This window comes from Acinetobacter sp. ANC_7634, from assembly GCF_056779875.1.
Genome location: NZ_JBWYIT010000001.1, coordinates 173,014 through 230,684, shown reverse-complemented (window position 1 = coordinate 230,684; position 57,671 = coordinate 173,014). Strand labels below are relative to the sequence as shown.

The following is a 57,671-nucleotide window of genomic DNA, read 5'->3' as shown; positions in this document are numbered from 1 at the left end:
CATTAAATACATGGATCAACTGTGCGATTAATTTGGCACGTGATTCTTGTTGAAGAAGTATTTTTTCTGCATGGCGAGATGGATAGCCAAGAGATAACCGCATGAGGAATCTGTCTAACTGAGACTCTGGTAGTGCATAAGTCCCGCTTTGAAAGAGTGGATTCTGAGTTGCTATCACCCAAAAAGGCTGAGGTAAAGCATAACGCTGTCCATCAATCGTGGCGTAGCCCTCTTCCATCGCTTCTAGCAATGCACTCTGTGTCTTAGGACTACAGCGATTAATTTCATCTGCCAAAAGAACTTGGGTAAAGACAGGTCCGTACTTAAATTCAAACTGATGCTCTTTTTGATTAAAAACATTCACGCCAATTACATCACTGGCGAGCATATCATTGGTAAATTGGATTCTTTGAAATGATAAACCTGATAATGATGCCAAACTACTGGCCAATGTGGTCTTACCCAATCCAGGTAAGTCTTCAAATAAAATATGACCACCTGCAATTAAACTACATAAAGCCAATTCAGTTTGCGTATTTTTATCCAAAACAATTTGATTGATTTGTTCTAGAAATAATGAAATTTTGGGAGTAAATGATTGAATCTGAGATTCTAACTCAGGCTGTATAATATCTTTTGATTGAACACTCTGCTTCATTCCCCAAATCATCATTTACATTTCCAAAACGGTATATTTCTACCATACAGGTTTTTTTTATTTTCTCAAATATTTCTAATAATCAGTGTATTAAAGAATCAGTATCAAACTTAATGCTGAATAAGCTTCAACTGTGTGAGCATCTCTTCAGGTCCAATTTGAAGGCTTGAATTATTGTTTTCCGCCAGCTTGATCTGTTCAATAAAATAGCTGTTGATCGGTGCATTCCCCCCGAGTGTATTAGCAAGTCTGACCACTTCACCATTAATCCAATCAACCTCCGTCGTGCGCCCTAAATTCAGATCATCCTGCATAGATGAACGAGCTAGTGGATCAATGGCTAACATTTTGCGACTGATCAACTTAAACAACCAATTAGGAAGTCGAAGAATATGAGGAATGATGTTCGCTGGTACAGGCGTTAATTGTGCGGGTTTAATATTTGCCTGCTTTAAAATTTGAAGCGTCTCTAACTGTGCCTGAGCAAGGCACTTTCTATACATTCGATTAGTAAGTTGATTTCTTAAAGTTAGACCAGATAAAGCGTTAATCGAATTGTTCAAGTTGAATAAGACTTTAGCCCACTGTACCTCTAACATATCATCACGGAATTCAACTTGCAGTTTCGCCGCATCTAACACTATTTTTAGCTGATTACTTTCTACAAATTTTTTTATCATTAATGTTCCATCAGAACCTTGATGGAAATGAGACGGTTTGAGTTCTGCGACATTAAATGGAACCATTCCTTCCATAATCTCCCATTCTGGCAGCATTTTTTTTAACCGTGGAACATTACTCACCCCATTTTGAAAACTGATGAGACTCGGTTTATTGAGAGTGTCACAGCTTCGTATTTCAGATGCCACTTGCTCTGTCGCTGCTGATTTTACACAAATCATGACTAAGTCCATGTCTAAGACTTCTGCTAGATTTGTTGTAAGTCTTAATTGATCTGGAGTGAGCTTATGATGGTAGCCGTTTAAATCACTGAGCTCCAATCCATTTTGGCTTAATTTTTGATAGCTTCTTTCCCTACAGTAAAATGTCACCTGATGGCCTGCTGCGACCATTCTTCCACCGATATAACAGCCAATCGATCCTGCACCATAAATTCCAATTTTCATGTTTTTATCCTTTGTTATTGATCAAGAGTATACGAGTTTCAGAACAATAAATTTGTCAGGTTTTATACAATTAAAACAAATAAAAAACGACACCTCAGTGCCGTTTTTTATTTAATATTAGAAAATTAACATGGACATTTTTTCATACCGCCTGCTGCACTTGGATAGCGTGCATCGACACAATAACGATGAAAAGTTTTTTCATCCATTGGCTCTAGGTCAGGGTGATGCTTTTTCATATGCTCTACATAGTTTTGGTAATCTGGGACACCCACCATTAAACGAAAACTTTGTTGTAGCCGCTGCCAAATCAGTTGAACTGTTTTGATTCCATGCAACATTAAAAACTTCTTCGGCTGAGCCAAAATCGTGAATTTAATGATTTTACCCAATGCCAGCTTTTGACGAATTTGTTCTTTCAAACTCATTTGGTCTCTCCTGCAGGGACTTGATCAGTATAAATTGCTTCAGCTTCCTGAGCCGTTGGCTGCGGATTTGCTAAAGCACGACGAATCACTTTAATGGCAGCAAACAACATCACCACAGCAACAATCATAAAGAATGCACATAACGCAGCATTAATCTGATTAGATAAAGCAACAGTTTGCATTTCCGCAATGGATTTCGCAGGCGCTAAAATTTCGTTTCGCTCAATAGCCGCATTGAAACGATCTGCTTGTGCCAAGAATCCAATTTTTGGATTTTCATGGAAGATTTTTTGCCAACCAGCAGTCATCGCTGTAATGAAGAGGAAAATCGTTGGAACAATGGTGACCCACACATATTTTTCTTTCTTCATTTTGAATAAAATGACAGTACCCAGCATCAGCGCCATCGCAGCTAAAATTTGGTTACCAATACCAAATAATGGCCACAAACTATTGATACCGCCCAGTGGATCAACTACACCTTGATATACAAAGAAACCCCAGCCTGCCACTGCAACGGCAGTACCAATCAAGTTGCCCACAAACGACTTAGAGTTTTTAACCGCAGGGACAACAATACCCACAGTATCTTGAACCATAAAACGGCAAGCACGTGTTCCTGCATCAACAGCAGTTAGAATAAATAGCGCTTCAAACAAGATCGCAAAGTGATACCAAAATGCCATCATTTCACGACTATTAAAAATTTCAGTGATGATGTGCGCCATACCAATCGCAAACGTCGGTGCACCACCAGTACGAGAAAGAATTGTGCTTTCACCAACCTCTTGGGCAAGTAGTGTTAAAGCTTCAGGTGTAACCACAAATCCTAAATTACGTACCGCCTCTGCGGCACTTTCAACCGTCGTTCCTATCACCGCAGCTGGTGAGTTAATGGCAAAATAAACGCCTGGATCCAAGATCGTTGCACAGATCATCGCCATGATTGCGACAAATGATTCCATCAACATACCGCCGTATCCGATCATCCGGATATCGCGTTCATTATTTACGAGCTTAGGTGTAGTTCCTGATGAAACCAATGCATGGAAACCTGAAATTGCACCACAGGCAATGGTAATAAATAAGAATGGGAAAAGTGATCCAGAGAATACAGGTCCCGTACCATCTACGAAGTGGGTAATTGCAGGCATTTTTAATTCAGGCATCGCAAATACGATACCCAATGCTAAACCTGCAATCACGCCAATTTTCAAGAAAGTCGATAAATAATCACGTGGCGCCAATAACAACCATACTGGTAATACAGAAGCGATGAAACCGTAGATAATCAATGCCCATGTTAACTCTGTACCAGATAAAGTGAATAATTGCCCCCAATAAGGATGTTGCGCAATGTTTTCACCATAAATGATACCGAGCATCATCAGTACAAAGCCAATGATTGAAACTTCGGCAATCTTTCCTGGACGGATATATCGCATATATACGCCCATAAATAATGCGATTGGAATGGTAGCAGCAATACTAAACACACCCCATGGACTATTGGTTAATGCTTTAACCACGACGAGTGCAAGCACAGCTAGGATAATGATCATTACCCCTAATGCGCCAAGCATCACAATAATTCCTGCAAATGAACCCAGTTCTTGTTTTGCCATTTCACCCAGTGAACGTCCGTCACGGCGTGTAGAAATAAATAAAACTAGAAAATCTTGGACTGCACCTGCCAGTACAACACCGACTAACAGCCAAATCGTTCCTGGTAAATAACCCATTTGCGCAGCAAGAATAGGCCCAACTAACGGACCAGCACCTGCAATCGCAGCAAAGTGATGACCAAACAGAACACTTTTATTTGTAGGCACATAATCTAGACCATCTGCTAGACGGTGCGCAGGTGTTAAACGCCGAGCATTTAACTCGAATACTTTATTAGCAATAAATAAACTATAAAAACGATATGCAATACTGTAAACACAGACTGCAGCGAGTACGAGCCAAACTGCGTTGACATGTTCTCCACGACTAATCGCTAATATTCCAAAGGATACTGCACCGATTATGGCCACAATAATCCAAATCAATTTCGAAGTCATGGATGACTTCGGTTGTATTTGATCCATATCAAACCCTCATTATTTCGTATTTGCAATCAGCTCAATTTTATTATTCGTGTTACTGCTGTTTTCCCTTGCGACTATACTCCTCAATAATTCTTCTTTACCTTAGACCTTGGCATTAAAAAAGGGATGATTGTCATCATCCCTTTCGATAATAGTATAAATTTACACCATTATGCACGTTCTAAGTATTCACCAGTACGTGTATCAACACGAACGCTTTCTTCTTGTTGAACGAATAATGGAACACGTACTACAGCACCTGTTTCAAGTTTCGCTGGTTTACCACCACCGCCAGAAGTATCACCACGTACGCCTGGATCAGTTTCAACAATTTTTAATACCACGAAGTTAGGTGCATTCACTGTTAAAGGAACACCATTCCATAACATGATTGTGCATTTTTCGTTTGAATCGTCTTTCAACCATTTCGCAGCATCACCCATTGCAACTTTGTCAGCCGCAATTTGCTCGAAAGTCACAGGATCCATGAAGTTCCATAGTTCGCCGTCGTTGTATAAGTAGTCCATTTCTACTTCTACGATATCTGCTGCTTCTAAAGAATCACCAGATTTAAATGTTTTTTCTAATACTTTACCTGATTTAAGGTTACGTAATTTAACACGGTTGAACGCTTGGCCTTTACCTGGTTTAACGTATTCGTTTTCCATGATTGAGCATGGGTTACCATCAAGCATTACCTTAAGGCCAGACTTGAAATCGTTCGTAGAATAATAGGCCATGAGAGGCTCACTCCAAACTTACTAACTTTAATCTATTAATGCGATGGGCTGCTACACTGTCATTTAGCAAGGCTGACAGGTGCATGATATGCCACATGCACATGCATTTATGTTGCGTATTCTAAATGACCAACCTACTCTGCCGCAATGATAAATTCCGAAATACAACGTTTAAGCTGTCTAAGTTCCATGCAGAACTACTGTTGTAGACTTAATTTGATCATCTTTAGGCTTGAGTATTTTCATCCCAACATTCAATAAAGAAGGCTTAATCAGGACACAACTGAGTTTTTCAATGGGTTTTGATTTAAAATGAAGCCTTTCATCTCCCTCTAAATTTAAACTGTATGACCCACTATTTGTATCAAGAGCAACATTGGCAAAATCAACTCAGCGATTTAATCACTGACCCACATGAGCTCATTGAACTCTTGGAATTGCAACCTGAAGATTTAATACATGGTGCAATTTTGGCATCAGCCCAATTTAAATTAAGAGTCCCTCGCGCCTTCGTCTCGAAGATGCAAAAATCTAATCCTGATGATCCACTGTTACTTCAAGTACTCCCTCATCATCTGGAGTTAAATGAACATCCTGATTTTGTGACAGACCCCCTTGATGAGGAGGCTGCCAATTTAATTCCAGGTGTATTACATAAATATCAGTCACGTTTTTTACTGACTTTAACAGGTGCATGTGCTGTTCATTGTCGTTATTGTTTTAGACGTCATTTTCCATATCAAGAAAATTTACCTAAAAATGACGACTGGAAAAAAATACAAGACTACTTACTCGCTCATCCAGAAATCAATGAAGTGATCTTAAGCGGAGGGGATCCCCTAACACTTTCAAATCGTAAACTTGCCGTTTGGATCGATAGATTAAGTTCAATTCCACATCTTAAAATTTTGCGTATTCATTCTCGAGTTCCAATCGTTATCCCAAATCGGCTTGATGATGAACTTATTTCTCTGTTAAAAAACAGTAGGCTACGTATTATTCTAGTGGTACACTCAAACCATGCTACTGAAATTGATGACTTTACCGCTTCGAAATTAATGCAAATTTCACAACAAAATATTTTGGTGTTGAATCAAGCTGTGTTATTAAAAGGTATTAATGATCATCCTGATATTTTGGTTGATCTAAGTCATCGATTATTTGATGCGCGTGTGATGCCTTATTATTTACATGTGTTGGATAAAGTGAAAGGTGCTCAGCATTTTGATTTACCAAGTGAATCTATTGATTCAATCTATAAAGAGGTTTTGGCAAGGTTGCCTGGATACTTGGTTCCAAAGCTGGTTAGAGAAATTGCGGGAGAACAGAATAAAACACCGCTTTATGGAGTTGCCACTTTTTAGAGACTCATTCACATGCTTCAGGCTCAGATTTCAGAAATTTTTCACTATCCTACTGCCTTGACTCGAGATCAACTGAGTTTTGCAAATGCAAATGTTCAGGACTTGGGTTTTTGGGCATCTCAACTTTCAATTATGCAATTAGGTGACACCTCTGAAGCGGTGTTGAAAGCCCTATATGAAATCGCTGAACTCAAATGTTCGGAAACATTGCGCTTTGATCTTATTCAAGCGCTACACCCTTTGATCGAAAATATTTTAGAGAGACTTGAAAAAAACTTTTTAAATCAAGGTCTTTTTCTATCTGACCGTAACAAAGATATTATAGAATTAACCACTCGCTTGAGAACATTATTTGCTGATATCTACATAGATATTGCACAGCGCAGTGAAATGCAGCTAAAACAACAAAAGTTTTCTATTTTGAAGTTTGCTCAAAAGCGTAATGTGAAAACTGCACGACTCCTTTCCAGTTATTACGCTCTTCAACAATTAGGTTTATTGTTAGTACAACAACAGATGCTTTATCGTTCTGCCTTGTCTAAGCAATGGTTAATGACCCATTATCTGTATGATTTGGCATTAAAAAACCAAGAACACACGGTCAATATTAATTTATTGCAAGGCACTCATCACGCTTTAAAAAATATTCAACAGTGCTATGCCCAAGTCTTATTATTAGAAATATTTAATACTCACCAAATTCGTCCTTCTGAGATCTACGCGCTCTATCAATGCACAGCGGATTGGGCACAACTAGTGCAAGTTTTACCACGCGAAACCGCTTTATCTCGTTACGTTATTGATACCACTAAAGATCATCCGCCAGTTTACAACCGAAAACACCATGAGAGTTTTAAACCAAACATTTTCGTGGCGACACAATCGTTGCTTGAGCATGTCAACTTAACCATTCAAAAGGACAATGAATATTTATCTAAGAAAGAGAAAGCATATTTAACTGCGCCTCTTAAATTTCATGTACAAAATGTTTTAGGCTCGACCATTGAACGCAGACATGAACGTTATGAACATTCCGCTCAGTTACAACTCTGTTTCAGTTTACTTACCGCTCATTATTATCTCTCTAAAACCAAAACTTTTAGCGAAACCTTACGACTAACACCGCCTAAATCAAAATCAGAAGACGAGTTTGCATTTACATATTTAAATGACTACCCGGATGCCTATACAGACAAATCAAACAAGGTTCTAGATAAACAGGCACGTCAAATCCATGCGGCTCAAGTTTTAGATATCAGTTTAAATGGTTATCGCGTACGTTGGTTAGAAGAAGAAGCACCTCCAAATTTAAGAACTGGTGAATTTATCCTGATCAATGAGGGAGTGAACAGCAAATGGAAAGGTGGTGTAATTCGTTGGATCAAACAATCTGTTAAAAAAAGCTATGAACTTGGGCTTGAAGTGATTGGACCCGACATCCACCCTTGCGCCGCAAAAGTTTATACAGATCGAAGTTCTTTTAATTATCATCCATGTTTATTTGTACATACCTTGAAGATTGATGCTCCACAGCATTCTCTTATTTTGCCAAATTTACAGTTTTTCAAAGAACAACAATCTATTTATTTACGCTTAACTGATCAAGATATCAAAGTAGAATTGATAAAGACCATGCTCATCACACAAAGTTTTGTTCAATTTGAATTTGAATTATTTAATGATGAGCAGCAATATCTGATTGATGAATTTTTACAACATCAAAACCTTGAATCAAATCGTTTTCAAGACGTATGGGAAGCATTGAAGTGAAAAACCTACTTCTATCAACACAATTAAAGCAATCTGGAATGCGCTTACTCATTGTCGATGATAATCAGATTCGTTATAACCATATTATCTCTTTACTCGAAAAACGCGAGTACAAGGTAGAAGCAGTGCTACTCGATGATCAAGTGAGTCTTGAAAAGCAACTTCATTTAGATTGGGATTTAATTCTGTTTGGTCGTGCCTATGAACTGACCTTAACTCATTTTCTTCGACTGCTTGCAGGTTCTGATAAAGCTTTAACACCCACACTTTATCTAGCTTCAGAAGCGCTAGAAATGTCTGAAGTAAAACTCATTTCGATGGGCATCTACGATGTTTTAAATATTGATCAACCTGAACAATGTTTACTTAAAATTATTCGAGCATTGGCTTTTAGTCGCTTACAAAAAAATCAGATGCAATTAACGGATGAACTGAAACACAATGTTCAAATTAAACAAAATTGGATCGAAGAGCATAAAAAAGCAGTTGCAATCATAGAAGAAGGGATTGTCGTTGAATGCAACCATGAGTTTACGCATTTATTTGGCTTCGAAACGTGTGATGACGTTATTGGATCCCCGCTCATTGATTTAATACAACCTGAGGATATTCAATCTTTTAAAGCACGATTTAAAAAATTAGTTTTCGGTAAATTTGAGTATGGACCTTTTGAACTGATTTCTCTTAATCCACAGTTAACACATCAAAATCCAGTCCAAATTGAATGTAATCCTACAGATCAAAATCAAATCATTGAAATTACGATTTCAACGCATTTTCAACAGAGTGACCATTCATTTAGTCCTCAACTTGAGACTACACCTCATCAAGTCAATAGAATTGCACCATACACAACATTGGCAAAAATTTTACAACATCTTGAAGAACACCCTGCTCAAGAAAATGCTTTGGTCATCTTCAGCCTAGCCAGTTGTCCAGACTATATCTTGAGTTCTGATTGGGATACTTTTAAAGGCTATTTCGGCAAACTTTCAGACTTTATTCTCGAACAAACCAATGGCGCTGTATTTAAAATTGAAACAGCCCTGTATGCCACTATCATTCAAGCTGAAACGATTGAAGTTCTAAAATCAAGACTCTCTGCGTTACATGCGCTTGAAAAACCTAGGCTCGTCAATCTGGGAGATCAAACCTATCAACAGCATGTCAAAATTGGTTATAGTCTCTTCAAACTGTCAGATTTAAATGTAGATAATTTTGAACAGCTCATTGCAAATGCTTATAACACTGCCCTACCCAATTTATTGAGCAATGATGCTGCTTTAGAGACAACGCTTGAAGAAATTGAAGAGATTCATTTTGAAGTTACTCAAGCAGATGAGCCGACCTCTATTCAGTTGAATACACCTTCTTCTGAAGTAGAGCCTGATCATTCAACAGAATTTGTATTTCAAGCAATTGAAGAACCTGTACAGTCAGACGAAGTTCACGGCGATATCCTAGTACATCTTCGTAAAGTTCTTGAACGCGATCAAATAACGCTAAAGTTCCAACAAATCTATGATAAAGAAGACACTAGTCTTAATACCTATGAAGTAAGCAGTGGGTTTATTTTTGAAAACCAATGGATTCAATTGGACGATATTGAAGAATTGGTGGATGACCCTGAGTTGTCTATTAAAATTGACCGATGGATTTTGGTTGAAGCAGCAAAGCAACTGCACAATTTTTTAACACAATATCCTGAAGCTAAACTGATTATTAATTTACGACACCATGTTCTTTTAAAGCATCATCAATTGGCAGAATTAATTTCAAAACTGCTCATGATTGTAGGAGCAAAAGCACCTCAACCACTGATTTTACAGTTTAAAGAAAAATACATTGCTCAACATTTAAATGAAATTCTGCCTGCGATTGAGGTATTGAGAGCGCAAGGTGCAGATATTGCCGTTTGTGAGTTTGGATTAAGTAAATGTAGCGATCTCATTCTCAAAGTTGCCAACATTCAGAATTTCACGCTGCATGAAGAATTTACAGATAATTTAAATACTGAAGAAGGTATTGAACGTTTTAAACAGGCGATTGAATACTTCAATAGTCATCGATCAGTCAATTTATTACTCAAAAATCTCAATGATATGAATAGCTTTGCCAACGCGTGGAATGTCGACGTGAGATTTTTACAAGGTGATTATTACCAGCGTAAATTGGATCAGCTCATGAATGTTCAAGATCAAAGTTAATTCCAAATTTTGGACATAAAAAAACAGGCTGAACGCCTGTTTTTTTATTTTGGGTATTAACGTTTGATAGAACGTGACATACCAGCAAAACGTTGTTTGAACTTGTCGATACGACCGCCAGTGTCAACGTTCTTTTGCTTACCAGTATAGAATGGGTGGCAAGCTGAGCATACGTCTAGGTAAAGTGTTTCTTTACCAACAGCTGAACGAGTTTCGATTACGTTACCGCAAGAGCAAGTAGCAACTAATTTTTCGTATTTTGGGTGAATATCGGCGCGCATGGTCGATTCTCCATAGAGTTAAGAAGGCTTTAGCTGTCATCGCAATTGATCACTCTCTTCATCCATTACAACAGACGCAGAGGAAAGGCTGAAATACAGCAGATCAACACCACAACAGACCATTCTTTTGGCCCACCGAGACGGCTTCCGTCAGAGCTAAGCACAACAAGTGGACGACATTATACGCCACTTTATTTCAGATAGCGAATTTTTCCTTTAAGACTTTTCAATTTGCTTGGACCAATGATTTGCAATAATTCCGCACACCATTAATTGGATTTGATGGAAAATCATAATTGGCAATATGATCATCCCCATAGGTTGTCCAATGAAAAGAATTTGCGCCATAGGCACTCCACTTGCGAGTGTTTTCTTAGAACCACAAAAAAATACAGCGATTTGATCGGCACGATTAAATCCAAACCACTTTGGGGCGTGATAGGCTAAAAGCATAATCAAAGTCAGAAGCACAGAGCATGCAATAATTAACCACATTAAGGTCACCCCACTGACTTCATTCCATAGACCTGCTACGACTGCACTACTGAATGCGCCATACACCACCAAAAGAATTGAGCCTTGATCAAAAGTTTTGACAATACTCGGGTTTTTTTGAATCAGTGGAAAGACGATAGGACGCAGTAATTGTCCCAAAATAAATGGAACTAATAACAGCAGAATAATTTTGACGATCGCATTGGTTGGATCAAACCCATGATCAGACTGGCCTAAAATAAATAAGGTCACTAATATAGGTGTGATAAACATACCAATAATATTGGAGAATGAAGCACTACACACAGCACTTGCGACATTACCACCTGCTACTGAAGTAAATGCAATAGAAGACTGAACTGTTGAGGGTAAGAAGCACATAAACAAGAAGCCCCAATACAATTCTTGTCCAAGCAAAGGTAACAATACAGGTTTAGCCATTAACCCTAGAATTGGGAAAACTGCGAACGTCAGTGCAAAGACCAAACTGTGTAATTGCCAATGTTTAATGCCTTGAATCACCGCCTCACGTGATAACTTTGCACCATGTAAAAAAAATAGGATTGCAATTGCAATCGTGGTGAAATAAGAAAAATAGTGAGCAGCAACACCTGAAATTGGCATCACTGACGCTAAAATCACCATAACAAACAGCAATATCGTGAAACGATCTAACGCTAAGAGCTTTAGCACCCCATATCCCTCTTTTTATTCTCTAAATTGAAAATAAGCCCAATACTCATAGATTGGGCTTATCTTTAAAATTTTACTCACCAATCAGCGAGTGAAACTTAATTATTTCTCGCATTACTGTCTTGTTGAATAAGTTCAATCTTGTAACCATCTGGATCTTCCACAAAAGCGATTACGGTTACACCGCCTTTCATTGGTCCAGCTTCACGGACAACATTACCACCACGTGCTTTGATTTCTTCACACGCTTTATACGCATCATCCACTGCGATCGCAATATGACCATACGCATTACCCAGCTCATAGCTGTCTGTATCCCAGTTATGCGTTAGCTCAAGAACAGTATTGTTTTCTTCATCACCATAACCTACAAAGGCTAAAGTGAATCGACCTTCTTCATAATCGCGTTTACGAAGCAAAGTCATACCGAGTACTTCAGTATAGAACGTCAATGAACGCTCTAAATTGCCTACACGTAACATGGTATGTAACATTCGCATAAAATTTACCTATTGATTGAAAGATGTACTTTTCAACTGATTTAACAATTTCGCCACCCAAATAACAAGTAACAAAATAGGTAAACCCATTAAAAAAGTCATAAAGAAGAATGATGAATAACCGAAGTTTGTCACTATTGTACCTGAATAGCCACCAATCATCTTTGGAAGCAATAACATCAATGAACTAAAAATTGCATATTGCATTGCTGTAAATGAAACGCTAGTCAAACTCGATAGGAATGCAATAAATACTGCACCAGCAAGTCCTGATGCGAGATTGTCAAATACAATGCCCATCACCAGCCACACCTTGCTATAAGGGACAACCACTTTACCTTTAAGTTCGACTATTTGATCACTATCAACTTGAACAGCTGGAAGATCAGATAAAGTCATACGTGATTTCGGTTGGATCGCTGAAACTGTTTTATAAATATGATCTTGGATTAATTCATGCGCCTGACCTGCATGCTGCACGACGGCTTGCACCGTAAATTTAGTATGGTTTTTTAGACTGTCTCCCGGGACAACCACGCTCCAATTATTTTGATCCAACTTCGCAGGTATCACTTGCTGATTTGAAATACGAATATTCAGTGTTTGTAGTGTGCTGTCAGCTTTTAAGTTCGAGAGTTGACCGCGAATAATGACATCCTTGCTTAACTCATCTTGGTAGAGAACATTATCCCCTCCAATGGCTTGGATGAAAATCTGAGAATCATCTTGACTCGAATAGCGTTGAAGCGGGATTTCAACATTCAGGGCTTTATCATAACCATCAGGGGTGGATAACACTTGAATACTATTATGTTCAGCAAAATTAGATGCAGGGAGCTTTAAAGACCAGTTCCCCACTTCATCAGGAGTCACTTGATGCTGTTGACCTCCCATTTGTACCAAGACTTGATTCATCGTTGGTCCAGATTTTACGAGCCCCACAAAGATGAGATTGGTCGTGCTGGCAACAATAGCGCCCACCAACATCATTTTCATAATGTTATAACGCTGAGCTAATAAGCCTCCAAGGAAGCCACCTAAAATTACAAAAAAAATGGCGAAAAACTTGTTAAACCAAGCGATTTCTTCTTTATCAAAATTCAAATCAAGATAAAAAAGATTGGCAACCACTCCAGCTACAATATCTGAAATTCGATAAAAACCAATGAGTAATAAAATAGCTAACGCAACTTTCAAACCATAACGTTTGAAGAAATCTAAAATCGGTGATAGCCATGTCTCGACGACTATTTTTTCATCAATGAGTTTTGCTCGGATTAATCCAAATACGACTAGCACAGCCAACGCCACACTCGCGAAGAAACGTAAAACTTGCCCGATAAATGACAAAAAATTACCATCAATATTTAACTGTGAAATCCAAGCACCAAATTGGAGAAACCCACAAACGAAAACTACTGTTGAAATCACAAAGACGATAAATAACTGAAAATAATCCTTTGCTTGATATTGATGAGGTTCTTGATTTACTACCGGTTCATGAATCACTAAAGTCGTCACAATCCCAATCATCATCAATCCAGCCATGAGTAAATAGGTGGACTGCCACGCCTCATAAATATAGTTACCCATGGCTGTACCAAGTGATGCAGCGAAGAGTAATGCACCGAGCTGAGTTACAATGGTCGCAATTCGATAACCTGCGTTATAGGTCGAAGCCATAACCGTCTGAACACTCGTATCTTGTGTCAACTCAATACGATAAGCATCCACGATAATATCTTGTGTCGCTGATGAGAATCCTAGAAAGATTGCGGATATCGCCATGAACGTTAAACTTGAAAATGGCCCTACACTTCCTCCATGAATACTCGGATCAGTAAATGCCATTGAACAAATAGCAATTGCGACCAAAATCTGAGAAACCAATAACCACCCTCGTCGTTTACCCAATTGCCTTGTTAAATAAGGCAATGGTAATCGGTCAATCAAAGGTGCCCAAATGAACTTGAAGGCATAAGCTAAGGCTGCCCATGAAAACATGGTAATGGTACTACGCTGAATACCGGCTTCACTCAACCAGAAAGATAGAGTTGAAAAAATCAGAAAAATTGGGATACCTGATGAGAAACCCAAAAAAAGCATAATGATCGCGCGTCGATCAAGAAAGGCTTTAAATGCCGAAGTCCATCCAGCTGATTCTGGTGACGAAGATTGTGATGTCATTGCGTTGTTATTTTCAGTGAAAAGTACTCTCGCTATTCAACTCTGTAATGCGCTTGGTTTCAATATAATTTACGCAAACTTCACCGAGTATTTCATCAATTTGATCTATCTCAACTTGATATTTTTGGCTAAACCTGTATACCTTAAACTATCAAATGTAAATTATAGTTTTGGATTTCACCTGTGACCCAGAGACACGATCAAATTAGTTCCACCGCAGTAGCTTTAACCACGACATCCACAAACTTAGAACAAAACTCGCAAAACAAGCTCCTATCCGTATTTGAACTTGAAGCCACGCAAAACACCTTGAATGCAACAGCACTCAAACCAGAACAACTGACGCATATTCCAAATTATGACAATATTCCTGCGTCTACAAAACGTATCAAGCCTCTTAATAATTTTTTAGGACAAGATCGTGCTAAAGCATCTGTAGAAGCAGGCATTGCCCTTCCATACTCAGGTTATAACATCTTTGCTGTGGGTACGGCAGGGTTGGGTAAACGCACCATGATCAAGCGCTTACTCCAACAACATGCCAAAGATATGCCTACACCGGATGATTGGGTTTATGTATACAACTTCAAAAATGCACGCAACCCAATTGCGCTTAACTTTCCTGCAGGACAAGGCGCAAAGTTTCAAAGTACGCTACATCAAACATGGCAAACCATTTTCAAACAGCTCGAACGTCGTTTTAGTGCTGAAACGTATCACAATCGGATAGAAAAAATTCGTTTAACGACAGGTCATGAGCAACAACAAGCTTTGATTGAGCTCACCAAAGAAGGTGAAGAGCTTGATTTAAAGTTGATCAGTCGTAATGAAGAACACTGCTTTATTCCTGTTCATATTAAAGACAATAAAATTCAAGAGATGTCTCAAGATGACATCAATGCACTGAGTAGCAAAGAACGTTCTGAAATTGCGTCCAATATCCGTTATATGGATAAAAAGCTTGAGCGTTTAGGTTTACAAATTGGTGATCTTGAAGATGAAGCACGTGATATGGTGTCTGAGTTGAATCGTGACATTGCCAAACAAGTCATTATTCCTCGCATGGAACATATTTTAAATAAATTTCCAGATATCAAACATCTTGAACAATACTTAAAATTATATGCTCAAGATATTATCGACAATGTGGAAACCGTACTAGAACAGGAAGAAAGTGATTTTTCACCTGCATTATTTAACCATGTCCCTGCGCGTTATCAAGCAAATTTAGTCATTAGCCACAAGCCAAATTCTGGGGCACCAGTCATCTTTGAAGATTTCCCCACACATTACAACTTACTTGGCCATGTTGAACAATTAACGCAAAATGGCACTATCAGCACTGATTTCACTTTAATACGACCTGGTGCACTGCATCGTGCCAATGGTGGTTTTTTAATGCTTGAGGCTGAGCAGCTTTTAGAACAACCTTATGCATGGCAAGGACTCAAACGAGCGATTAAGTCTGGTCAAATTAAACTCTCATCTCTAGAGCACATGCTAACGCTGACGGGCAGCATTTCAATTGAGCCAGCATCGATTCCATTACAATTGAAAGTCATTTTAATGGCTGAACCAGAAATCTATTATGAGATTCTGGAGGTGGAGCCTGAGTTAGGAAGTATCTTTAAAATCAGAGCTGATTTTACTGACACATTACAACGTAATGACGAAAATGAACAAGCTTATATGCATTTGATTGCAGACTATGTTCAATCCTCTAAACTACTTCCATTTGATCGTTCTGCCTTGGCTGCTTTACTGACCGACTCAAGTCGTCAAGCAGAGGATCAGAGTTCGTTGTCACTACATGCCTTAACTTTAGGTGATCTGATTCATGAATCTCATCACCATGCATCCAAATCTAATGCAACTATGGTGACAGCAGAACATATCGGCACTGCGCTCAAACACCGCCAATATCGTCTAGGTTATTTACGAGAGTTGTACTGGCAAGATTTATCTCGTGGTACACAGCTTATCGAAACGCGTGGTCATCGACTCGGTCAGATAAATGCTTTGTCCGTGATTCACTACGCCGATGTCGAATTTGGCCTACCATCACGCTTGACTGCTTCAGTGTATCAGGGTGGCGGCGATATTTTAGATATCGAACGTAGCGTGGAGTTAGGCGGTTCACTTCATGCTAAAGGTGTACTATTAATGTCGTCTTTCTTAAAGGCACATTTCGGACGTGAACAAACCTTGCACTTCTCTGCCGCTTTGGCTTTTGAACAAAGTTATGGTCAAGTCGATGGTGATAGTGCAACCGTTGCAGAACTCTCCGCTTTAATTTCTGCGATCAGCCAACTGCCGATTGATCAGTCATGGGCGATTACAGGTTCAATGAATCAACTGGGTCAAGTACAACCGATTGGTGGCGTCAATGCCAAAATCGAAGGTTTCTTTGATGCATGTAAACTTCAAGGTTTAACAGGCAAACAAGGTGTCATTATTCCACGTCAAAACATGCAGCATCTAATGTTACGTCAAGATGTAATTGATGCTGTCGAGGCCGGTCAATTCCATATTCATGCCATCAACACAATTGATCAAGCACTTGAGATTCTCATGGCGCGTCCTGTCGGAGAATTAAATAAAAAAGGTCGCTATACCAAAGGATCAATTTACGCTGCTGTCATGGAGCAGCTAGAATATTGGCAAGCCATTGAAGATGGCGCTGAAATTGAAGAAGAGCCAAAGAAAAAGAAAAAAAAGAAGAAAAAAGACAAAGCTAAAAAAGATAAAGCGATCAATGCTGAAGAACAACCTTCTCAACTCGCTGATGAGACTTCAAACTAATTTGAAGTTTTCAAAATAACAAAAGCACCCATCGGTGCTTTTGTTATTGCGCTTAAATTAAGCTTCAGGCGCTGGGCTATATTGCTCCACGAGCGTTTTTAATTCGCCTGTTTGGAACATTTCTAGCATAATATCACTACCACCGATCAACTCACCATTGATCCATAATTGTGGGAATGTTGGCCAGTTTGCAATTTGTGGCAAAGTCGCACGAATGTCTTGGTTTTCAAGAATATTTACATAAGCAAATGGGCGACCAATTTGGCTCAATGCTTCAACTGCACGTGCAGAGAAACCACATTGTGGGAACTGTGGTGTGCCTTTCATATAAAGAAGAACTGCATGTTTTGCAATTTGATCACGAATTAACGCTTCTGTATCACGCACTTGTTCAGTCATTGATTAAATCCTCAACTATTCTGCCTGCATTATACCTAAAACCGCCGTAAAGAGTATGGATTGCTAAATTTTTCCAGTTTAATTTGCAATTAGGCTTTTAATCTTAAGCAGATTTTGCTTAGATAAACTTTTATTTTCCACCTAACAAATACGAGTTAGACATGAACAATATCACCCTCGCTCCAGTTCAAACTGATCAACCATCTCATTTGATGCCTGTATTCAGCCGTCAACCGATCAGCTTTGTGCGTGGCCGAGGTTCGTATCTTTATACAGCTGAAGGTACAGAATATTTAGATGCGCTGACTGGCATTGCAGTATGTGGTCTAGGTCATGCACATCCAGTTTTGGCAGAAGCAATTGCAGAACAAGCGGCGACGCTTATTCACACCAGTAATATTTATGAAGTACCTTGGCAGACTGCAGCTGCGCAAAAGTTAGCTGAAGTATCTGGTATGGAAGAAATTTTCTTCTCGAATAGTGGTGCTGAATCAAATGAAGGTGCAATTAAAATTGCGCGTAAATATGGTCATATGCAAGGTATTGCTCTTCCGAAAATCATTGTAGCTGATCATTCTTTCCATGGTCGTACAATGGCAACACTTTCTGCGACAGGCAATAAAAAAGTACAAGAAGGTTTTGGCCCGCTCGTTGAAGGTTTTATCCGAGTACCTTTTGGCGACATTGAGGCAATTGAAGAAGCAGCAATCAACCATCCAGATATCGTCGCGATTCTCGTTGAACCGATCCAAGGTGAAGGCGGTGTAAATACTGCCCCTCAAGGTTTTAGTTATCTTGAAGAAATTCGTCAAATCTGTAATCAACATAATTGGTTGATGATGCTAGATGAAGTTCAAACAGGTAACGGTCGTACAGGAAAATATTTCGCGTATCAACATACCAATATTATTCCTGATGTCATGACGACAGCTAAAGGCTTGGGTAATGGTTTCCCAATTGGTGCAGTGATGACTCAAGGTAAAGGTGTAGGTATTCTTACTGCAGGTAACCACGGATCAACTTATAGTGGTACTGCATTAGGTTCGCGCATTGTCTACACGATTATCGATTTGATGCAAAAAGAAAATATTGTTGAAAATGCAGCAACAATTGGCCAATACTTAGTTGATCAATTCCGTACACAACTTGCAGATCAAAACGTTATTGTTCGCGGCTTTGGTATGATGATTGGTATTGAATTACCAAAACCATGCGCAGAGTTGGTGGATATTGCACGCATAGAGCACAATCTAATTATTAATGTCACCGCAGGTAATGTCGTTCGTTTGTTGCCAGCGTTGAATATGAATCAAGAACAAGCTGATGATTTATTAAAACGCTTAGTTCCAGCGATTAAAAACTTCTTGGCTTAAGCCAAGATCAATAAAAAAGCCGCATATTGCGGCTTTTTTATTAAGAAGAACACTTAAGATGCTTCTTGGAATACTCGACCACCAGGCAACTGGCTGAAATATTGTTTTAAAGCATCTAGGCAGCGATGAATTTTCATTGGTTGTTGTTCACGTTTTAATGTCATTGCATTCAAAGTGTATGCAGGTAACTTCCATTCAGGTAAAACTTCAACCAATGTGCCATTCATTAATTCTTTTTGCACATCCAGATATAATAATCGCGCAATGCCGTGACCATTTTGGCACAATGATTTAGCGACATAAACATTGTTTGTCTGTAAACGATTTTCCATGGACACATTCACCAATTCACGCGATGTACTGTGTTCAAATGTCATCATTTGCTGATTTTTTACAATATTTACTGGAATCAAATCATGCTGTGCTAAATCTTCAGGTCTTGAAATAACTGCATTTTGATTCAAATAACTTGGTGAAGCCACCAAGACTTGATCCACACGTGCAAGCGGCAGACAAGATAAGTGATTAGACTCATCCACGCGAGAACACATTCTCACTGCAATATCGATTCTTTCTTGAATCAAATCGACAAATTGATTTTCAACTTCAAAGTGAACGGTTAAACCACGATGTGCCGAAATCCAATGCGACAACGCAGGAACTACATGGGTTGCACCGAGTTCTGGCGTTGTTGCAATACGTAAATCACCAACTAAATCGTCTCGTAACTCATTAATTCGAATTTTACCGCGCTCTGCTGCAGCGAGCATTTCTTGACAGCTATGAAAAAAGGCCTGCCCTGCTTCCGTTAAACTTAGTTTTCTTGTGGAACGGTGCAGAAGTGTTACTTCCATTTCTTGTTCTAGTGAACGAATTTGCTGACTAACCGCACTCGTCGTAATGCCTAAATCTCGAGCAGCACCACTGAAAGAGCTTTTTTCAACAACACATGCAAATACGCCCATCGAGCGAAGTTGATCTAACATAAATTTCCCTCTGAAATTATGAGATGCTTCTCTAATTAACAAAAATTAACAAAAGCAACTCATTGTATTATACGAAGAAATTGTTAAATTGCACTAAATATCTTCAGTTGATTGGCAAAATATTTGCTGGATTGATTGGCTTACCATCTAAACGAACTTGAAACTCAAGCATCGTACGGGTTGCACCACTCGAGCCCATTTCTGCAATTTGTTGCCCCGCACTTACGTTTTGCCCACTCTTCACTAACATCCGGTTATTGTGCGCATACGCAGTGATATAACCATCAATATGTTTAATGAGCACCAAATTACCATATTCTTTTAAACCATCAGCTGCGTAAACCACTTGACCATCAGCTGCTGCAAAAATTGGATCACCAACATTGCCACCAAAACGTAATCCCTTGACATTACTTGCCACATTGAAGTTTTCAATGACTGGACCATTCGATGGTTTCACCCAGCGTAATGAAGTTGCTTTAGTCGAAGTCGTCGGTACTGCAGCAGTTACCGCTGGTACTGGTGTGGTTTGTGGTGGTGGCGTAACCACAGCTGGTTTTGTTGGTAACTGAATGGTTTGACGTTGAATCTGAGTTTCAGTCGCTGTCAAAGGACGCGTGGTCGAACGTGTCACTTGTCGATTGCCAGAGGGTTTTAATCTTAAAGATTGATTTACATAGATGCGATAAGGCGGTGCAATATCATTCATCTCCGCAATGCTCAAATAGCTCAATCCATAACGTGCCGCAATTTTACTTAAAGTGTCGCCAGAACGAACTGTATAGAAGTCAGGAGCAACCGCATAACGAGCAGAATTGTGGATTTGGGGTTTCGATGCACAGCCCGACAAACCAAGAAAAGAAGCGACAGCAACCGCGATCAATGCTGAGTGAATAGATGGTTTAGACAACTTCAAAACTGTTTTGGGTCTGGCCAAAAGCATGATTTCCCTCTCTGACAAAAGATTAAAAAGACTGAATTCGGCTTAAGAGTAGCAAAATTAATGCTAAATTCACCGTTTCAAATATATTTTTCACAAAGTTATAACACATCCTACCTGTGGTCGTTCAATTAAAGCCCTAGTTGAGATTCAAGTGAAGCCAACACCTGATAATTGGTAGCATCCATTTGGATCGGTGTCACACTGACATATCCATTTGCAATGGCATAAAAGTCTGACTGATAACCCAGTTGGCTTTTTTCGGGATCTGTTACGGCCTCTCCAGCCAAACCAATCCAAACAACTTGACGGCCTCTCGGGTCCACTTGTGTGGTAATCGGTTTCGTTTGTTTTCTTCTTCCTTGATAAGTCACTAATGTCCCTTTTATTTCAGCCGTATCCGGAATATTAATATTGAAAATATGACGCGGTGGTAACTCAGGCAAACCATTTTTAATAAACTCATATACCCAATTTGCAGCTTGTGCATAATCTTGATCATCTTGATACGAACGAACATTTGGACCAGCCAATGAAACTGCGATTGCAGGTTGTTTCATGAGTCGGCCTTCAAACGCGGCCCCAACTGTACCCGAATACAACACATCATCACCTAAATTCGCACCACTGTTAATCCCGCTTACGACTAGATCAAATTCAAAATCAAATAGACCATTCATGGACAGATAAACACAGTCCGCTGGTGTGCCATTAATTGCCCATACATCTTCTGAAATTTGCACGGGTCGCAATGGACGATCAAGCGTTAATGCACTTGAAAAACCACTCCGCTCACTTTCTGGAGCAACCACGACTACTCGACCCAAAGGTTTTAATGCTTGTGCTAATGCTTGTATTCCTGGTGCGAACACACCGTCATCGTTGGCAATCAAAATATTCAAAACAATTCACTCAATTCATGTAATCCCATCTGTTCGATAGCCTAATCAAAATCCCCCAACACAACAATGAGCACACGCATACATGTTGAGGTTTTAAACGCCTTTAATCTTGAAAATCTGCTTACCCTTTAATCTTGAAAACTCAGCATGTAGTCATCCCCCTGTTCATACCTGAACTTTTCTTCTTTACTTTCTGAGTTCCAACAGCATTAATACACTTTCTCTATTTTTTAAACACGAAAAAAGATTATTCTATTCTTATAACTAACTTACTAATTTTTGAGTCATTTATGCAAAACCGTTTTTTACAATTGATTTCAACCGCATTTATCAGCAGCTCAATGTTATTTTCAAGTTTCACTTTCGCCAATGCTCAAGACTTAAAAGAAAATATCGAAGTTACTCAACAAAAAGTGACTAAAGATGAACTCGCTGCAATCTATGTCTTTTCAGAATCATGCCCAAGTTTAGTGGAAGAAGATGCGGCGTTTAAAGCAGGCTATCAAAAGCTATTAAAAGACTATTTACCTAACGAAAATTCACCTCAAACCACGCTGAACAATCTAATTAAACAACAGGATTATCAGCAAGCATTAGCTCAAGCGAGACAAGATGCGAAAAACGCTGGAGATAAAGCAAATCAACAAGTGTGCGAGGATATAAAAAAATATCAGTCTTCAGTTAAATAGAGCACGAAATAGTTACAATTCGATTGAAATAAGCCGACTCCACTGCTAGAAGTCGGCTTTGCTTTGTCCTAGAATGCAAAGCTGATTTTTGCGTTCATACAAGATTGGAACTACATAGAATGACCCGAAAAAGCGCCATTGCTGCATTATTACTATTACCTTCATTTACTTATGCAGCAACTGTTTTATCTTCACCACCAGAACTCAATAACAAGTCTTACGTTTTGATGGATTATGAAACAGGTCAAATTCTCGCAAGTAAAAATGAAAATGAAAAACTTGCGCCTGCTTCAATGACCAAAATGATGACCAGTTTCATTATTGAACAAAAGTTGTTGAACGGTGAACTCACGGAAGATGAAAAAGTTCGTATGAACGAGTCTGCTTGGTGTCGTGGTAGTAGTACAGAATCTTGTATGTATGTACCTCTCAACGGCACAGCAACCGTATTGGAAATGTTACGCGGGATTATCATTCAATCTGGTAATGACGCATCTAAGGCGATGGCTGAGCATATTTCTGGTAATGAAGGTACATTTGTACACAGCATGAACCAAGAAGCAAAGCGTATTGGCATGACCAACACGAACTTTATGAACTCAACAGGTATGCCTGCTGAAGGTCATTATTCTACAGCGAAAGATATGGCTACCCTTGCGAAGCACATCATTCATGACAGTTCAAAGTATTATCCTATTTACTCTGAAAAAGAGTTTACTTTTAATGGGATCAAGCAAGGTAACCGTAACGCGTTGCTATATACAGATCCGAGTGTAGATGGTCTTAAAACAGGTCATACTTCTGAAGCTGGTTATTGTTTAACGACTTCAGCTAAACGTGGCCCAATGCGTTTAATTTCAGTGATTTTTGGTGCTCCATCAATGCAAGCACGTGCAACACAAACACGTGATTTGTTATCTTGGGGTTATGCAAACTTTGAAACTGTCAGTGTTCAACCCGCTCACAAAGAGTTGACCACTTCTAAAGTTTGGTTTGGTCAATCTAATCAAGTGAGTGTAGGGCTTGCTGAGAACTTCAACGTGACTATGCCAAAAGGTCAAGCAAATGCCATTCAGACTCAAATCGCGGTTCAACCGAACTTAAATGCCCCTCTTCAACAAGGGCAAGTTGTAGGTAAATTAACAGCGACACTTGACGGCAAAGTTATTGCGGAGAAGCCGCTTGTTGCTTTGCAAGCTGTTGAAGAAGCTGGTTTCTTCTCGCGTATGATTGATCATATCAAACAGTTCTTTAGTAATTTATTTTAATTCGCAGCTTGACTAAAGATATAAAGGCACTCAAATTCTTTTGGGTGCTTTTTGTTTATAATGAATAAAAACAGGCAATTTTTTATGACTGAAAGTATCCGCAAATACTTAGAGACTTACCCAAAATTTGATACAACAAATTATATTGATCCAACTGCGTTAGTGATTGGTGATGTGGTCTTGGCTGAGAATGTTTCAGTCTGGCCTTATGCTGTGATCCGCGGTGATGTTAATTTTATTCGGATTGGTAAAAATTCCAATATCCAAGATCATTCCATGTTGCATGTTAGTCATAAGAAAGCAGATAAACCTGAAGGCTCACCGCTCATTATTGGTGAGGACGTCACCGTGGGTCATCATGTGAAATTACACGGTTGTACCATTGGTAATCGTGTTTTAGTCGGGATTGGTACGATTATTTTAGATGATGTGATTGTTGAAGATGATGTGATGATCGGTGCGGGTTCGCTTGTTCCGCCAAATAAAGTTTTGGAAAGTGGCTATTTATATATGGGCAGTCCTGTCAAAAAAGTGCGTCCACTGAATGATAAAGAAAAAGCGTTTCTGCCGTATTCAGCGCAGAATTATGTGAAGGTTGCAGCGAACTATTCGCAGAATGAACAGTAAAGAAGATCGTTATACAGCAGAAGTTTTTGTTTTAACTTCTGCTAGTGATGATGTAAGATCATATTTACATTCAAAATTAAAATGTGTTTTACGATATAGGTCTGCATTACATCCAAACAAATTGTTCTTAATGTAAAATAGAGTTAATTAGGTTGCTTCGCTAAATTAAACCGCCATTTTTTGGACTTGCGCTATTTTTAGTCCTAGTACCACGCTTTTCATAAGTCGTTCACTGGCTTGAATCACAAGTGTTTCACTGTTTTCAATCGCCTCTTGCAAAGACATAGGGCTAGACATAATTGAGCTAATTGCATGAATCCCAATGTCATAAACGCATTCGGCATCGTGTGCAAGCTTACCTGCTAACGCAATCACAGGTTTATTAAATTTTGCTGCTCGTGCTGCAATCTCAGCAGGCACTTTTCCCCGAAGCGTTTGGCAATCAATCGCACCTTCAGCCGTAATAATTAAATCTGCACGCCTGATTTCATGATCTAAATCATAGCCGACTAAGTCTTTGCCTAATAACACATCAAATCGAGGACAAAGTTTTGCACCAATAGCAGCAAGACCAGCACCTAAACCACCCGATGCACCTGTCCCCATTCCATAAGCAAAATCAAAATTTGAGATAGGGTTGATATGATTATTTTTTAGCCTCAAAGCCCAATGTTCAAAACCTTCAGATAATTGTTGCACCTGTTGTTCAGATGCCCCTTTTTGTGGTGCAAATACAGGTGCAACCCCCTGTGGGCCACATAAAATATTAAATGGATTTAACGCCAATATAATGTCAATTTGGTGATAACGTAATTGAGCAACTAAACCTGAATAATCAATTTGATTCACGTTTTGTAAGTACTGACCGCCATAGGGAATCTCACGATGCAAATGATCTGTAACTTTCACACCTAGCGCTTGTAGAGCACCAATACCACCATCACTAATACCAGAATCGCCACAACCCAGGATAATCTTAGTTGCGCCCTCATTGATCGCGCACATGATCAATTCACCTACCCCATAACTGGTGGTCTGCATCGGATTACGCTGATCAAAGGGAATTAATTTTAGGCCTGCAGCTGCTGCAACTTCAATGACTGCTACATGAGCATAGGAGCCGCCCAACATTGCAAAATGGGCATGAATGGGCTGCCCCAATGGTCCTGTCACTGTTTTAGATATGATTTTGCCATTGGTGTTATGTGCCAATATATGCGCAGTATGTTCCCCACCATCTGGAATTGGAATTGCACGAATTGAAGCATGAGGTAAAGCTTTAGATATTCCAACTTTTATAGCTTGAGCAACTTGAGTTGCAGTTAATGATTCCTTAAAACCACTTGGTAAAATGAGTATATTTTCCAAAATTTCAGCACACATAAGAAATCAAACTTTTGAACTATAGTAATAACGGCATACCTAACATCGGCCAGACGATGAACGAAAAAATAATAAGCAGCACCAACATGATGGGTGCTAAATAAAAACTTAATTTAAGTAAATCGTGCGCATTAAACATCGTCTGTGTTTCAGTTTGATGAAAAATCGCAATTGGTTTTGCTGATGATGTGAGTGAATGACAAAATCCTGCAGCGGCTGTTGAGATAAATGCCATTGCCACAGGTGAAACTTGAAATTGGGGTGCAAGAGAAATCGCAATCGGGATAAGCACAACTGAACGTGCTGAACGTGACTGAATAAATAAATGTGACAATAAAGAAATAATGATCATTAATGCAATGAAAATGATCGATGCACTCGGGGGCTGTATATCAAACTTTGAAAAAATGGAATGAGTTAATAATTGAATTGCTCCACTCTCGATTAATGCTGCCCCCATTGCTAAAGTTGCAGCCATAAACATGAGTAATGCCCAAGGTATTGTTTTCACAGCTTGAGAGAACTTAATACACCCCACACTTGGTGTAACCATTAATAAAGCACCGAATATGGCAACCATGGTGGCAGATATATGATGCAATGGCTCAGTCAACCATAAGCCCAAAATCAAAACTAAAATACAGATGATACGTTTTTGTAGTGCAGATAATTTTTGTTCTGAACCTACAGCCTGTTCATTTAACACATTCAAATGACTTAAGTTTAATGGCATCGATCTTTCATTTTTACTGGTAAATAAACCTAAGATAAGCTCGTTACATGCCAATGATGAGACCAATGCGAAAGGAAAACCTAACCATAGCCAACTGAGTAAACTAAATGCAGGATACCCCTGCTCAACTAAAATCTGATTGGTAATTAAATGTGCCCCAGCACCTAAGTAAGAGCCAATTGCACTCAACAAAATGATCGACGGACAGAGCAATGCCAATGCTTTAAGAATATGTGTTTGATGTTTCAGTATTTCAGCCAAACCTAGAAATATAGGTAAAATAATTGCCGCACGACCTGAGGTAGACGGAATAATAAATGCCGACAGTACGATGAAAATTGTCAGCAGATAACATAGCGTTCGGGTGTTATGGGCATATTTTAAAAGTTGTGATGCACAATACGTTGCTAGCCCTGTTTTGACCACACCTGCCGCAATAACAAATGCTGCAATGAGTAACCAAATCAGATCTTGTCCCCAAGCTTGGTATAGATGTTCTTCGTTTAAGTTGCCAGTTAAGATCAGGGCAAACACAGCTAAAAGTGCAATATAAGTTTCTTCAAGTTTGGTGCAGATCCACAGCCATGTTGCTGTTAAAAATACACCTATAGTCAAAATTGCATTTTGCTGAACCTGATCTAAATTGAATGCGCTAAAGGCTAAAGCAACATAAATGACCAGTAGTGGAATAACTGACCACAATGGAAAACGGAGGAGTGAAGCATTGAACATCTGATGTCATACGTTCTATTGTTTGGATGGCATTTCATCACAATTTAACTCAACATCAAAATACAATTTAAGTTTGAGATGTGTGTTTTGTCAACACTTCGGTAGATAGGCTTTATCTTTAAATACAAACACTTAAATATATGCAAAGTCTTTTGATAAATTTTACTCATTTTTCCTAGGACTTTTTATAGAGCTAAAACAGGATTTGACTGTTAGGTGAAAGATGTTTGCCTTTCAGAGTACTGAATTGTTTTGAACAATCGACATTACCTATAAATGTGCATTTTCTATAACATCTTTATTCTAAAAGACACTTTTAAATGCTTACTCAATAGAATTTCCATCAAGGTCATATAGTTTTAATTGTTTTAGACCAACATTAAAAAATAATTCTTTAAAAACTCGTATTTCAATCTGAGTTAAACCACCTTGTATCGGCTCCATGATTTGAACAAATGTGATAGGAGTTGTGAAATTGAAAAAAGATATACCATTAGAACAATGCCTCATTATAGCTTTTAATGTGGTCGTAGCACTTTCAAAATCTGCCAAAATCATTCTTGGGTGATCATATGGCAATTTAGGAATTTCAGTAGCTTTGACTACACCATTCTCTGCCATCAAACTTATGCGGTTTTTATAAAAATGTATGCAGATTGCTTTAGGATATTTTTTTAAATCTTCTCTTATCATTTTATTTCTTAACTCAAAAGTTCATTTAATTATAAATTTATATTTATCTTAATTCATAATTTTATTTCCAACTAATTAGCCGAGGTTACCTGATTGGTTTTTTTTTATTCTCCCCTCATGATCGAATGATTGCTTCACAAAAAATTATTACCCAAGCTCAAAAATCATGTCACTTCAAAGAAATACCCTCCCATCATAGCCACACACCTCAAAATTTTATACAATATGCCTTCCCTTCATCTGGTGCTTTTTTATGACCGCTTGGACTGCTCACGTCACTGTTGCAACAGTGGTTGAAAAAGATGGTAAATATCTGTTTGTAGAAGAACAAACGGAAGGTGTCATGCACACCGTTTTTAATCAACCTGCAGGTCATGTAGAAGCTGGTGAAACCCTTATTCAAGCCGCGGTTCGTGAAACCATGGAAGAAACAGGTCACCAAGTTGAAGTCACAGATTTATTGGGTATATACACCTATACCCCACCTATGTTTCCAGATCGTACCTATTACCGCTTCTGTTTTTTAGCAAAATCAACACAGTATTTTGCCAATGCAACATTAGATACAGGTATCGTAGGTGCAGTTTGGATGAGCCTAGATGAGCTGTTAGAAACGGCACGCGCGCGTAGCCCATTGGTCATCAAAGCCATTCAAGATGCCCAATCAGGACAAAAATTTCCTTTATCGCTCGTTTATGAGCACCAAAACTCTCCCTTAATTTCAAATTTGGATGCCTAATCCTATGCAACAACGTGTCATCGTCGGTATGTCAGGTGGTGTAGACTCATCTGTCTCTGCGGCTTTATTACTTCAACAAGGATATCAAGTTGAAGGTCTTTTCATGAAAAACTGGGAAGAAGATGACGGCACAGAATACTGCACGGCTATGGATGATCTTGCAGATGCGCAAGCCGTCTGTGATCGTATCGGCATCAAATTACATACAGCCAACTTCGCAATGGAATATTGGGATCGTGTATTTGAGCACTTCTTGGCTGAATATGCTGCGGGACGCACCCCAAACCCAGATATTTTATGTAATAAAGAAATTAAGTTCCGTGCATTTCTCGATCATGCCATGAAATTAGGTGCTGACTTCATCGCAACAGGACACTATGCTCGTCGCGGTGAAACCATGACCAACTCTAAAGGTGAGCAATATGCGCCTTTACTCCGTGGCGTGGATAACAACAAAGACCAAACTTATTTCCTACATGCCGTTCATGGTCGTGAAATTAACAAGACCTTGTTCCCTGTCGGTGAAATTGAAAAGCCTCAAGTTCGTAAAATTGCTGAAGATTTAGGTCTTGCAACAGCGAAGAAAAAAGACTCTACAGGTATCTGTTTTATTGGTGAACGCCGATTTAATGACTTCTTGAAGCAATATTTACCTGCTCAACCGGGTAAAATTGTACTTGAAGATGGTAAAGAGGTTGGTGATCATCACGGCTTAATGTACTATACGCTCGGTCAACGTGGTGGTATTGGTATCGGTGGAATGAAAGGCGCTGAAGAAGGTGCTTGGTTCGTATTACACAAAGATATCGAAGGCAATCGTTTAGTTGTTGGCCAAGGTCATGAGCATCCCCTCATGCAAAGTACCATGTTATGGTCTGAAGCGATTGATTGGGTTGCAGGTGAGCAAGAGATTCCAGAAAATGGTTTCCGTTGCACAGCGAAAACTCGCTATCGACAACCTGATCAAGCATGTGTCTTATTTAATGACCCAAATGCACCGCAAGGTGTACGTGTAGAATTTGATGAACCTCAACGTGCTGTTACACCAGGACAAAGCGTTGTGTTTTACGCGGATGAAGTTTGTTTAGGTGGCGGTGTGATTCATCATACTAATGCGCCTAAACCTGATTTTATTTAAAGGAATTTTCAGACATGACAGAGTTACCGTTCCAGCAGCTTCAGACTCTGAATGATCGTCAAAACAGAGCTTTGGCTTTGGCAGCAGTATTTCAATCGACTCAGCTGACACATATGACAGCCATTGCAGGTCGACAAAATATTGGCGAAAACGGTAACTTCTATTTAGAACAATTAATTAAGGCGAGTTTAAATATTCGCCCTACTTCCAATAAGAATTGTCAAACCTTAGATTTTTTTAACCAGCTTGCAGATATTTCTCTGGGATTAAAAACATTAGAAAGTAGCATCACCCAACCATTCAATACTGCACCAAAATCAAGAATACCGAAATTTGCCAATGCAAAACTTCCAATGTCCTATGCGATGGCATTATTACATTTAGAAAAGAAAGTATATAGCAACCCAAAATTCGTTGAAATTATTGAAAAATCACAAGAAAAAATACTAAAACAACTCTCCTTTTTTGATCATAATTATCTACATCCAAGTATTCTTGCAAACCTTGCTCAAACCTATGTCGAAACTGCAGGACAGATTAATCCTCGCATTATGGTGAAAGGCAATGCAGAAGCTTTTAAGGATTCTTCGCACACCAATCGTATTCGTGCTTCATTGTTTACAGGTTTACAGATGGCGCATTTATGGCGTCAGTCAGGTGGAAGTTCATGGAGCATGATCTTCACCAAACGCAAGTTACTGAAAGATATTCAAGATCTCGCTCGTTTACAGTTTCAGGTGGTTTAACCTGATGTATATCGAGTTCTGTTTTACGTTTCATTCCAAAGTTTAAGGAATTGCTATGAACGCTTTAACCGCACTTTCTCCATTAGATGGTCGCTATGCAAGCAAATGTGATGCTTTGCGCCCTTTCCTCTCTGAGTTTGGTTTAATCCATGCTCGTGTGACTGTTGAAGTGCGCTGGTTACAAGCACTTGCAAATCGCCCAGAAATTACAGAAGTGCCAGCTTTTTCTAACGAAACAAATGCAGCTTTAGATGCAATCGTTGCAAATTTCTCTGAAGACGATGCTAACCGTATCAAAGAAATCGAACGCACAACCAACCACGATGTAAAAGCGGTTGAATATTTCTTAAAAGATAAAATTGCAAACATTGATGAACTTAAAAATGCGGGTGAATTCATTCACTTTGCTTGTACATCTGAAGACATCAACAACTTGTCTCATGCACTCATGCTGAAAAGCGGTCGTGAAGTACTAGCTACGTCTATGCAACAAATCGTGGACTCAATTGTTGCACTTGCAGAAAAACACGCTGATCAACCAATGTTGTCTCGTACACATGGTCAAACTGCAAGCCCAACAACATTGGGTAAAGAAATGGCGAACGTGGCATACCGTCTTGCACGCCAAATCAAACAATTCAACAATGTTGAGCTTCTAGGTAAAATCAATGGTGCGGTAGGTAACTATAATGCTCACCTTTCTGCTTACCCTGAAATTAACTGGCCTGCTCACTCGCAAGCATTTGTTGAATCTTTAGGTCTCACGTTTAACCCATATACAACTCAAATTGAGCCGCACGACTACATGGCTGAATTGTTTGATGCGCTTCGTCGTTTCAACACAATCCTCATCGATTTCAACCGTGATGTTTGGGGTTATATCTCTCTTGGTTTCTTCAAACAAAAATTAAAAGAAGGTGAAGTTGGTTCTTCAACAATGCCACATAAAGTGAACCCAATCGACTTTGAAAACTCTGAAGGTAACCTGGGTATTGCTAATGCAGTCCTTGCTCACCTTGGTGAAAAGCTTCCAATTTCTCGCTGGCAGCGTGACTTAACTGACTCTACTGTTCTTCGTAACATGGGCGTTGGTTTTGCACAAAGCTTGATCGCATTTGAAGCTTGCTTGAAAGGTGTGGGCAAACTTGAATTGAATGCCGACCGTATTCTTGAAGACTTAGACAACGCTCAAGAAGTTCTTGCTGAACCAATCCAAACAGTAATGCGTCGTTATAACGTTGAAAAACCATACGAAAAACTTAAAGCCCTTACTCGTGGTCAAGCAATGACTCGCGAAATGATGGTGAATTTTGTGAATGGTAACGAATTAGAAGCTGTTCCTGCAGCAGATCGTGCGCGTCTTGCTGAAATGACACCTGCATCTTATACAGGTAATGCTGCTGAGCAAGCGAAACAAATTAAAGATTTGATTGCTAAAATCTAAATAGCATTGAATAAAAAAGCGAAGCTTAGGCTTCGCTTTTTTGTATGAGACTCATCAAATGTTTCAATAAAAATCATGCTTCATCAGGACAGTAACGTATAAAGTCAGTTCTGAGCTTTTCTAATTCATCACCAGTTAAAACATCGCTATAGTAAATATAATGAGTCACTTGAGCATATTGAATGTCATGCCTAAACATCATTCCTCGGAGTGATACTGAGATCTCTTCAGGAAAGTCATTCAGAGTAAGCTCTTCAAACTCATAATGAAAATATGCATTTTGCTGTGCAAGAAAAGCAGCTGAATCCGTCATAATAAAAACTCAAAATAAATCATATTCTAACTGATCATCCTGATTGCAATGAGCTATTGATATAAACAACTATTTATAAAAATAATGCGATCTGCAGCTTATCCTCAGGATTGATCCATTACAATCATATGAAGAAATTAATCAAATCAACATATAACAAAATGCACTACAAAAAATTTACTTCTAAACACCACCTCGTATTCTTCATTTTCATAATGGTGCTGATCTTGGCAAGTATAAAGCCTCTTGAATATGCTTCTTATGGCTTACATCAACTTGGCACAGCTTTAATGCTGGTGTTTTTGATCTATATACAAAAGAAAGTTGGTTTGAGTTTTATCGCATTTTCTCTCTATATTGGATTTCTGATCATTCATATTCTTGGGGCGCACTATTTATATTCGTATGTTCCCTATAATGAATGGTTGATGCACTACTTCAACATACATTTAAATGCACAGATGGGTTGGGAGCGAAATATGTATGATCGCTTGGTCCATTTTGCCTATGGTCTACTTCTCTATCCTTTTTTCCTGAGGATCATTCAATTCTATTTACCACAATTATCTGAACGAGTACTTTTTCTTATTGTGGTTCAGTTTGTCATGGCCACCAGTCTCATTTACGAATGGATTGAATGGTCGATTGCGATTAATCTTTCCCCTGAGGCAGCAGAAAATTATAATGGTCAACAAGGTGATATTTGGGATGCCCATAAAGATATGCTGTTCGCAACACTTGGGTCCATGATCAGAGGAATAGTGATGTTATATCGAAAATTAGACTCTCGACCATACAAATGATAAATCATAAAAAAACCAATCATTAGATTGGCTTTTTTTATTTCATCGAATTTAAAGTTTAGGATCACGTAGTTGCACTAAGTTCGCATTAGTTTTGACTAAAGTGTCCATAACTTTATTCATCACAGCAGGAATCAAACTGTCCGCCATTTGTGCCGCTTGCAGTCCTAATTTCTCACCTAAGGTAGGTTTACGGCGAGTTTGAATCAAGTAAACATCATGCACTGTCAATAAACTTAATAAATACTCATCCGAGGTTTGAAGCTTATCAACCAAATTCAAATCTAATGAATCTTGACCGTACCAATGTTCACCTGTTGCTACTTTTTCAACATTTAACTGTGGACGATATTTTTCAACAAAATGCTTGAACAATGCATGCGTTTGTTGCAACTCTTCTTCAAACTTGGCTTTACCCTCTTCCGTATTTTCACCAAACATGGTCACGGTACGTTTATATTGACCCGCAGTATAAAGCTCAAAATCAACATTATGTTCTTTAAGTAAACGATTAAAATTAGGCACTTGAGCAACAACGCCAATTGAACCAATCACTGCAAATGGAGCAGAAATAATTTCGTTACCGATACATGCCATCATATATCCACCACTTGCTGCGACTTTATCAACACAAATGGTTAAATGAAAACCAGCATCGCGCAGACGCACCAATTGAGCAGCCGCAAGTCCATAACCATGTACCATCCCACCTGGACTTTCCAAACGAACTACGACACGATCACGCCCTGCTTTAGCAGTCGCCAAAATCAAAGTAATTTCTTCACGAAGATTCTCTACAGCTGAAGCTGCCATGTCACCTTTAAAATCAATTACATATACTTTCTGATTATTCTTTTTACGCGTGCGTGCTTCTTTTGAAAACTGCTGAGACAACTGCAGAAGTTCAAGTTTAGATGCAGTACTTTGCGCAATTTTTTTTCGTTGTTCATTAATACGCGCATTTAAGTGAGTGACTCGAATTTCGGCAGGAAGTTTCGGCAAATGAAATAACATATAAATTCACATCTCTATAATTCATCTTTATGAGGATAACATGAGGTCAAAATAGACAAATTTCAATAGCTTTATTGAAATGTTATGCCAATCGTAGGATCAATTTGATCAACAATCGGCATAAAAAGTAGATACATTATGCATACTATCTCGATAAAAAATTATCGAACCGATGAGCATCCACGCATCATCTCATGATTGATATCTATCTTTAAAATCAATTAGAGACTCTTATATGATTTGAGAGTGAAGAAATTGAATTATATTAGGATAATAATTCTTAAAATCAACACCTTAATACTTATTATTTTACTTCTTAAACTTTTCTGAAATGCATTTTCAATGCGCCAAATTATGTCGTGTCAGCATATATTTTTCACTATTTTTTTGGCATGATGGTTCCATACAGTAATGATGAATAATGATAAATGACTCAAATGCGTTGGCTGGAACTGTTATCAACAGTTCGATTTGGTAGTTCAAAACAAAATACAGAACAAGCACGTAGCCCCTTCCATAAAGATTACGATCGTATTATTTTTTCTCAGAGTTTTAGGCAACTTAACCGTAAAACTCAAGTTCACCCCCTGACTCAACATGATGGCATTCATACGCGTCTAACACATTCCCTTGAAGTTTCTTGCATCGGACGCTCTTTGGGAATGCTGGCAGCTGAAAAAATTCGTGATGAGTTACCTATGTGGATCTCTCCTGCAGATGTCGGTGCAATTATTCAAGCAGCTTGTCTTGCACACGATATTGGTAATCCTCCTTTTGGTCATGCAGGTGAGTACGCTATTCGTGAATGGTTTGATGATGCATCACACGGCGATTTTTTATCGAGTTTAACCCCTGAACAGCAGGCCGATGTTCGCCAGTTTGAGGGCAATGCTCAAGGTCTTCGTCTACTCACGAAAATTGACTATCACCCTAATGACGGTGGAATGCGCCTCACTTACGCAACCTTAGGAGCTTACTTAAAGTACCCATGGCTTTCTAAACCCATCGACTCTCAGGGAAATACACCTGCCAGTAAACGAGCTAAGTTTGGTTGCTATCAATCTGAAAAAGAAATTTTGCAACAAATTGGTCACCAATTAGGTCTTATACAATATGGTGAATATCATTTCTGTCGCCATCCACTCACCTATTTACTCGAAGCTGCGGATGATATTTGTTATGCCCTGATCGATTTAGAAGATGGCATTATTCTTAACATGCTCAGCTATGAGCAAGTCGAACCTATTTTTTTAAATCTGCTCGGTGACTATGGCACGCCTGCTGAACTTGCAATGCCATACACCACGTGGCAACAAAAGATTGCAGCATTGCGTGGTCGTGTGATGAAACGCTTGGTTGATGAAGTCACTTCCGCTTTTACTAAACATCATTTTGAAATTTTGTCAGGACAGCTTAAAGGTAGTTTGCTCCAATATTGCTCGCCCGATATCGAAGCAGGAATTGATTGTGCAAAGAATTTAGCGCGGGAGAAAATCTTTGAGCACCCTCAAAAATCTGGTTTAGAAATCATTGCACATCAAAGCTTACAGCACATACTAGATGCCTTTATTCCGCTTACGACACCCAATAAAATTCATAACTTTAAGGAAGGACGTTTACTGTCTATTATCTCAGGCTTAGGTGTTCGTTTTAGTGATGATCACTATGACAATATCATGCAAGTCTTAGATGTGATCTCAAAATTTTCAGATCATCAGGCTTATCATTTGGCACAGGAACTTCAAGGGAATAAAGTTGGATTTTTATAAAACTTAAATTTAGTGTTCAGGAAAAGAGCATAAAGTGTTTTTTGATTTTGCGTTCTGAAGCAATGAACACTACTATGCTGACATAGTGAATTTAACATCGACAAATAAGTGAAATAATTGAATGATTGGATGTCTTATTGGTGAAGTGCTTGCTTTAGAAGCACCAACAGTTTTATTGAATGTAAATGGTGTTGGCTATGAGGTTGATACACCTCTTTCAACATTTTGCCAATTACAGAAAGGACAAAAAGTCACATTGTGGACGCATTTGGCTGTACGTGAAGATGCCCAATTACTGTATGGATTTTCCAACGCACAAGAAAAAAGTATTTTCCGCACTTTACTTAAAGTGAACGGCGTTGGTCCCAAAATGGCATTGGGTATTCTCTCAACACTCAGCGTAGACATGCTCATTCATACCGTTGAACATGAAGATGTAAACACTTTAGTCAAAGTTCCAGGTGTTGGTAAAAAGACTGCAGAGCGTTTGATGATTGAACTTCGAGATCGCTTTAAAGCGCTTGCAGCTCAGCCATCTACATCAAACTCTACAACAGCGCAAATTCAGTTTACGGGTAACTCTGCTGTCGCTGAGGCTGAAGCTGCTTTACAGTCATTAGGTTACAAGCCACTAGAAGCACAAAAGTTAGTCAATACCGTTAAAAGTGACTTCACTGAGGCATCCGATATTATCCGTGCTGCTTTAAAATCGATGAATAAATAAGATCTCATATTATGCAAGACCGTATTATCAGTGGTTCTGAAAAACCAGAAGATCATTTTGATCGTGCCATTCGACCAACATCATTAGATGATTATATTGGTCAGCCTGTTGTGCGTGAGCAGATGGAAATTTTCATTGGTGCAGCTCGTGGACGTGGTGAAGCTTTAGACCATACCTTGATTTTTGGTCCTCCGGGTTTAGGTAAAACCACACTTGCCAATATTATCGCGCGTGAAATGGGTGGCAATCTCAAATCCACCTCAGGTCCTGTGTTAGAGCGCGCTGGTGATTTGGCAGCAATGCTCACCAACTTAGAAGAAGGTGACGTTTTATTTATTGATGAGATTCACCGTCTCTCTCCAGTGATCGAGGAAATCCTTTATCCCGCGATGGAAGATTACCAACTGGATATTATGATTGGTGAAGGCCCTGCTGCGCGTTCAATTAAGTTGGATTTACCGCCATTCACTTTAGTCGCTGCGACTACTCGTGCCGGTTTACTGACCTCTCCGCTTCGAGATCGTTTTGGTATTGTCCAACGATTAGAGTTTTATTCGGTTGAAGATTTGACCCATATCGTGACTCGTTCTGCAAACCTGATGGATGTTCCAATCACAGAAGCTGGTTCGAAGGAAGTGGCTCGTCGTTCTCGTGGTACGCCTCGTATCGCAAACCGTTTACTGCGTCGTGTACGTGACTATGCTCAAGTGAAAGGTACAGGTGAGGTCACACAAGAAATGGCGCAACGTGCGCTTGATATGTTGAATGTGGATAAAGATGGTTTAGATACACTCGACCGTCGTTACCTGTCGATGCTGTTAGAGCGTTTTGATGGTGGTCCTGCAGGTGTTGAAGCTTTAGCAGCGGCTATGGCAGAAGATTCAGGCACGCTGGAAGATGTGATTGAGCCTTACTTGATTCAACAAGGTTATGTGATGCGAACTGCTCGTGGTCGTATTGCAACAAATCAGGCGTATTTACAGTTTGGAATGACACCACCTGAGCCGAAATAAAAATAATCGAAAGGTAACTTAAGTTGCCTTTTTTATTTCATCATGAACTTTATCCAGCAGTTCTTCACCTAACTCAATTATATCAATTAAATCATTATCCAATCCTAAACTGCATTGAGCTTTATCCAAACTTTGGTTAATTTTTAAGAAAATTTGTTCTAGCTTAGAATCAATTCTCAAATCGTGATTAGCTCTTAAATAATTGTTTAATTTAAATTGTAAATACTGGAATTGTTTATAACTTTCCTTCGCTTGTGGAGCTAACAATTCTATTTGTTCACTCTTTTGATCACTTAAGGCTTTCAAATATATTTTCAAAGTAAAAAGATGAGATTCAAATTCTGTTAAAATATCTAAAATCAATATTTTATGGTGATCCCTTATTTCTAAAGTCTTAACAGCTAAACTTGTTTGTATTAACTCTTTATTAGATGATGAAATCAATGCTTCTGAACTCTTAATTTGATCTTTTACGATATCAAATGACAGCTTGGTAGCTTTAAAACTTCTCACTCCATACCAATAAGCTAACCATGTTGCAAATCCACACAAACACACTGCTAACAAAATTGAGAAAACAAACGAGGAAATAGCTGTCGTATCAGTTGAGCTTACATTCAAATCCAAAGGAATTTTCTGCGTTTCAGGATTAACTTGAATACTCGTCGTATATAAAGGCTGTTGCGGCACAGTCCACGGAAGTTGAATCATGACATCTTGATTATGCTTAAGTTCTTCTTCAACGTCCATTAGCTCCCCCACAACTATTAAAATAATTATTTAAAATGAATAATTTACAAATAATAACAACTTTAAATCTATGGATAAAGCATTAAAAATCAATGCTTCATGTTCACTATACTTTTCATGTATTTCGATATACCTGTTAAGTTTTGCAACTATCGGAAGTGAATGAGAAGCTCCTAAAACTTTTGGATTTTTAGGACATTGTGTTCATGATTTCACTTAGGCTATTTTCTGCTTGTACCATCTTGCCCCTTTGTTCAACCTTGAGTTTTGCAGATTGGGTTGATGACGGTGTAAACGCTGTTGAACAACATACCATCAAATTAAGACAGCACATTCACCAACATCCCGAACTCGGCAATATGGAATTTAAAACCTCGGCTCTGGTTCAAAAAGAATTAAAAAAATATGGAATTGAAGTCCGCACAGGCTATGCCAAAACAGGTGTAATCGGAATTCTTAAAGGTGCAAAACCTGGCCCAGTGATGGCATTACGTGCAGATATGGATGCATTACCGATTGAGGAAAAAACAGGACTTTCTTTTGCGAGTAAGGCAAAGGCAATCTATCAAGGTAAAGAAACGCCAGTGATGCATGCCTGTGGACATGATGCTCACACAGCAATGTTACTCGGCGCTGCAAAAGTGCTTTCGGAAAATAAAGATAAAATTGCAGGTACTGTTGTGTTTGTATTCCAACCAGCTGAAGAAGGTGGAGCAGATATTGATAACTTTAGCCATGGCGATCAAATTGGTTCACGTAAGATGATTGCAGATGGGGCTTTAAAAAATCCTAAGCCTGAAGTGATCTTCGGTATGCATGTTATGGCGGGTATGCCAAGTGGTCATATTTTTTATAAAGATGGCACCATTTTAAACAGTGCAGATCACTTGCGCATTCAGGTCAGTGGAAAACAAGTTCATGGTTCTATGCCATGGCTTGGACGCGATCCCATTTACGCTTCATCTCAAATGATTAGTAATATGCAGAGTTTGATCAGCCGTCGTGCAGATTTAACCAAAGGTATGGGGGCAATCAGTATTGGTAGTATCCAAGGTGGAACGGTAGGAAATGTGATACCAGAGCAAGTCAATATGGTTGGCACGATTCGATCAAATAGTGAAGAAGTCCGCCAGAATATTCTCAAGGATTTACCGAAGTTGATCGAACATAATGCTCATGCAAATGACGTAAAAGCCAAAGTAGAAATTGCCGCTTATGCCCCCGTCACTACGAACGATAAAACACTAACTCAACTCATCGCGCCCTCACTTGCGAAAGTTCATGGCGAAAATAAATTACATGTGCTTGAGAACAATGCGAGTGCCAGTGAAGACTTTGCCTATTATGGTCAACTTATGCCTTCATTGTTCATTTTCATTGGTGCAACACCTCAAGATCAAGAGATGAGTAAGGCTGCACCCAATCATAACCCTCAATTTATTGTAGATGATGCGACATTAAAAACTGGCGTTGAAAGCCACATTCGTTTTGTGATGGACTATCCGACTATTGCACAACAAGTTCAACAAGATTGGAATAACAAATCTTAAGCATCATAAAAAAAATCCTCCTTGATGGAGGATTTTTTTATTTCAATAATTTATTTCTGCTCGACGAACTCTTTAAAATCTGCTTTACGAATCATCGCATGGATGCCTTTGGTTTTATCTACAACTTGAGAAGCTTCAAAATCAGTCGCAGCGCTGAGATAAGCATATGCAATTTCTTCACTTATGCCATATTCATTTACTAAGAAATTGATTGCTTCACGCGTAGATTTGCGCATTGCTTCATCCAAATCTTCATCTAAGCCAGGTGTAATCCAAAATTGATCATTTTCACCTAATGGCTGAGAAAGTTGCTTACCTGGAATATAATCTTTACCCGCTTTTAACACACTAATTTTAAACGTTGCACGCGCTGAACCTTCTAAAGCAGTTAATGCAACCTCACCATCACCTTGAACAAAATGACTGTCACCTGTGTAGAATAATGCACCTGGAACTTGAACAGGATAATAAGCGGTTGCCCCAGCAGTTAAATCATTAATATCAATATTTCCACCATAAAATGAGGGTGGAACTGAGTGAACAGGTTCGCTGGTATTTGGTGCAACACCCATTGTTCCCATAAACGGATTTAATGGAAAACGAATCGCTTTACCAGATTCTGTTTGAATCACCCCCTCCCATACACCCTCTTTATTTTGCGCAATGGGTGTAAATACTGAAACATTGCCATAAGCATCTGGATTTTCTGGCGAAGCATGATCATGTTTTTGTCGTTTAGGGAATTCAGGCAATGTACCTTTACCATGGCGGTTCGAAATAACACCATAAGGAACACGTGGTTCTATTTTCAATATTTCAACTTTAAGCACGTCTCCCGGCATTGCACCTTCAACGTAGATCGGACCAGTAATAATGTGTGGACCATCTTTATGGAAATCATGCTTTAAATTAGAGCGGGTGATCAATTTCGCTTCATCTAAAATGTGCTCTTTTTTAACACCTTTAGATGTAAAGTATTTTTCAGCATCACGCCCTTGATCCTCTAATAAACCTTCATGTGACACTGTATCAAAAGTCACATGACTCCCCCGATGGAACCGTTAAAACTGGCTTAGCATCTTTATTCGGTAGATAACCCCATTGAATAGTATTGAGTGTGCTTGGAATATAATAGTGTCCAGCATATTCCCCTTTTTTTAGTAAAGTTGGCTTGCTTTCAATCTGTTTTAAAATTTTAAAATCTTCAGCCGAACTAAAAGTCGAAAAACTTAATATTGATGTAGCAATCGAAATCGATAAAGCTAACTTTTTTAACATGCACTCAAATCCAACTATAAATTTCATGTGAATTTATTTAAGCAATCCCTATGCCAAACATGATTAAAATTCAATTAAATCTGCATTTTCATCTTAAAATATTTCGCCCAATCTACAGCTATTTTTGAAATCTTGTGCCATTGGTCTGTAAAAATGGAGTGCTAAACTTCAAGCCTTTCAAACATTGTATAAATCAGCGTTTCGCATTCTTTGTCAAGAATGTTGCAAAACACTGGACTATTTAAAGTAATGGAACACCTGTATGGCGAACAAATTTGAATTTCAAATCCGAGTGTATATTGAAGATACAGATGCAGGAGGCATTGTTTATCATGCCAATCATATTCGCTTTATGGAACGCGCACGTACAGAATGGTTACGCGCTTCAGGGATTTCACATTACTGGCATCAAAAAGATTACAACTTTGTCGTGCATAAATTAGCGCTTAAATATTCACGTCCAATATTAATGGATGACTTAATTACTGTTACAGCAAGTGTAGTTTCGTGTAAAGCAACGTCTTTTGTATTGCAACAAAATATTTATCGTGGTGAAATCATGCTAGCTTCAGGGGAAGTAGAATTGGCGTGTATTAGCGCTGAAATGAAACCGCTGAGAATTCCAAATGAAATCCGTGATCTAATCGAAAAAGAATTAGCCCACGCATAAAAATATGATTGGCACATGTAACTATGGCAACACAACTCGAATCTTCACTTCACGTCACAGATTTAATTCTTCAAGCGAGTCCAGTCGTACAACTGGTCATGCTGGTGTTGGTACTGGCTTCACTCTTTAGCTGGTACCTTATTGCCAAGTTACATATGACGTTTAAGAAAGCTCGCCAAGGCGATGATCATTTTCAGAAGATTTTTTGGTCTGGTGCAGAACTCAACACCTTATATAACAATGCTCAAGTCAACTCTAAGCGTGAAGGTTTGGAAGATGTTTTTTATCTTGGTTTTGCAGAGTTTCTCAAACTCAAAAAAACCAAAGCAGAAACAGCACAAGTCATTGATGGCACAGAGCGTATTCTTGGGGTGGGTTTAAGCCGAGATCAGAGCCGTATGGAACAAGGTCTCAGTGCGCTTGCGAGTATTGGTTCAGTTGCACCCTATGTTGGTTTATTTGGTACAGTTTGGGGCATCATGAATGCTTTTATCGGCTTAGCCCAAGTCGATCAAGTGACACTAGCAACTGTCGCACCAGGTATCGCGGAAGCCCTCATTGCGACTGCTATTGGTTTATTTGCTGCGATTCCTGCAGTACTTGCATTCAACCACTATACGGCCAAAAGTGAAGAAATTTACTCAGATCGTTCCTTGTTTGCTGAAGAAATGGTGGCGCTTTTACAACGTCGTTCTGTGGGTTCTACACAGGAAGCTGAATAAATGGCCGTTCGTCGTTCAGGGCGTTTCCAACGCATCAAAAAGCCACTTAACAGTGACATGAATGTAGTTCCTTATATTGACGTCATGTTAGTACTTTTGGTGATTTTTATGGTGACTGCACCAATGATCACAAGTGGCATAAAAGTTGATTTACCTGAAGCAAACAGTGTACCGATTGAATCTAAGGATGCACCAGCTATGGTGACTTTAGATCAACAAGGACAATACTTTTTAGAATACAAGGGTAGCCAACCAAGTCCACTGAGCTTGCAGGAATTACAACAGACACTTCGTGATGCACAACAAATTGCTGAACGTGAGAATAAACAATTTAGTGTCGTCATCAATGGTCATAATACTCGACCTTACGGTGAGGTGATGACGCTCATGTCTAACTTACAAGATGCAGGGATCAATCAAGTTGGCTTGCTGACCAAACCGATTCAATAAGCTATGAAAGAATCTAACTCCCGCTTTTCAAAAGAAAAGAAAATTGCAATCGGATTCACTGTTGCGGTCCATGTGATTGCGATCACAGGCTTATTGTTTCTTGGATTGACTCAACCTCCTGAGCCAACTAAAACTGTTAAAACAGTTTTAGTGAAACCTGAGGATCTAGTACCACCTGAACCCACGCCATTGGTTGAATCTGATCATTCAGATACAGCGCACCAGAACGTTCAAGAAAATGTTCAACAGACCAATGACCCAATTCAAAATGCACCAGTGATTCCTGTTGCACCTGCTGTACCTCCTCCAGCTCAACCAAAAGTTGAAGAGCCAAAATCCGACCGTAAAGCTGAGCAAGCGGCTGCGGTTAAAGCTCAACAAGAAGCCGAACGTAAAGCAACGGCTGAAGCACAACGTCAAGCGACTCAAGAAGCGAATCGTAAAGCTAAAGCTGAGGCCGATGCTAGAGCTAAACAAGAAGCCGCCCAAAAAGCCAAAGCAGTTGAGCAAAGCGCAAAACAGGAACAACAACAAAAGGCGAAAGCTGATGCGGCTTTAAAAGCGAAACAAGAAGCTGATCGTAAAGCTAAAGCTGAGGCAACTCAAGCCAAAGCTAAGCAGGAAGCTGACCGGAAAGCTAAGGCAGAGGCCGATGCTAAAGCAAAACAAGAAGCCGATCGGAAAGCCAAAGCTGCTGCGGAAGCCAAAGCAAAACAAGATGCTGATCGTAAAGCTAAGGCTGCAGCTGATGCCAAAGCTAAAGCGGAAGCTGATGCGAAAGCTCGTCAGGAAGCACAAAGAAAAGCGGATGCCGAAGCCAGAGAACGTGCCGAAGCTGAAGCTCGAGAATCTGCAGCTGAAAAAGCTAGACAAGAAGCAGCCAACAAAAAAGCTGAATCTAAACGCATCGCTTCTTCAGCAAAAAGAGACTTTGAGCAAAAAATTAAAGGTGCTTGGAGAATGCCAATAGGCTCTTCAGGTCAAAAAGCGACAGCACGCGTGACATTATCTGACAGTGGTTCTGTGACTTCAGTCATCGTCAATGCATCAGATCCAGATGTCAAAGCCAGTGTCGAACAGGCTGTTCGTGCAGCAGCACCATATCCGATGCCATCCGATCCTGATGCAAGGCGTGAAGCTCGTAGTTTCACTTCTTCATTCACCGTGAAATAATAAAAAACCTTTCGATTCGTCGAAAGGTTTTTTCATGAATTGCGGATAATTACACGCTTTATATAGATTCGGTACGGAGCTATATGCTAAAAAGCTAGAATATTCGAAAAATTAGTATCTTGAGTACGTGACCTCTCATGAAAATGATCTCAAAACATCTTCTCGGTTTAGCAATTTTGGCAGCATTTAGCCCTGCTCTCATTACGACCTCTTATGCACAGCTTCATCTTGAAATTGCTAAAGCACCTGAAGAAGCACCAAAAATTGCTATCGTGCCATTCGTAGGTGATCAACGCTTATACCCTGTTGTAGAGCAAGATTTAAACCGTTCAGGTCGCTTTACCAGTTCATCTAAAAATTTACCTGCAACAGCAACCATCAATCAAGCCAATGGTGCTGCTTGGCAATCTGCAGGCGTACCTTATGTTGTGAATGGTGAAGTTAAAACCAATCCTGATGGTTCATTGGCTGTTCATTACCAACTCTATGATGTCCAAAAACAACAATATTTGCTCAATGAACTATTAACTGTACCACCATCGCGCATTCGATCTGCAGCACATATGATCAGTGATGCGATTTACCAAGCATTAACAGGTATTCCTGGTGACTTTAGTGGTCGCATCGCTTATGTTTTGCGAAATCCTGCGACTCCTGATAATCGCTACACTTTACAAATCGCAGATACGGACGGCGAACAACCACGCACTGTATTGAGTTCGCGCGATCCAATTTTATCCCCTGCTTGGACGCCTGATGGCAAAAAAATCGCTTATGTTTCATTCGAAACCAAACGTCCAGCGATCTATGTTCAAGATTTAGCGACTGGACAACGTGAAAAATTAGCTGGCTTCCGTGGCTTAAACGGTGCGCCAAGTTTTTCCCCTGATGGTAAAAGCATGTTGTTCACTGCTTCAATGCATGACAACCCTGAAATTTATCAAATGGATTTAAATACGCGCCAAGTGAAGCGTATGACAAATAATACAGCAATTGATACAGAAGCTCGCTATACCCCAGATGGTAAAGGTTTTATCTTTACCTCAGACCGTGGTGGTTCAGCACAGATCTACCATTACACGTTTGCTGATGGTTTAACAAAACGTTTAACTTTCCGCGGAGCATTCAACGCACGTGGCAGTTTAAGTGCCGATGGTAAATATGTTGCTTTAGTACATCGCCCTTCTGGTAGCAACTATAAGGTAGCAATTCAAGAAATCTCAACTGGAATCACGAACATTTTAACGCCGACCAGTTTAGATGAATCACCAAGCTTTTCACCAAATGGTCAAATGGTCGTGTATGCGACACGTGAAGGCAGCCGTGGATTGTTATCGATTATGTCTACAGACGGTCGCTTCCGCATGAATTTACCTAGCGAACAAGGTGAAGTTCGTGAACCTGCTTGGGCACCTAAATAATCGAATTTAATCTTTCAAGGAGATGAACATGAACGCGATTAAAACGTTTGCTCTTCCACTCATTGCTGTAAGTTTAGTAATGACGGGTTGCGCAAGCCGTAAACCAGCAACTACAGATACCACTACGATGACACCACCATCAACATCAACCTCTGTGAATACGACTGGTCTCAGTGAAGATGCAGCATTAAATGCTCAAAACTTAACGGGTGGTTCTGCTAAAGGGGTAACTGAAGCCAATAAAGCTTTCTTGGCTAAACGTGTTGTTCACTTTGATTATGACAGCAGTGAGCTATCTACTGAGGACTATCAAACCCTCCAAGCACATGCACAATTTTTATTGGCAAATGCAAACTCTAAAATCGCATTAACTGGTCATACCGATGAACGTGGAACGCGTGAATACAATATGGCTTTGGGTGAGCGACGTGCCAAAGCAGTTGAAAGTTATCTAGTTACAAATGGTGTAAATCCAAACCAACTCGAAGCTGTGAGTTATGGTAAAGAAATGCCAATTAATACAGGTAACAATGAAGCTGCGTGGAAAGAAAACCGTCGTGTAGAACTCAATTATGAAGCAGTGCCACCACTTCTTCGCTAATGAATGCAAAAAAAGCGCTCAATTCGAGCGCTTTTTTTATATCAGGTTTAAGACCTTTGCGAGTCTGGCATGGGCACTTGCATAGACTCAATCATGTCATGCTTATTAAACTCTTTATATTCAGGTTTAGCCTCGTACTGTTTCCATGCTTCCTTGGAACTCTCTGAACTAATTTCGTTTAAGTCGATTGCCTCACCTGGCGTTGGAGTTGCTTCAAACTTTTGAATGCTCATTTTAAAGCTCCTTTTAAAATCATCCTCCTATCAACATACCATGTTCTAAAACTCTGGCAAGTGCAAAATCACCACAAATAACGCAGGATAATTTCTATTTTGCACTGAACTCATCTAAAATAGCCCAAGATCCAAATTTTATTCTTTTAAAGCTTTTAGGAGCGTCCTTGTAATGTCATACCTCACCTTGTCACAATATCTTGCACAACAACAAGGAAATCTAACGCCTGAACTCTCTAATGTGATTGAAACCATTGCTGAAACGTGTAAAACCATCGATTCAGCATTGCAAAAGGGTGCCTTAGCGGGTGTATTAGGTAGTGCTGGTAATGAAAACGTACAAGGTGAAGCGCAAAAAAAATTAGATGTTATTTCAAATGACTATTTAATTGATGCGCTAAAAAACAACGCAAATGTAGGCGGTTTAGCTTCTGAAGAACTCGATGAGTTTACACCAGCACAAGAGAACGGTAAGTATTTAGTTTTATTTGACCCACTAGATGGCTCAAGTAATATCGATATCAATATGTGTGTTGGCACCATCTTCTCTATCCTACCTGCCAAAAATTCAGTGACACAAGCAGAAGATTTCCTTCAAGCAGGCACTGAACAAGTCGCAGCTGGTTATGTGTTATATGGCCCATCAACTATGATGGCATTAACCGTTGGTGCAGGTACTGTTTTCTTTACATTTGATCCAGAGTCAAAAACATTCCTGTTGACGACTGAAAATATCCAAGTGGATGCCGATACAAAAGAATACGCCATTAATGCTTCAAACCAACGTCATTGGGAAGAACCTGTTCAACGCTATATTGGTGAGCTACAAGCGGGTAAAACATCTGTACGTGAAAAAGACTTTAATATGCGTTGGGTTGCCTGCATGGTTGGTGATATCCACCGTATTCTTTGCCGTAGTGGGATCTTCTTATACCCTTACGATACCAAAGATCCTAAGAAAGCAGGTCGTCTACGTCTTATGTATGAAGCAAATCCAATGAGTATGCTCATGGAACAAGCAGGTGGTGCTTCGACAACAGGTCGCGTGCGTATTATGGAAATCCAACCGACTGAACTTCACCAACGTGTACCAGTCGTTATTGGTTCAAAAAATGAAGTTGAGCTTGTTACTGCTTATCATCAATAATTTTACAATTGAGAGCCTATTGATTTAGGCTCTCATGGAAGTCAAACTGAATGGCCATTATCTTTTTAGAATCTAAAGACAACCCGAAAATTAAACATTTACGTGGTTTAATTGATCAAAATAGTTACCGTAAAAAGCAAGGCCAAACTGTTCTTGAAGGCACACATTTGTGCTTAGCTTGGTTAGAAAAAAATCGTAAGCTGAATTCGATTTTTACCACTGAAAAAGCAATGGAACACGCCGATTTTGACGAAATCGCACAACACTATACAGGTTCAGTGTTTGTTATTAGTGAATCACTCTATAAAGACATTAGCACGCTAGGAACCACCTTAGCATGTTTAGCGATTGTAGATTTACCAACTCAACGTGATGCTCTAGATTACACTCAAGACACTTTAATTCTTGAAAATGTTCAAGATCCAGGCAATGTGGGTACATTACTTCGTTCAGCTGCGGCTGCAGGTATTGAACAAGTTGTTTGCACCAAAGGTTCAGCATCTTTGTGGTCTCCTCGCGTATTACGAGCAGGAATGGGTGCGCACTTTTCATTAAAAACCTATGAAAACGTTGCGCTTGAAGATGTGCTGTCTCAATTCAAAATTCCCGTGTATGTCACGAGCTCACATGAATCAGAAAGTTTATATGCAAAAGACTTAACTCAAGCTTGCGTATGGGTACTGGGCAATGAAGGTCAAGGCGTTTCGGAATATGCCCTAGCGCATGCTTCAGCAATTACCATTCCCCAACCGGGTGGTCAAGAATCATTAAACGTTGCAGTTGCCGGATCGATTTGTTTCTTTGAAATGGTACGCCAACGGATATGATTCGTTAAAATATATTAACGAAGTCACTGAAAATAAAAAAATCTATTAAACTGCTAAAAAATAGTTGCTTAGATTGTCAACCTACCATTATGTTTTGACGTTATATAAGTAACGATTAGAAAATAATGGTGGGTACCCAATGACGGGATTTTCCATCTCTATGGATTTAGCACCAAAAAAAGTCAAGCCTGAAGATTCGAGTGTTCTTTTGAATACGGCAGAACAACGTCTTAAATATTTTATGCAAGACGTCACTGGGCGTGCATTGGTGATGATGGAAAGCGCAACTCAAGGACACAATGGCATTGCCATGGATTTAGTCCAAGAAGCTTTTATATCTTTGCATAAATCATATGCTGATAAATCCACTGCAGAGTGGTATCCCCTTTTCTATACCATTTTAAATAACAAACTTCAGGATTGGCGTCGTAAAGAATCTCGACGGGCTTTTCCATTCTCGTTATTTAAAAAAAATAACCACGATGAAGATGATGACGAAACCATCAATATTGTGGATGAATCAACACCTAATCCGCTGCAATTTCTTGCACAAGAGATGGCTGTTGAGGAGATTCAAAATGCAATTTCTAAGTTACCTGTTCGCCAACAACAAGCATTTATGTTGAGAGCATGGGAAGGGTTTGACACACAAACCACAGCCGAAATCATGAATTGTTCAGAAGGCAGTGTGAAGACCCATTACCATCGAGCTATACAGGGCTTAAGATCTGCTTTGTCTCACTTAAACCCAAATGACGGGGGATCATCGGATGAATCATGATGAATTTACGAAACAAGTGACTGAAAAATTGAATGTACTGGCATCAAAACATCGCAATAAAGCGGTCGTGATGGAGCATGTACTCGATGAGATTAAAGACAAACCGTTATTTTCTCAGTTGATGACTTGGAAAGTTACTGGTTTTGCATTAGCAGCCGCGATCACAGGATTTGTGGTACTTCCAAATGCATTTGATTTGGAAGAAGCTCCAAGCCCACAACAAGTGATTGTCACCCCTAAACTTTCTCCGCAAATGATGGAAGATCTAGAAATGTTATCTGTTTTTGGTGAGGATAAATCAGCTCATGGCAGCTAAAGGCTTAGCGATTGCACTCTGCACATTAGGTTTTTTACAAACCAGTTTTGCAGGCTATGAACGTTTTTGGATCTTCTCGAAAGACAATAATTCTGAACTTAATGAATCTTGGGAATCGCTTTCTGAAGAAGAACAAAAAGCACTGATTAAACGCTATCAAAATTTGAAAGAAATTCCTGAAGAGCAAAGTGTTGTTCTACAACAAAGAATGGATTGGTTTACTAAACTGCCTGAACAAGAAAAAATACAAATGCGCGAAACTTGGCAACAGATGAGCTCAAGTGAACGAAATGATTTGCGTAAAAAAATGATGAACGCGACGACTGCCGAGCAGCGCAGGGAAATACGCGAAACTTATATAAATAAATATATGCAACAAACCACGATGAAATAATAAACTTTAAAGCCTCCACAAGAGGCTTTATTTTTGAGTTAAAGATATATACCCTCACGTTCAGGCTGATAGAGCACTTTATCAATTTTCACTTTCATTGTTTGCCCATCAGGCTGAGGCCATTCAATTTCTTGTCCTTCCGCCAAACCTAGGATTGCTGCACCAATAGGTGCAATCACATTAACCTGCCCCTTTTCACCTTTAAAGTCATGGGGATATACCAGCACAATCTCTGTAGATTCAGTGGACGGTGCAACCGTTATCAGCACTCTAGCATTCATCGTTACTACATTGGCAGGGATATCTTTAGGCTGTACGACTTCAGCACGAGCCAACTCATTTTCTAAATGCTCCATCGTTGGAGTTACCTGCTTCTGATGTTCCAACATGGTTTCTAAACGATTTAAATCCTGTTCAGAAATAATAATATTTGGATGGCTCATTTTCTGCTCCAATTCAAATGTATAACGACAATTGAATAATTAATAGATACATCAGTTATATCAGAACTATCTAAAAATGACAGATTTGACATTCCAACATTCAATAAAAAAGCCCCCTTGAGGGGGCTTTTCTCAAGTCGAAGATTATTTTGCGTAAACTGGGAATTTAGCGCATACAGTCTCAACTTTAGCTTTCACAGCGTTGATGACAGTTTCATCACCTTTAGAATCTAAGATATCCGCGATCCAACCTGCAAGTTCACGTACTTCTGCTTCACCGAAACCACGAGTTGTTACAGCTGGAGTACCGATACGGATACCAGAAGTTACGAATGGAGAACGTGGATCGTTTGGCACAGAGTTTTTGTTCACAGTGATGTGAGCCGCACCTAACCAAGCATCAGCATCTTTACCTGTAATGTCTTGTTTGATGAGAGACAACAAGAACAAGTGGTTTTTAGTTCCGCCTGAAACAACATCATAACCGCGTTCGATTAACACTTCAGCCATTGCTTGTGCGTTTTTCACAACTTGTTGTTGATATGCTTTGTATTCAGGTGCCATTGCTTCTTTGAAGCAGATTGCTTTAGCCGCTACAGCATGAACTAAAGGACCACCTTGATTACCTGGGAATACAGCAGATTGAAGTTTTTTCTCAATTTCTTCATTTGCTTTTGCAAGGATTAAACCAGAACGTGGACCACGAAGTGTTTTGTGAGTCGTCGTTGTAGTTACGTCAGCAATTTGAACTGGGCTTGGATAAACACCAGCAGCAACAAGACCAGCAACGTGAGCCATATCTACAAATAGATAAGCGCCTACTTTGTCCGCGATTTCACGGAAACGCTGCCAATCAACGATTTGGCTATAAGCAGAGAAACCTGCAACAATCATACGTGGCTTGTGTTCTACAGCTAAACGTTCTACTTCTTCGTAATCGATTTCACCCGTTTCTGGATTTAAACCGTATTGGATCGCATTATATGTTTTACCAGAGAAGCTAACTTTAGCACCGTGAGTCAAATGACCACCGTGAGCTAAGCTCATACCTAAAACAGTATCGCCTGGGTTAAGAAGCGCTAGATAAACTGCAGAGTTTGCTTGAGAACCAGCATGAGGCTGAACGTTCGCGTAATCAGCACCAAAGAGTTCTTTAGCACGGTCAATTGCCAATTGTTCAATCACGTCTACATATTCACAACCGCCATAGTAGCGTTTGCCTGGGTAGCCTTCTGCATATTTGTTAGTGAGTTTTGAACCTTGAGCTTCCATTACTGCTGGAGAGCAATAGTTTTCTGAAGCGATTAACTCAATATGAGCTTCCTGACGAGCATCTTCACTCGTAATAGCTTGAGCTAATTCTGGATCAAAGTCAGCAATAGAGATATTGGCAAACATTAGCGAGGTCCTATTAATGTAGGGCTTTTAAGCCGTGCTAAGATTGGCGCGTATTGTAACATGAACTTGTTAAATTTCGAGAATGAAGTTTAAACAGTTTGCAATTAAATTTGATTAATTCCTGTGTGTTTACTCAATTACTATTAAAAACAAATATCTGAATTATGACTATTCTTTTTTAAATTCATTCATTTTTGAAAATTGCCTTTAACAACCTACAGTCTAAACTTGCAGCGTCAATATCATAGAAAACGAAATTTCTTTAAATGAGCACCTTATCTAAATAATTCCCATAATTTGTTCAATTCAGCATAATTTATACAATTCATTGACTTTATTACTGTGAGCTCAGATTTGAAAATGTTAAATTAATTACATCTTTATCATTAACTTGGACATTTGCATGCAAGCCATTATCTTGGATACTGAAACCCATACATTAAACGGTTTGCCCATAGAAATTGCATATGCTCCTATTCAGATTGAACAAGGCAAATTAAGTCTTGATCGCGAAAAAATTTTTGACCAACTATATAGCATTGGTGACGAAAAAATTTCCTATGCTGCAATGGCGGTTCATCATATTCTTGAAAGCGATTTAGTAGATCAACCCAACTTCAGAACCTTCGAGTTACCTCAAGAAACGACGTATATTATTGGTCATAATATTGATTATGATATTCGAGCTATTCAGCAATGCGGCGTTGAAACAAGTCATATTAAAGCCATCTGTACACTCGCTCTTTCTCGACTAGTTTGGCCTCATGCAGAAGCACACAACATTTCTGCTTTAATTTATATGATTAGTAAAGGCAGTAGCAAAGCTAGAGAGATGTTAAAAGGTGCCCATCGAGCTGACGCAGATATTATTTTGACTGCAAATATTTTAATGCACATTATTCATCATTTGGGTATTCAAAACATTGAAGAACTCTATGAAGTATCTGAAGATGCACGTATCCCTCGTACAATTAACTTCGGTAAACATCGTGGGACAGCCATTGTAGATCTTCCAAAAGATTATGTTTCATGGTTACTAAGACAAGAAGACTTGGATCCCTATTTGAAAAAAGCCTTAGAAAAAACTTTAATTGATACGCTTTAAGCAATATTTCATGACTCTCACTTTGAACCTAAACCTCAAAGTGAGAAATTAACTATTTTTTTTAATACTTTTAAACGATTAAACTAAAATTTACACCAATAATTAAAATAATATAATCACATGATAATTAAATATTTTTTATTATTTTTATTCATTCAACACTGCCCACCTCATCCGCTATTAGACTAAGGCGAAGTAGAACATCTTTGTCATAAATATATTAATACGATCATACAACAACGGTATAAATAGGTGCCTTATGTCTAAACTCAGCCAAATTCTAGAATTTGATCCTTTAGATAATCCTATGTATCTTAAAAAAGTCGGAAATTGGGTTCTCACCTTCTTGCATGCCCATGACCAGGTGGAGAAAATCCAGCTCGCCATTACCAATGTTATTCCGCGTCAAGCAGATGGCTCATTGCAGCCTCGACGTATTATCATTGAGCAAGCTGATCAAGAACATCAATGGCAAATCAATCACATAGAATGTTTTGATAGCCTTGAAAATAAAGAAGTCCTGCTCAATGCTTCAGAACAAACGGGTGGATCGATCATTCAAGACCTGCTCAGTGAATTTCGAAAATATGATGTTGAAGTCATGTTTAAAGCATAATTCCGATATGAAAAAGCCCGCTTTACGCGGGCTTTATGTTGGAAGGCTAGTGTTAGATTTATTGTTCAACTGAACTCAACTAACTGTCATTGATCCGTCCAACTCGTCAGTAGCGTTGAATATTTATTTACAACCTACTGTGAGTTTTAATTTAATACTTTCAATATGTGATGTGAAGTGACTTTAACACTTTTCAACAACTGTATAAAAAAAATACAATTGAACTTTTTTATTTATAGATAAGAATAGGTTTCGCGAATACAGACAAAAACCTTATTAAAAAAGTCGACCCTAATGGGTCAACTTTTATTTCTAAATTTAAGCTCAGAATTAAGCCAAATAACGTGAACGATTATTTGAATGATTTACACCGAAACGTCCAGCAAAAATCGTCACAATCAATCCAATCAATAAACCAATGAATGACCATAAAGCAGCTTTTGCAGCAGCTTTAGTCGCATTAGCTGCTTTTTCACGTGCTTGATCTTTTAGTTCAGCATATTTTAATTTAGCAGATTGAATATTCGCCTCTAAATCATTAAAGAATTTATCCTGCTGTATAAGGAAATTATTGACAGCTTGATTCGCTTCTTGCGGAGTTAGAGATGAATTTTTAGCTAAAGCAGCACTGACTTCATTCTTATTAATAGAAGCAGTCACAGATTGTGCACGATTTTTTAATTGTTCTGATAACTTTTGAATAATAGCATCACTGTTATCTGGATGAATCACCAACTCTTTTGCAGCAACCTTAATTTGCTCCTTTGCCCATTCACCCTGCGCTTTTAAGAATTCGGGTTGCAGTTCCTCGATCCCAGTTTTGCGTAATGCTTCTGACATCTTTTCATCACTATTTTCAAGCTTTGGTAAAGGAACTAATTCCTCAAAAGCTTGAACTCCGATCTGAGTTAAATTAACGCCACCTTGACCAATTCCTGTTACTACACTACCTGCAGCACCACTGACTGAACTAATCGCACTACCAGTAATTTTTGCCGCGCCGCTAATGGTCATTGCACCAAACCAGATACCTAACAGCAATGAAAGTGACCAGACAATAAAGCCATGGATTGCACCATCAGCTTGAGCCAATTGACCTTCAACAAATCCACCAGTAGCCAACGATACTAACAATGAAATAATTGTCCATAAGCTTACTGCTATCCCTGAGCCATTTGTAATATCAGTGGTAGATTGTGGATCTAGGAGTGCAAAACCTAATGCAACACCAAGTAATGAGAATAAAATTGAAATAGCTAATACAACAATAACGCCAGCGAAAATACTCGCCCACGAAATTCGATTTTGGATCAGAACTTTTTCTTCGTACATTGTTGTGCCGCTTATTTGAATTATTCATAATTTATGTGATTTATACGCCAATGCCGCAATTCAAACTTAAGATAGGTCATGTGAATTTTATGTGACTTATTTATCATTTTAATGTTTATTTTGAGAATTATTATATTATCATTTGTCAATATTGGTGCATCTCACGATTCAATCGACTCAGATTAACAATTCAGATTAATCATTAAATTTTGATAAAAATTTACTAAAAATATTTTAATTGACAGACTATGTTTTGTTTGAAAAACATAAAAGAAATGGTGCGCTCAGCGGGACTCGAACCCACGCCACAGGCTTCGGAGACCTGTACTCTATCCAGTTGAGCTATGAGCGCATTTTAGGAAGTGCGCACATCATAACAAAAAAAACTCTAAGGTAAAGCAACTATATATCTTTCCAATTTTTAGTGCTCATGCTTTATACAGCGTTTCAACATCAAAACAGAGAATTCTGATTACAAAGCTTGGTTTATTTTTCAAGATCACTCACAATATCTCAACTTTTCACCATTCGAGATATTCATGACTGATGCATTGACCTTAAGGGATTTGTCGAAGACCTATCGAAATGGTTTTCAAGCACTAAAAGGAATTAATTTAGATGTTCCAGAAGGTGAATTTTATGCACTTCTAGGCCCTAATGGTGCAGGTAAATCAACCACTATTGGCATCATCAGCTCTCTTACAAAAAAAACTGCAGGAACTGTCCAGATTTTTGGTCATAACCTCGATACACATCCTTCTCAAGCTAAACAATGCTTGGGTGTAGTCCCTCAAGAGTTTAACTTTGCGCAATTTGAAAAGACTTTCGATATTTTAGTCACACAAGCAGGTTATTACGGCATTCCAAAAAAAGTTGCTGAAACTCGTGCAGAGGAGTATCTGACCAAATTAGGTTTATGGGAAAAACGTTCTACTCAAGCACGTATGCTATCTGGGGGAATGAAACGCCGCCTTATGATTGCCCGAGCAATGATGCATGATCCGAAACTGTTAATTCTCGATGAACCGACTGCTGGTGTTGATATTGAACTACGTCGCTCGATGTGGGACTTCTTAACAGAAATGAATCAGAAAGGTACATCTATCATTCTCACAACACATTATTTAGAAGAAGCAGAAGTACTGTGTCGCAAAATTGCAATTATTGATCGTGGCGTCATTAAAGAAGACACCACCATGAAGAACTTCTTAAATCAATTAAATGAAGAATCTTTCATTTTTGATTTGGCTGAACCTATAGAACCGATACAACTTGACATTATTGGTGTGAAATTTAATTTGGTTGATCCAGTGACCTTAGAAATTACGCTTGATAAAGCACATAGCATGAATGATCTTTTCCAACTTCTAGAATCACAGAACATTCAAGTTCGAAGTATGCGTAATAAATCAAATCGTTTAGAAGAGTTATTCGTCAAAATGGTCGAAAAGAATCTTGATGGAGCTGCGCAATGAATTTTAACCAACTCGCTGTAGCTTTATATACGATTATCCATAAGGAAATTCGTAGATTTATGCGCATTTGGCCACAAACATTGTTACCACCAGCAATTACCATGTCACTGTATTTTGTGATTTTTGGAAATCTAGTCGGTTCAAGAATTGGGGAAATGGGTGGCTTTACCTACATGCAGTTCATAGTACCTGGTCTAATTATGATGGCTGTCATTACTAATAGTTATGCCAACGTTTCATCAAGCTTTTTTAGTTCTAAATTTCAAAAAAGTATTGAAGAACTGATCATGAGTCCTGTGCCATTACATGCCGTACTTTGGGGTTATGTGCTTGGTGGTGTTGCTCGAGGCTTATTGGTTGCTATCATTGTGACTGCGATGAGTTTATTTTTTACTGACTTATATATTACCAACTGGTTCGTCACAATTTATACCGTCCTGATTACGTCACTACTGTTTGCATTAGGTGGATTTATTAATGCGGTCTATGCAAAGTCATTTGATGATATTTCGATTATTCCCACTTTTGTTTTAACACCGTTGACCTATTTAGGTGGGGTGTTCTATGCAATTTCTGCATTAAGTCCATTTTGGCAAAATCTATCTTTGATTAACCCTGTCGTATATATGGTCAATGCATTCCGTTATGGAATTCTTGGCCATAGCGATGTAAATGTATCTATTTCTTTATTAGTAATCACAGCGTGTTGCGCCGTGCTATATGCGGTCGCTTATCACTTACTCTCCCGTGGTTCAGGAATGCGTGAATAATGAGCGTTGAACAATCTCTTTTAGGCAAAGACACCAACTATCCAACTGAATATCAACCTGAGGTGCTATTTCCAATTGCTCGCGCAGAAGCACGAGCGAAGTACGCACATGTAGACGGTATTCAACAAGGAATAGATTGGTGGCATATTTTTGAAATTTCTTGGTTGAATCTGTTAGGGATTCCTCAAGTTGCGATTGGTCGAATGCATCTTCCAGCTTCATCACCTTATCTCATCGAGTCAAAATCTCTAAAACTATATTTCAATAGTCTTAATTTTGCTCAATTTGAATCTCAAAATCAGTTTATTGAGACAGTCGAGCGTGATCTTTCTAAAGCAGCCAATGCAGAAGTAAGACTTGAATTATTCGATGTTGATCAATTGAATATTGCTCAGCCTGAAGGAATATGCATCGACCATTATGAGCCTGAACGTCTTGAAAACCACCCT

The 57,671-nt window shown here is 39.0% G+C and carries 56 protein-coding genes, 1 tRNA gene and 1 pseudogene (2 of these 58 only partly in view); 33 read left to right on the top strand and 25 right to left on the bottom strand.

Annotated elements, in window-relative coordinates:
* The 5 genes from AC1M9A_RS01100 to efp all read right to left on the bottom strand — a co-directional run.
* Positions 1 to 670: the 5' portion of an AAA family ATPase gene (locus AC1M9A_RS01100; protein WP_035265922.1), read on the bottom strand. 290 nt of this gene lie to the left of the window's left edge; 670 of the gene's 960 nt are visible here — the first part of the coding sequence; the start codon lies at positions 668 to 670; the stop codon falls past the left edge of the window.
* A 98-nt stretch (positions 671 to 768) separates the two neighbouring features.
* Positions 769 to 1,785 (bottom strand): 2-dehydropantoate 2-reductase, encoded by a 1,017-nt coding sequence (locus AC1M9A_RS01095; protein WP_481609440.1) that lies wholly within the window; start codon positions 1,783 to 1,785, stop codon positions 769 to 771.
* A 125-nt stretch (positions 1,786 to 1,910) separates the two neighbouring features.
* On the bottom strand, positions 1,911 to 2,213 hold the full coding sequence (locus tag AC1M9A_RS01090; protein ID WP_092766102.1) for a YbdD/YjiX family protein: 303 nt from the start codon (positions 2,211 to 2,213) through the stop codon (positions 1,911 to 1,913).
* Positions 2,210 to 4,303: a carbon starvation CstA family protein gene (locus tag AC1M9A_RS01085; protein ID WP_481609439.1), complete on the bottom strand. Its 2,094-nt coding sequence runs from the start codon at positions 4,301 to 4,303 to the stop codon at positions 2,210 to 2,212. Before AC1M9A_RS01085 ends, AC1M9A_RS01090 begins: the two co-directional genes overlap by 4 nt.
* 170 nt (positions 4,304 to 4,473) lie before the next feature.
* Entirely contained in the window at positions 4,474 to 5,043 is a 570-nt protein-coding gene (gene efp, locus AC1M9A_RS01080) for an elongation factor P (protein ID WP_035265851.1), read from the bottom strand.
* Between the two features lie 347 nt (positions 5,044 to 5,390).
* Here efp and epmB point away from each other — a divergent pair, with 347 nt between their 5' ends.
* The 3 genes from epmB to AC1M9A_RS01065 are packed head-to-tail and all read left to right on the top strand — an operon-like array spanning position 5,391 to position 10,384.
* Entirely contained in the window at positions 5,391 to 6,407 is a 1,017-nt protein-coding gene (epmB, locus tag AC1M9A_RS01075) for an EF-P beta-lysylation protein EpmB (RefSeq protein WP_481609438.1), read from the top strand.
* Between the two features lie 12 nt (positions 6,408 to 6,419).
* The gene (locus AC1M9A_RS01070) at positions 6,420 to 8,177 is read left to right on the top strand and encodes a GTPase (RefSeq protein WP_481595521.1); all 1,758 of its coding nucleotides are present in this window, start codon (positions 6,420 to 6,422) and stop codon (positions 8,175 to 8,177) included.
* Entirely contained in the window at positions 8,174 to 10,384 is a 2,211-nt protein-coding gene (locus AC1M9A_RS01065) for an EAL domain-containing protein (RefSeq protein ID WP_481609437.1), read from the top strand. Before AC1M9A_RS01070 ends, AC1M9A_RS01065 begins: the two co-directional genes overlap by 4 nt.
* Before the next feature lie 56 nt (positions 10,385 to 10,440).
* Here AC1M9A_RS01065 and rpmE read toward each other — a convergent pair whose 3' ends face one another.
* The 4 genes from rpmE to AC1M9A_RS01045 form a co-directional block, all read right to left on the bottom strand.
* Positions 10,441 to 10,665, bottom strand: a complete 225-nt coding sequence (rpmE, locus tag AC1M9A_RS01060; protein WP_004971624.1) for a 50S ribosomal protein L31 — start codon at positions 10,663 to 10,665, stop codon at positions 10,441 to 10,443.
* A gap of 216 nt (positions 10,666 to 10,881) precedes the next feature.
* A complete protein-coding gene (locus tag AC1M9A_RS01055; protein WP_481609436.1) occupies positions 10,882 to 11,853 on the bottom strand; it encodes a bile acid:sodium symporter family protein in 972 nt (323 codons plus the stop codon).
* A 98-nt stretch (positions 11,854 to 11,951) separates the two neighbouring features.
* Complete coding sequence (gene gloA, locus AC1M9A_RS01050) at positions 11,952 to 12,353, bottom strand: lactoylglutathione lyase (protein WP_180027566.1); 402 nt, start codon at positions 12,351 to 12,353, stop codon at positions 11,952 to 11,954.
* Between the two features lie 9 nt (positions 12,354 to 12,362).
* A complete protein-coding gene (locus tag AC1M9A_RS01045; protein ID WP_481609435.1) occupies positions 12,363 to 14,540 on the bottom strand; it encodes an AmpG family muropeptide MFS transporter in 2,178 nt (725 codons plus the stop codon).
* A gap of 183 nt (positions 14,541 to 14,723) precedes the next feature.
* Here AC1M9A_RS01045 and AC1M9A_RS01040 point away from each other — a divergent pair, with 183 nt between their 5' ends.
* Positions 14,724 to 17,342, top strand: a complete 2,619-nt coding sequence (locus AC1M9A_RS01040; RefSeq protein WP_481609434.1) for a Lon protease family protein — start codon at positions 14,724 to 14,726, stop codon at positions 17,340 to 17,342.
* 57 nt (positions 17,343 to 17,399) lie between these two features.
* Here the strand turns inward: AC1M9A_RS01040 and grxD are convergent, their stop codons facing one another.
* A complete protein-coding gene (gene grxD / locus AC1M9A_RS01035; protein WP_092766094.1) occupies positions 17,400 to 17,741 on the bottom strand; it encodes a Grx4 family monothiol glutaredoxin in 342 nt (113 codons plus the stop codon).
* A gap of 161 nt (positions 17,742 to 17,902) precedes the next feature.
* On the opposite strand from grxD, the gene AC1M9A_RS01030 reads away from it, so the two are divergent.
* Entirely contained in the window at positions 17,903 to 19,114 is a 1,212-nt protein-coding gene (locus tag AC1M9A_RS01030; protein ID WP_092766093.1) for an aspartate aminotransferase family protein, read from the top strand.
* Between the two features lie 53 nt (positions 19,115 to 19,167).
* On the opposite strand, the gene AC1M9A_RS01025 is transcribed toward AC1M9A_RS01030, so the two are convergent.
* From AC1M9A_RS01025 to surE, 3 genes are all read right to left on the bottom strand, one after another.
* Positions 19,168 to 20,100 (bottom strand): LysR family transcriptional regulator, encoded by a 933-nt coding sequence (locus AC1M9A_RS01025; RefSeq protein ID WP_179998372.1) that lies wholly within the window; start codon positions 20,098 to 20,100, stop codon positions 19,168 to 19,170.
* Positions 20,101 to 20,203: 103 nt separating this feature from the next.
* The gene (locus AC1M9A_RS01020; protein WP_179998373.1) at positions 20,204 to 21,043 is read right to left on the bottom strand and encodes a peptidoglycan DD-metalloendopeptidase family protein; all 840 of its coding nucleotides are present in this window, start codon (positions 21,041 to 21,043) and stop codon (positions 20,204 to 20,206) included.
* Between the two features lie 128 nt (positions 21,044 to 21,171).
* The gene (gene surE, locus AC1M9A_RS01015) at positions 21,172 to 21,942 is read right to left on the bottom strand and encodes a 5'/3'-nucleotidase SurE (protein ID WP_481609433.1); all 771 of its coding nucleotides are present in this window, start codon (positions 21,940 to 21,942) and stop codon (positions 21,172 to 21,174) included.
* Between the two features lie 290 nt (positions 21,943 to 22,232).
* Between surE and AC1M9A_RS01010 the strand changes: the two genes are divergently transcribed.
* The 3 genes from AC1M9A_RS01010 (at position 22,233) to AC1M9A_RS01000 (ending at position 24,526) form a co-directional block, all read left to right on the top strand.
* The gene (locus tag AC1M9A_RS01010; protein ID WP_092766090.1) at positions 22,233 to 22,631 is read left to right on the top strand and encodes an MCR_0457 family protein; all 399 of its coding nucleotides are present in this window, start codon (positions 22,233 to 22,235) and stop codon (positions 22,629 to 22,631) included.
* Positions 22,632 to 22,750: 119 nt separating this feature from the next.
* Positions 22,751 to 23,899 (top strand): D-alanyl-D-alanine carboxypeptidase PBP5/6, encoded by a 1,149-nt coding sequence (dacC, locus tag AC1M9A_RS01005; protein ID WP_035270478.1) that lies wholly within the window; start codon positions 22,751 to 22,753, stop codon positions 23,897 to 23,899.
* Positions 23,900 to 23,983: 84 nt separating this feature from the next.
* Entirely contained in the window at positions 23,984 to 24,526 is a 543-nt protein-coding gene (locus AC1M9A_RS01000) for a gamma carbonic anhydrase family protein (RefSeq protein ID WP_481609432.1), read from the top strand.
* Positions 24,527 to 24,691: 165 nt separating this feature from the next.
* Here the strand turns inward: AC1M9A_RS01000 and AC1M9A_RS00995 are convergent, their stop codons facing one another.
* From AC1M9A_RS00995 to AC1M9A_RS00985, 3 genes are all read right to left on the bottom strand, one after another.
* A complete protein-coding gene (locus AC1M9A_RS00995) occupies positions 24,692 to 25,909 on the bottom strand; it encodes a glycerate kinase family protein (protein WP_481609431.1) in 1,218 nt (405 codons plus the stop codon).
* A gap of 19 nt (positions 25,910 to 25,928) precedes the next feature.
* Complete coding sequence (locus tag AC1M9A_RS00990) at positions 25,929 to 27,374, bottom strand: SLC13 family permease (RefSeq protein WP_481609430.1); 1,446 nt, start codon at positions 27,372 to 27,374, stop codon at positions 25,929 to 25,931.
* Between the two features lie 324 nt (positions 27,375 to 27,698).
* Complete coding sequence (locus tag AC1M9A_RS00985; protein WP_481609429.1) at positions 27,699 to 28,067, bottom strand: rod shape-determining protein; 369 nt, start codon at positions 28,065 to 28,067, stop codon at positions 27,699 to 27,701.
* A gap of 253 nt (positions 28,068 to 28,320) precedes the next feature.
* Between AC1M9A_RS00985 and AC1M9A_RS00980 the strand changes: the two genes are divergently transcribed.
* From AC1M9A_RS00980 to purB, 4 genes are read left to right on the top strand one after another with little or no spacing between them, the layout of a single operon-like run.
* Complete coding sequence (locus AC1M9A_RS00980) at positions 28,321 to 28,806, top strand: NUDIX hydrolase (protein ID WP_035265740.1); 486 nt, start codon at positions 28,321 to 28,323, stop codon at positions 28,804 to 28,806.
* A gap of 4 nt (positions 28,807 to 28,810) precedes the next feature.
* The gene (mnmA, locus tag AC1M9A_RS00975; protein ID WP_035265757.1) at positions 28,811 to 29,944 is read left to right on the top strand and encodes a tRNA 2-thiouridine(34) synthase MnmA; all 1,134 of its coding nucleotides are present in this window, start codon (positions 28,811 to 28,813) and stop codon (positions 29,942 to 29,944) included.
* Positions 29,945 to 29,958: 14 nt separating this feature from the next.
* On the top strand, positions 29,959 to 30,690 hold the full coding sequence (hflD, locus tag AC1M9A_RS00970) for a high frequency lysogenization protein HflD (protein ID WP_092766084.1): 732 nt from the start codon (positions 29,959 to 29,961) through the stop codon (positions 30,688 to 30,690).
* A gap of 55 nt (positions 30,691 to 30,745) precedes the next feature.
* The gene (purB, locus tag AC1M9A_RS00965; RefSeq protein ID WP_481609428.1) at positions 30,746 to 32,134 is read left to right on the top strand and encodes an adenylosuccinate lyase; all 1,389 of its coding nucleotides are present in this window, start codon (positions 30,746 to 30,748) and stop codon (positions 32,132 to 32,134) included.
* A gap of 73 nt (positions 32,135 to 32,207) precedes the next feature.
* Here the strand turns inward: purB and AC1M9A_RS00960 are convergent, their stop codons facing one another.
* Positions 32,208 to 32,447, bottom strand: coding sequence for a hypothetical protein (locus AC1M9A_RS00960; RefSeq protein WP_481609427.1), 240 nt, complete (start codon positions 32,445 to 32,447; stop codon positions 32,208 to 32,210).
* Between the two features lie 161 nt (positions 32,448 to 32,608).
* On the opposite strand from AC1M9A_RS00960, the gene AC1M9A_RS00955 reads away from it, so the two are divergent.
* A complete protein-coding gene (locus tag AC1M9A_RS00955) occupies positions 32,609 to 33,250 on the top strand; it encodes a DUF2238 domain-containing protein (RefSeq protein ID WP_481609426.1) in 642 nt (213 codons plus the stop codon).
* A 51-nt stretch (positions 33,251 to 33,301) separates the two neighbouring features.
* Here the strand turns inward: AC1M9A_RS00955 and sohB are convergent, their stop codons facing one another.
* A complete protein-coding gene (sohB, locus tag AC1M9A_RS00950) occupies positions 33,302 to 34,264 on the bottom strand; it encodes a protease SohB (RefSeq protein ID WP_179998383.1) in 963 nt (320 codons plus the stop codon).
* Positions 34,265 to 34,692: 428 nt separating this feature from the next.
* Here sohB and AC1M9A_RS00945 point away from each other — a divergent pair, with 428 nt between their 5' ends.
* From AC1M9A_RS00945 to ruvB, 3 genes are all read left to right on the top strand, one after another.
* Positions 34,693 to 36,033, top strand: a complete 1,341-nt coding sequence (locus AC1M9A_RS00945) for a deoxyguanosinetriphosphate triphosphohydrolase (RefSeq protein WP_481592904.1) — start codon at positions 34,693 to 34,695, stop codon at positions 36,031 to 36,033.
* A gap of 121 nt (positions 36,034 to 36,154) precedes the next feature.
* Complete coding sequence (gene ruvA, locus AC1M9A_RS00940; protein WP_092766079.1) at positions 36,155 to 36,757, top strand: Holliday junction branch migration protein RuvA; 603 nt, start codon at positions 36,155 to 36,157, stop codon at positions 36,755 to 36,757.
* An 11-nt stretch (positions 36,758 to 36,768) separates the two neighbouring features.
* Positions 36,769 to 37,770: a Holliday junction branch migration DNA helicase RuvB gene (gene ruvB / locus AC1M9A_RS00935; protein ID WP_481609425.1), complete on the top strand. Its 1,002-nt coding sequence runs from the start codon at positions 36,769 to 36,771 to the stop codon at positions 37,768 to 37,770.
* An 18-nt stretch (positions 37,771 to 37,788) separates the two neighbouring features.
* Here ruvB and AC1M9A_RS00930 read toward each other — a convergent pair whose 3' ends face one another.
* A complete protein-coding gene (locus AC1M9A_RS00930) occupies positions 37,789 to 38,520 on the bottom strand; it encodes a hypothetical protein (RefSeq protein WP_481609424.1) in 732 nt (243 codons plus the stop codon).
* 206 nt (positions 38,521 to 38,726) lie between these two features.
* On the opposite strand from AC1M9A_RS00930, the gene AC1M9A_RS00925 reads away from it, so the two are divergent.
* A complete protein-coding gene (locus tag AC1M9A_RS00925) occupies positions 38,727 to 40,070 on the top strand; it encodes an amidohydrolase (RefSeq protein ID WP_481595537.1) in 1,344 nt (447 codons plus the stop codon).
* 50 nt (positions 40,071 to 40,120) lie between these two features.
* Here the strand turns inward: AC1M9A_RS00925 and AC1M9A_RS00920 are convergent.
* Positions 40,121 to 41,348, bottom strand: a pseudogene (locus tag AC1M9A_RS00920) (acetamidase/formamidase family protein).
* A 262-nt stretch (positions 41,349 to 41,610) separates the two neighbouring features.
* Here AC1M9A_RS00920 and ybgC point away from each other — a divergent pair.
* The 6 genes from ybgC (at position 41,611) to pal (ending at position 46,385) form a co-directional block, all read left to right on the top strand.
* The gene (ybgC, locus tag AC1M9A_RS00915; protein ID WP_035265725.1) at positions 41,611 to 42,018 is read left to right on the top strand and encodes a tol-pal system-associated acyl-CoA thioesterase; all 408 of its coding nucleotides are present in this window, start codon (positions 41,611 to 41,613) and stop codon (positions 42,016 to 42,018) included.
* 23 nt (positions 42,019 to 42,041) lie between these two features.
* On the top strand, positions 42,042 to 42,740 hold the full coding sequence (gene tolQ, locus AC1M9A_RS00910; protein ID WP_179998400.1) for a protein TolQ: 699 nt from the start codon (positions 42,042 to 42,044) through the stop codon (positions 42,738 to 42,740).
* Positions 42,741 to 43,190 carry a protein TolR gene (gene tolR, locus AC1M9A_RS00905; protein WP_481589753.1) on the top strand — a complete coding sequence of 150 codons (450 nt, stop codon included), beginning with the start codon at positions 42,741 to 42,743 and terminating at the stop codon, positions 43,188 to 43,190.
* Positions 43,191 to 43,193: 3 nt separating this feature from the next.
* Positions 43,194 to 44,363 (top strand): cell envelope integrity protein TolA, encoded by a 1,170-nt coding sequence (gene tolA / locus AC1M9A_RS00900; protein ID WP_481609423.1) that lies wholly within the window; start codon positions 43,194 to 43,196, stop codon positions 44,361 to 44,363.
* A gap of 137 nt (positions 44,364 to 44,500) precedes the next feature.
* Entirely contained in the window at positions 44,501 to 45,784 is a 1,284-nt protein-coding gene (tolB, locus tag AC1M9A_RS00895; protein ID WP_481608328.1) for a Tol-Pal system beta propeller repeat protein TolB, read from the top strand.
* Positions 45,785 to 45,812: 28 nt separating this feature from the next.
* Positions 45,813 to 46,385 carry a peptidoglycan-associated lipoprotein Pal gene (gene pal / locus AC1M9A_RS00890; RefSeq protein ID WP_481608327.1) on the top strand — a complete coding sequence of 191 codons (573 nt, stop codon included), beginning with the start codon at positions 45,813 to 45,815 and terminating at the stop codon, positions 46,383 to 46,385.
* Positions 46,386 to 46,432: 47 nt separating this feature from the next.
* Here pal and AC1M9A_RS00885 read toward each other — a convergent pair whose 3' ends face one another.
* Positions 46,433 to 46,618 (bottom strand): NF038105 family protein, encoded by a 186-nt coding sequence (locus tag AC1M9A_RS00885; RefSeq protein WP_035265716.1) that lies wholly within the window; start codon positions 46,616 to 46,618, stop codon positions 46,433 to 46,435.
* Positions 46,619 to 46,790: 172 nt separating this feature from the next.
* On the opposite strand from AC1M9A_RS00885, the gene AC1M9A_RS00880 reads away from it, so the two are divergent.
* The 5 genes from AC1M9A_RS00880 (at position 46,791) to AC1M9A_RS00860 (ending at position 50,083) form a co-directional block, all read left to right on the top strand.
* Complete coding sequence (locus AC1M9A_RS00880; protein ID WP_035265714.1) at positions 46,791 to 47,765, top strand: class 1 fructose-bisphosphatase; 975 nt, start codon at positions 46,791 to 46,793, stop codon at positions 47,763 to 47,765.
* A gap of 50 nt (positions 47,766 to 47,815) precedes the next feature.
* Positions 47,816 to 48,592, top strand: a complete 777-nt coding sequence (locus AC1M9A_RS00875) for a TrmH family RNA methyltransferase (protein ID WP_481595542.1) — start codon at positions 47,816 to 47,818, stop codon at positions 48,590 to 48,592.
* Between the two features lie 160 nt (positions 48,593 to 48,752).
* Positions 48,753 to 49,373: an RNA polymerase sigma factor gene (locus AC1M9A_RS00870; RefSeq protein WP_171260669.1), complete on the top strand. Its 621-nt coding sequence runs from the start codon at positions 48,753 to 48,755 to the stop codon at positions 49,371 to 49,373.
* Positions 49,363 to 49,689, top strand: coding sequence for a hypothetical protein (locus AC1M9A_RS00865; RefSeq protein WP_481595543.1), 327 nt, complete (start codon positions 49,363 to 49,365; stop codon positions 49,687 to 49,689). Before AC1M9A_RS00870 ends, AC1M9A_RS00865 begins: the two co-directional genes overlap by 11 nt.
* Entirely contained in the window at positions 49,679 to 50,083 is a 405-nt protein-coding gene (locus AC1M9A_RS00860; RefSeq protein ID WP_481595544.1) for a DUF3106 domain-containing protein, read from the top strand. Before AC1M9A_RS00865 ends, AC1M9A_RS00860 begins: the two co-directional genes overlap by 11 nt.
* A gap of 38 nt (positions 50,084 to 50,121) precedes the next feature.
* Here the strand turns inward: AC1M9A_RS00860 and rnk are convergent, their stop codons facing one another.
* Both rnk and glyA read right to left on the bottom strand, forming a co-directional pair.
* Entirely contained in the window at positions 50,122 to 50,526 is a 405-nt protein-coding gene (rnk, locus tag AC1M9A_RS00855; protein WP_481588470.1) for a nucleoside diphosphate kinase regulator, read from the bottom strand.
* A gap of 144 nt (positions 50,527 to 50,670) precedes the next feature.
* Positions 50,671 to 51,924, bottom strand: coding sequence for a serine hydroxymethyltransferase (gene glyA, locus AC1M9A_RS00850; protein ID WP_035265704.1), 1,254 nt, complete (start codon positions 51,922 to 51,924; stop codon positions 50,671 to 50,673).
* A 403-nt stretch (positions 51,925 to 52,327) separates the two neighbouring features.
* Between glyA and AC1M9A_RS00845 the strand changes: the two genes are divergently transcribed.
* Both AC1M9A_RS00845 and AC1M9A_RS00840 read left to right on the top strand, forming a co-directional pair.
* The gene (locus AC1M9A_RS00845; RefSeq protein WP_481595546.1) at positions 52,328 to 53,029 is read left to right on the top strand and encodes a putative quorum-sensing-regulated virulence factor; all 702 of its coding nucleotides are present in this window, start codon (positions 52,328 to 52,330) and stop codon (positions 53,027 to 53,029) included.
* Between the two features lie 259 nt (positions 53,030 to 53,288).
* Positions 53,289 to 53,645, top strand: coding sequence for a hypothetical protein (locus tag AC1M9A_RS00840; protein WP_481592887.1), 357 nt, complete (start codon positions 53,289 to 53,291; stop codon positions 53,643 to 53,645).
* 330 nt (positions 53,646 to 53,975) lie between these two features.
* Here AC1M9A_RS00840 and AC1M9A_RS00835 read toward each other — a convergent pair whose 3' ends face one another.
* Positions 53,976 to 54,977 (bottom strand): TIGR04086 family membrane protein, encoded by a 1,002-nt coding sequence (locus tag AC1M9A_RS00835; RefSeq protein WP_481609422.1) that lies wholly within the window; start codon positions 54,975 to 54,977, stop codon positions 53,976 to 53,978.
* Positions 54,978 to 55,253: 276 nt separating this feature from the next.
* A tRNA-Arg gene (locus tag AC1M9A_RS00830) sits at positions 55,254 to 55,329 on the bottom strand.
* A 187-nt stretch (positions 55,330 to 55,516) separates the two neighbouring features.
* Between AC1M9A_RS00830 and AC1M9A_RS00825 the strand changes: the two genes are divergently transcribed.
* The 3 genes in view from AC1M9A_RS00825 to queF are tightly spaced (each overlapping or abutting the next) and all read left to right on the top strand, a layout consistent with a single transcriptional unit that may run on beyond the window.
* Positions 55,517 to 56,452, top strand: a complete 936-nt coding sequence (locus AC1M9A_RS00825) for an ABC transporter ATP-binding protein (RefSeq protein ID WP_481595579.1) — start codon at positions 55,517 to 55,519, stop codon at positions 56,450 to 56,452.
* The gene (locus AC1M9A_RS00820) at positions 56,449 to 57,222 is read left to right on the top strand and encodes an ABC transporter permease (RefSeq protein ID WP_092766033.1); all 774 of its coding nucleotides are present in this window, start codon (positions 56,449 to 56,451) and stop codon (positions 57,220 to 57,222) included. The genes AC1M9A_RS00825 and AC1M9A_RS00820 overlap by 4 nt, the downstream gene beginning before the upstream one ends.
* On the top strand, positions 57,222 to 57,671 hold the 5' portion of the coding sequence (gene queF / locus AC1M9A_RS00815) for an NADPH-dependent 7-cyano-7-deazaguanine reductase QueF (protein WP_481609421.1). The gene runs 369 nt beyond the window's last position; the window shows 450 of its 819 coding nt (coding positions 1-450); it begins with the start codon at positions 57,222 to 57,224; its stop codon lies beyond the right edge, outside the window. Before AC1M9A_RS00820 ends, queF begins: the two co-directional genes overlap by 1 nt.

Excerpts from the sequence above, each read along its gene's own strand:
- AC1M9A_RS01095 (WP_481609440.1), bottom strand. The coding sequence starts at position 1,785 with ATGAAAATTGGAATTTATGGTGCAGGATCGATTGGCTGTTATATCGGT.
- AC1M9A_RS01090 (WP_092766102.1), bottom strand. The coding sequence starts at position 2,213 with ATGAGTTTGAAAGAACAAATTCGTCAAAAGCTGGCATTGGGTAAAATC.
- AC1M9A_RS01085 (WP_481609439.1), bottom strand. The coding sequence starts at position 4,303 with ATGGATCAAATACAACCGAAGTCATCCATGACTTCGAAATTGATTTGG.
- efp (WP_035265851.1), bottom strand. The coding sequence starts at position 5,043 with ATGGCCTATTATTCTACGAACGATTTCAAGTCTGGCCTTAAGGTAATG.
- epmB (WP_481609438.1), top strand. The coding sequence starts at position 5,391 with ATGACCCACTATTTGTATCAAGAGCAACATTGGCAAAATCAACTCAGC.
- AC1M9A_RS01070 (WP_481595521.1), top strand. The coding sequence starts at position 6,420 with ATGCTTCAGGCTCAGATTTCAGAAATTTTTCACTATCCTACTGCCTTG.
- rpmE (WP_004971624.1), bottom strand. The coding sequence starts at position 10,665 with ATGCGCGCCGATATTCACCCAAAATACGAAAAATTAGTTGCTACTTGC.
- gloA (WP_180027566.1), bottom strand. The coding sequence starts at position 12,353 with ATGCGAATGTTACATACCATGTTACGTGTAGGCAATTTAGAGCGTTCA.
- AC1M9A_RS01045 (WP_481609435.1), bottom strand. The coding sequence starts at position 14,540 with ATGACATCACAATCTTCGTCACCAGAATCAGCTGGATGGACTTCGGCA.
- grxD (WP_092766094.1), bottom strand. The coding sequence starts at position 17,741 with ATGACTGAACAAGTGCGTGATACAGAAGCGTTAATTCGTGATCAAATT.
- AC1M9A_RS01030 (WP_092766093.1), top strand. The coding sequence starts at position 17,903 with ATGAACAATATCACCCTCGCTCCAGTTCAAACTGATCAACCATCTCAT.
- AC1M9A_RS01025 (WP_179998372.1), bottom strand. The coding sequence starts at position 20,100 with ATGTTAGATCAACTTCGCTCGATGGGCGTATTTGCATGTGTTGTTGAA.
- AC1M9A_RS01020 (WP_179998373.1), bottom strand. The coding sequence starts at position 21,043 with ATGCTTTTGGCCAGACCCAAAACAGTTTTGAAGTTGTCTAAACCATCT.
- AC1M9A_RS01010 (WP_092766090.1), top strand. The coding sequence starts at position 22,233 with ATGCAAAACCGTTTTTTACAATTGATTTCAACCGCATTTATCAGCAGC.
- dacC (WP_035270478.1), top strand. The coding sequence starts at position 22,751 with ATGACCCGAAAAAGCGCCATTGCTGCATTATTACTATTACCTTCATTT.
- AC1M9A_RS01000 (WP_481609432.1), top strand. The coding sequence starts at position 23,984 with ATGACTGAAAGTATCCGCAAATACTTAGAGACTTACCCAAAATTTGAT.
- AC1M9A_RS00995 (WP_481609431.1), bottom strand. The coding sequence starts at position 25,909 with ATGTGTGCTGAAATTTTGGAAAATATACTCATTTTACCAAGTGGTTTT.
- AC1M9A_RS00990 (WP_481609430.1), bottom strand. The coding sequence starts at position 27,374 with ATGTTCAATGCTTCACTCCTCCGTTTTCCATTGTGGTCAGTTATTCCA.
- AC1M9A_RS00985 (WP_481609429.1), bottom strand. The coding sequence starts at position 28,067 with ATGATAAGAGAAGATTTAAAAAAATATCCTAAAGCAATCTGCATACAT.
- AC1M9A_RS00980 (WP_035265740.1), top strand. The coding sequence starts at position 28,321 with ATGACCGCTTGGACTGCTCACGTCACTGTTGCAACAGTGGTTGAAAAA.
- mnmA (WP_035265757.1), top strand. The coding sequence starts at position 28,811 with ATGCAACAACGTGTCATCGTCGGTATGTCAGGTGGTGTAGACTCATCT.
- hflD (WP_092766084.1), top strand. The coding sequence starts at position 29,959 with ATGACAGAGTTACCGTTCCAGCAGCTTCAGACTCTGAATGATCGTCAA.
- purB (WP_481609428.1), top strand. The coding sequence starts at position 30,746 with ATGAACGCTTTAACCGCACTTTCTCCATTAGATGGTCGCTATGCAAGC.
- AC1M9A_RS00960 (WP_481609427.1), bottom strand. The coding sequence starts at position 32,447 with ATGACGGATTCAGCTGCTTTTCTTGCACAGCAAAATGCATATTTTCAT.
- AC1M9A_RS00955 (WP_481609426.1), top strand. The coding sequence starts at position 32,609 with ATGCACTACAAAAAATTTACTTCTAAACACCACCTCGTATTCTTCATT.
- sohB (WP_179998383.1), bottom strand. The coding sequence starts at position 34,264 with ATGTTATTTCATTTGCCGAAACTTCCTGCCGAAATTCGAGTCACTCAC.
- AC1M9A_RS00945 (WP_481592904.1), top strand. The coding sequence starts at position 34,693 with ATGACTCAAATGCGTTGGCTGGAACTGTTATCAACAGTTCGATTTGGT.
- ruvA (WP_092766079.1), top strand. The coding sequence starts at position 36,155 with ATGATTGGATGTCTTATTGGTGAAGTGCTTGCTTTAGAAGCACCAACA.
- ruvB (WP_481609425.1), top strand. The coding sequence starts at position 36,769 with ATGCAAGACCGTATTATCAGTGGTTCTGAAAAACCAGAAGATCATTTT.
- AC1M9A_RS00930 (WP_481609424.1), bottom strand. The coding sequence starts at position 38,520 with ATGGACGTTGAAGAAGAACTTAAGCATAATCAAGATGTCATGATTCAA.
- AC1M9A_RS00925 (WP_481595537.1), top strand. The coding sequence starts at position 38,727 with ATGATTTCACTTAGGCTATTTTCTGCTTGTACCATCTTGCCCCTTTGT.
- ybgC (WP_035265725.1), top strand. The coding sequence starts at position 41,611 with ATGGCGAACAAATTTGAATTTCAAATCCGAGTGTATATTGAAGATACA.
- tolQ (WP_179998400.1), top strand. The coding sequence starts at position 42,042 with ATGGCAACACAACTCGAATCTTCACTTCACGTCACAGATTTAATTCTT.
- tolR (WP_481589753.1), top strand. The coding sequence starts at position 42,741 with ATGGCCGTTCGTCGTTCAGGGCGTTTCCAACGCATCAAAAAGCCACTT.
- tolA (WP_481609423.1), top strand. The coding sequence starts at position 43,194 with ATGAAAGAATCTAACTCCCGCTTTTCAAAAGAAAAGAAAATTGCAATC.
- tolB (WP_481608328.1), top strand. The coding sequence starts at position 44,501 with ATGAAAATGATCTCAAAACATCTTCTCGGTTTAGCAATTTTGGCAGCA.
- pal (WP_481608327.1), top strand. The coding sequence starts at position 45,813 with ATGAACGCGATTAAAACGTTTGCTCTTCCACTCATTGCTGTAAGTTTA.
- AC1M9A_RS00885 (WP_035265716.1), bottom strand. The coding sequence starts at position 46,618 with ATGAGCATTCAAAAGTTTGAAGCAACTCCAACGCCAGGTGAGGCAATC.
- AC1M9A_RS00880 (WP_035265714.1), top strand. The coding sequence starts at position 46,791 with ATGTCATACCTCACCTTGTCACAATATCTTGCACAACAACAAGGAAAT.
- AC1M9A_RS00875 (WP_481595542.1), top strand. The coding sequence starts at position 47,816 with ATGGCCATTATCTTTTTAGAATCTAAAGACAACCCGAAAATTAAACAT.
- AC1M9A_RS00870 (WP_171260669.1), top strand. The coding sequence starts at position 48,753 with ATGGATTTAGCACCAAAAAAAGTCAAGCCTGAAGATTCGAGTGTTCTT.
- AC1M9A_RS00865 (WP_481595543.1), top strand. The coding sequence starts at position 49,363 with ATGAATCATGATGAATTTACGAAACAAGTGACTGAAAAATTGAATGTA.
- AC1M9A_RS00860 (WP_481595544.1), top strand. The coding sequence starts at position 49,679 with ATGGCAGCTAAAGGCTTAGCGATTGCACTCTGCACATTAGGTTTTTTA.
- rnk (WP_481588470.1), bottom strand. The coding sequence starts at position 50,526 with ATGAGCCATCCAAATATTATTATTTCTGAACAGGATTTAAATCGTTTA.
- glyA (WP_035265704.1), bottom strand. The coding sequence starts at position 51,924 with ATGTTTGCCAATATCTCTATTGCTGACTTTGATCCAGAATTAGCTCAA.
- AC1M9A_RS00845 (WP_481595546.1), top strand. The coding sequence starts at position 52,328 with ATGCAAGCCATTATCTTGGATACTGAAACCCATACATTAAACGGTTTG.
- AC1M9A_RS00840 (WP_481592887.1), top strand. The coding sequence starts at position 53,289 with ATGTCTAAACTCAGCCAAATTCTAGAATTTGATCCTTTAGATAATCCT.
- AC1M9A_RS00835 (WP_481609422.1), bottom strand. The coding sequence starts at position 54,977 with ATGTACGAAGAAAAAGTTCTGATCCAAAATCGAATTTCGTGGGCGAGT.
- AC1M9A_RS00825 (WP_481595579.1), top strand. The coding sequence starts at position 55,517 with ATGACTGATGCATTGACCTTAAGGGATTTGTCGAAGACCTATCGAAAT.
- AC1M9A_RS00820 (WP_092766033.1), top strand. The coding sequence starts at position 56,449 with ATGAATTTTAACCAACTCGCTGTAGCTTTATATACGATTATCCATAAG.